At 44.6% G+C, this 57671-nt stretch carries 59 protein-coding genes, 2 pseudogenes and 1 riboswitch (1 of these 62 running past the window's edge); of the genes and pseudogenes, 25 read left to right on the top strand and 36 right to left on the bottom strand.

Going from position 1 to position 57671, the window contains the following annotated elements; translation table 11 throughout:
• The first annotated feature begins 147 nt into the window (after nucleotides 1–147).
• Nucleotides 148–254, top strand: a riboswitch (TPP riboswitch).
• Between the two features lie 116 nt (nucleotides 255–370).
• From AAH944_RS05560 to AAH944_RS05535, 6 genes are all read left to right on the top strand, one after another.
• Nucleotides 371–658, top strand: a complete 288-nt coding sequence (locus tag AAH944_RS05560) for an MTH1187 family thiamine-binding protein (protein ID WP_015042425.1) — start codon at nucleotides 371–373, stop codon at nucleotides 656–658.
• Between the two features lie 22 nt (nucleotides 659–680).
• Nucleotides 681–1478 carry an ABC transporter permease gene (locus AAH944_RS05555; RefSeq protein WP_415537793.1) on the top strand — a complete coding sequence of 266 codons (798 nt, stop codon included), beginning with the start codon at nucleotides 681–683 and terminating at the stop codon, nucleotides 1476–1478.
• An 85-nt stretch (nucleotides 1479–1563) separates the two neighbouring features.
• Nucleotides 1564–2577, top strand: coding sequence for an ABC transporter substrate-binding protein (locus AAH944_RS05550; RefSeq protein ID WP_415537152.1), 1014 nt, complete (start codon nucleotides 1564–1566; stop codon nucleotides 2575–2577).
• A 15-nt stretch (nucleotides 2578–2592) separates the two neighbouring features.
• Nucleotides 2593–3342, top strand: coding sequence for an ABC transporter ATP-binding protein (locus AAH944_RS05545; protein WP_415537150.1), 750 nt, complete (start codon nucleotides 2593–2595; stop codon nucleotides 3340–3342).
• Between the two features lie 128 nt (nucleotides 3343–3470).
• Nucleotides 3471–3758 (top strand): late competence development ComFB family protein, encoded by a 288-nt coding sequence (locus AAH944_RS05540; RefSeq protein WP_019225747.1) that lies wholly within the window; start codon nucleotides 3471–3473, stop codon nucleotides 3756–3758.
• Between the two features lie 140 nt (nucleotides 3759–3898).
• Nucleotides 3899–6154, top strand: a complete 2256-nt coding sequence (locus AAH944_RS05535; RefSeq protein ID WP_415537791.1) for a DEAD/DEAH box helicase — start codon at nucleotides 3899–3901, stop codon at nucleotides 6152–6154.
• 85 nt (nucleotides 6155–6239) lie between these two features.
• Here AAH944_RS05535 and AAH944_RS05530 read toward each other — a convergent pair whose 3' ends face one another.
• From AAH944_RS05530 to AAH944_RS05510, 5 genes are all read right to left on the bottom strand, one after another.
• Complete coding sequence (locus AAH944_RS05530; RefSeq protein WP_415537147.1) at nucleotides 6240–6488, bottom strand: hypothetical protein; 249 nt, start codon at nucleotides 6486–6488, stop codon at nucleotides 6240–6242.
• A gap of 342 nt (nucleotides 6489–6830) precedes the next feature.
• Nucleotides 6831–7052, bottom strand: coding sequence for a spore photoproduct lyase family protein (locus tag AAH944_RS05525; RefSeq protein WP_415537145.1), 222 nt, complete (start codon nucleotides 7050–7052; stop codon nucleotides 6831–6833).
• Nucleotides 7053–7216: 164 nt separating this feature from the next.
• Nucleotides 7217–9127, bottom strand: coding sequence for an APC family permease (locus AAH944_RS05520; protein ID WP_415537143.1), 1911 nt, complete (start codon nucleotides 9125–9127; stop codon nucleotides 7217–7219).
• Between the two features lie 33 nt (nucleotides 9128–9160).
• Nucleotides 9161–9844 carry a response regulator gene (locus tag AAH944_RS05515; protein ID WP_415537141.1) on the bottom strand — a complete coding sequence of 228 codons (684 nt, stop codon included), beginning with the start codon at nucleotides 9842–9844 and terminating at the stop codon, nucleotides 9161–9163.
• A 1-nt stretch (nucleotide 9845) separates the two neighbouring features.
• On the bottom strand, nucleotides 9846–11393 hold the full coding sequence (locus AAH944_RS05510; protein ID WP_415537139.1) for a DUF4118 domain-containing protein: 1548 nt from the start codon (nucleotides 11391–11393) through the stop codon (nucleotides 9846–9848).
• Between the two features lie 504 nt (nucleotides 11394–11897).
• Here AAH944_RS05510 and AAH944_RS05505 point away from each other — a divergent pair.
• Nucleotides 11898–12122 carry a DUF1659 domain-containing protein gene (locus tag AAH944_RS05505; protein WP_415537138.1) on the top strand — a complete coding sequence of 75 codons (225 nt, stop codon included), beginning with the start codon at nucleotides 11898–11900 and terminating at the stop codon, nucleotides 12120–12122.
• A 38-nt stretch (nucleotides 12123–12160) separates the two neighbouring features.
• Nucleotides 12161–12400, top strand: a complete 240-nt coding sequence (locus tag AAH944_RS05500; protein WP_415537136.1) for a DUF2922 domain-containing protein — start codon at nucleotides 12161–12163, stop codon at nucleotides 12398–12400.
• 81 nt (nucleotides 12401–12481) lie between these two features.
• Here the strand turns inward: AAH944_RS05500 and AAH944_RS05495 are convergent, their stop codons facing one another.
• The 13 genes and pseudogenes from AAH944_RS05495 to phoU form a co-directional block, all read right to left on the bottom strand.
• Nucleotides 12482–13372, bottom strand: coding sequence for a DUF3102 domain-containing protein (locus AAH944_RS05495; protein ID WP_415537134.1), 891 nt, complete (start codon nucleotides 13370–13372; stop codon nucleotides 12482–12484).
• A gap of 140 nt (nucleotides 13373–13512) precedes the next feature.
• The gene (locus tag AAH944_RS05490; RefSeq protein ID WP_415537132.1) at nucleotides 13513–13701 is read right to left on the bottom strand and encodes a hypothetical protein; all 189 of its coding nucleotides are present in this window, start codon (nucleotides 13699–13701) and stop codon (nucleotides 13513–13515) included.
• A gap of 70 nt (nucleotides 13702–13771) precedes the next feature.
• A pseudogene (locus AAH944_RS05485) lies at nucleotides 13772–14026 on the bottom strand (methyltransferase family protein); the annotation flags it as partial.
• Between the two features lie 39 nt (nucleotides 14027–14065).
• The gene (locus AAH944_RS05480) at nucleotides 14066–15322 is read right to left on the bottom strand and encodes an NAD(P)-dependent malic enzyme (RefSeq protein WP_415537130.1); all 1257 of its coding nucleotides are present in this window, start codon (nucleotides 15320–15322) and stop codon (nucleotides 14066–14068) included.
• Nucleotides 15323–15673: 351 nt separating this feature from the next.
• The gene (locus AAH944_RS05475; RefSeq protein ID WP_415537128.1) at nucleotides 15674–16555 is read right to left on the bottom strand and encodes an HpcH/HpaI aldolase/citrate lyase family protein; all 882 of its coding nucleotides are present in this window, start codon (nucleotides 16553–16555) and stop codon (nucleotides 15674–15676) included.
• Between the two features lie 130 nt (nucleotides 16556–16685).
• Nucleotides 16686–17582: a succinate--CoA ligase subunit alpha gene (locus AAH944_RS05470; protein ID WP_415537126.1), complete on the bottom strand. Its 897-nt coding sequence runs from the start codon at nucleotides 17580–17582 to the stop codon at nucleotides 16686–16688.
• A gap of 45 nt (nucleotides 17583–17627) precedes the next feature.
• A complete protein-coding gene (locus AAH944_RS05465; protein ID WP_415537124.1) occupies nucleotides 17628–17918 on the bottom strand; it encodes a hypothetical protein in 291 nt (96 codons plus the stop codon).
• A 9-nt stretch (nucleotides 17919–17927) separates the two neighbouring features.
• Nucleotides 17928–19202 carry an ATP-grasp domain-containing protein gene (locus tag AAH944_RS05460; RefSeq protein ID WP_019226679.1) on the bottom strand — a complete coding sequence of 425 codons (1275 nt, stop codon included), beginning with the start codon at nucleotides 19200–19202 and terminating at the stop codon, nucleotides 17928–17930.
• Nucleotides 19203–19441: 239 nt separating this feature from the next.
• Entirely contained in the window at nucleotides 19442–19888 is a 447-nt protein-coding gene (rnhA, locus tag AAH944_RS05455) for a ribonuclease HI (protein ID WP_415537122.1), read from the bottom strand.
• Between the two features lie 8 nt (nucleotides 19889–19896).
• Nucleotides 19897–20355: an N-acetyltransferase gene (locus AAH944_RS05450; RefSeq protein ID WP_415537120.1), complete on the bottom strand. Its 459-nt coding sequence runs from the start codon at nucleotides 20353–20355 to the stop codon at nucleotides 19897–19899.
• A gap of 46 nt (nucleotides 20356–20401) precedes the next feature.
• Nucleotides 20402–20941: an RNA 2',3'-cyclic phosphodiesterase gene (gene thpR / locus AAH944_RS05445; protein ID WP_415537118.1), complete on the bottom strand. Its 540-nt coding sequence runs from the start codon at nucleotides 20939–20941 to the stop codon at nucleotides 20402–20404.
• A gap of 48 nt (nucleotides 20942–20989) precedes the next feature.
• The gene (locus AAH944_RS05440) at nucleotides 20990–22213 is read right to left on the bottom strand and encodes a hypothetical protein (RefSeq protein ID WP_415537116.1); all 1224 of its coding nucleotides are present in this window, start codon (nucleotides 22211–22213) and stop codon (nucleotides 20990–20992) included.
• Between the two features lie 165 nt (nucleotides 22214–22378).
• On the bottom strand, nucleotides 22379–23056 hold the full coding sequence (gene phoU, locus AAH944_RS05435; protein ID WP_415537114.1) for a phosphate signaling complex protein PhoU: 678 nt from the start codon (nucleotides 23054–23056) through the stop codon (nucleotides 22379–22381).
• Nucleotides 23057–23403: 347 nt separating this feature from the next.
• Between phoU and AAH944_RS05430 the strand changes: the two genes are divergently transcribed.
• Complete coding sequence (locus tag AAH944_RS05430; RefSeq protein ID WP_415537112.1) at nucleotides 23404–23919, top strand: hypothetical protein; 516 nt, start codon at nucleotides 23404–23406, stop codon at nucleotides 23917–23919.
• A gap of 8 nt (nucleotides 23920–23927) precedes the next feature.
• Here the strand turns inward: AAH944_RS05430 and AAH944_RS05425 are convergent, their stop codons facing one another.
• From AAH944_RS05425 to AAH944_RS05345, 17 genes are all read right to left on the bottom strand, one after another.
• The gene (locus AAH944_RS05425; protein ID WP_015042395.1) at nucleotides 23928–24182 is read right to left on the bottom strand and encodes a hypothetical protein; all 255 of its coding nucleotides are present in this window, start codon (nucleotides 24180–24182) and stop codon (nucleotides 23928–23930) included.
• A 63-nt stretch (nucleotides 24183–24245) separates the two neighbouring features.
• The gene (locus AAH944_RS05420; protein ID WP_415537110.1) at nucleotides 24246–25415 is read right to left on the bottom strand and encodes an aminotransferase class I/II-fold pyridoxal phosphate-dependent enzyme; all 1170 of its coding nucleotides are present in this window, start codon (nucleotides 25413–25415) and stop codon (nucleotides 24246–24248) included.
• Nucleotides 25412–26254 (bottom strand): PHP domain-containing protein, encoded by an 843-nt coding sequence (locus AAH944_RS05415; protein ID WP_415537108.1) that lies wholly within the window; start codon nucleotides 26252–26254, stop codon nucleotides 25412–25414. The genes AAH944_RS05420 and AAH944_RS05415 overlap by 4 nt, the downstream gene beginning before the upstream one ends.
• A gap of 23 nt (nucleotides 26255–26277) precedes the next feature.
• Nucleotides 26278–27231 (bottom strand): dipeptidase, encoded by a 954-nt coding sequence (locus tag AAH944_RS05410; RefSeq protein ID WP_415537106.1) that lies wholly within the window; start codon nucleotides 27229–27231, stop codon nucleotides 26278–26280.
• A 190-nt stretch (nucleotides 27232–27421) separates the two neighbouring features.
• A complete protein-coding gene (locus AAH944_RS05405) occupies nucleotides 27422–27682 on the bottom strand; it encodes a stage V sporulation protein S (RefSeq protein ID WP_015042391.1) in 261 nt (86 codons plus the stop codon).
• 152 nt (nucleotides 27683–27834) lie between these two features.
• Nucleotides 27835–28605 carry a TIGR00282 family metallophosphoesterase gene (locus AAH944_RS05400; RefSeq protein ID WP_415537104.1) on the bottom strand — a complete coding sequence of 257 codons (771 nt, stop codon included), beginning with the start codon at nucleotides 28603–28605 and terminating at the stop codon, nucleotides 27835–27837.
• A gap of 33 nt (nucleotides 28606–28638) precedes the next feature.
• Nucleotides 28639–29196, bottom strand: coding sequence for a hypothetical protein (locus AAH944_RS05395; RefSeq protein WP_415537102.1), 558 nt, complete (start codon nucleotides 29194–29196; stop codon nucleotides 28639–28641).
• Between the two features lie 263 nt (nucleotides 29197–29459).
• Nucleotides 29460–31028, bottom strand: a complete 1569-nt coding sequence (gene rny / locus AAH944_RS05390; RefSeq protein WP_415537789.1) for a ribonuclease Y — start codon at nucleotides 31026–31028, stop codon at nucleotides 29460–29462.
• A 249-nt stretch (nucleotides 31029–31277) separates the two neighbouring features.
• Complete coding sequence (locus tag AAH944_RS05385; protein WP_415537100.1) at nucleotides 31278–31808, bottom strand: regulatory protein RecX; 531 nt, start codon at nucleotides 31806–31808, stop codon at nucleotides 31278–31280.
• Nucleotides 31798–32838, bottom strand: coding sequence for a recombinase RecA (gene recA / locus AAH944_RS05380; RefSeq protein WP_415537098.1), 1041 nt, complete (start codon nucleotides 32836–32838; stop codon nucleotides 31798–31800). The genes AAH944_RS05385 and recA overlap by 11 nt, the downstream gene beginning before the upstream one ends.
• 132 nt (nucleotides 32839–32970) lie before the next feature.
• A complete protein-coding gene (locus AAH944_RS05375) occupies nucleotides 32971–34215 on the bottom strand; it encodes a competence/damage-inducible protein A (RefSeq protein ID WP_415537096.1) in 1245 nt (414 codons plus the stop codon).
• 69 nt (nucleotides 34216–34284) lie between these two features.
• Nucleotides 34285–34848, bottom strand: coding sequence for a CDP-diacylglycerol--glycerol-3-phosphate 3-phosphatidyltransferase (pgsA, locus tag AAH944_RS05370; protein ID WP_015042384.1), 564 nt, complete (start codon nucleotides 34846–34848; stop codon nucleotides 34285–34287).
• Complete coding sequence (rimO, locus tag AAH944_RS05365; RefSeq protein ID WP_415537094.1) at nucleotides 34845–36170, bottom strand: 30S ribosomal protein S12 methylthiotransferase RimO; 1326 nt, start codon at nucleotides 36168–36170, stop codon at nucleotides 34845–34847. Before rimO ends, pgsA begins: the two co-directional genes overlap by 4 nt.
• A gap of 80 nt (nucleotides 36171–36250) precedes the next feature.
• Nucleotides 36251–38401, bottom strand: coding sequence for a YgiQ family radical SAM protein (locus AAH944_RS05360; RefSeq protein WP_415537092.1), 2151 nt, complete (start codon nucleotides 38399–38401; stop codon nucleotides 36251–36253).
• A 228-nt stretch (nucleotides 38402–38629) separates the two neighbouring features.
• Nucleotides 38630–39427: a helix-turn-helix domain-containing protein gene (locus AAH944_RS05355; RefSeq protein WP_415537090.1), complete on the bottom strand. Its 798-nt coding sequence runs from the start codon at nucleotides 39425–39427 to the stop codon at nucleotides 38630–38632.
• A 53-nt stretch (nucleotides 39428–39480) separates the two neighbouring features.
• The gene (gene mnmH, locus AAH944_RS05350; RefSeq protein WP_415537088.1) at nucleotides 39481–40515 is read right to left on the bottom strand and encodes a tRNA 2-selenouridine(34) synthase MnmH; all 1035 of its coding nucleotides are present in this window, start codon (nucleotides 40513–40515) and stop codon (nucleotides 39481–39483) included.
• 87 nt (nucleotides 40516–40602) lie between these two features.
• Nucleotides 40603–43020, bottom strand: a complete 2418-nt coding sequence (locus AAH944_RS05345; protein WP_415537787.1) for a DNA translocase FtsK — start codon at nucleotides 43018–43020, stop codon at nucleotides 40603–40605.
• A gap of 412 nt (nucleotides 43021–43432) precedes the next feature.
• Here AAH944_RS05345 and AAH944_RS05340 point away from each other — a divergent pair, with 412 nt between their 5' ends.
• The 10 genes from AAH944_RS05340 (at nucleotide 43433) to AAH944_RS05295 (ending at nucleotide 51921) form a co-directional block, all read left to right on the top strand.
• Nucleotides 43433–43606: a Flp family type IVb pilin gene (locus AAH944_RS05340; protein WP_415537086.1), complete on the top strand. Its 174-nt coding sequence runs from the start codon at nucleotides 43433–43435 to the stop codon at nucleotides 43604–43606.
• Between the two features lie 191 nt (nucleotides 43607–43797).
• Complete coding sequence (locus AAH944_RS05335; protein ID WP_415537084.1) at nucleotides 43798–44193, top strand: TadE/TadG family type IV pilus assembly protein; 396 nt, start codon at nucleotides 43798–43800, stop codon at nucleotides 44191–44193.
• Between the two features lie 13 nt (nucleotides 44194–44206).
• Complete coding sequence (locus AAH944_RS05330; protein WP_415537082.1) at nucleotides 44207–45151, top strand: pilus assembly protein TadG-related protein; 945 nt, start codon at nucleotides 44207–44209, stop codon at nucleotides 45149–45151.
• 10 nt (nucleotides 45152–45161) lie between these two features.
• Nucleotides 45162–45908, top strand: coding sequence for a Flp pilus assembly protein CpaB (cpaB, locus tag AAH944_RS05325; protein WP_415537080.1), 747 nt, complete (start codon nucleotides 45162–45164; stop codon nucleotides 45906–45908).
• A 17-nt stretch (nucleotides 45909–45925) separates the two neighbouring features.
• Nucleotides 45926–47146 carry a response regulator gene (locus AAH944_RS05320; RefSeq protein WP_415537078.1) on the top strand — a complete coding sequence of 407 codons (1221 nt, stop codon included), beginning with the start codon at nucleotides 45926–45928 and terminating at the stop codon, nucleotides 47144–47146.
• Between the two features lie 4 nt (nucleotides 47147–47150).
• Nucleotides 47151–48521, top strand: a complete 1371-nt coding sequence (locus tag AAH944_RS05315; RefSeq protein WP_415537076.1) for a CpaF family protein — start codon at nucleotides 47151–47153, stop codon at nucleotides 48519–48521.
• A gap of 31 nt (nucleotides 48522–48552) precedes the next feature.
• Nucleotides 48553–49500: a type II secretion system F family protein gene (locus AAH944_RS05310; RefSeq protein ID WP_415537074.1), complete on the top strand. Its 948-nt coding sequence runs from the start codon at nucleotides 48553–48555 to the stop codon at nucleotides 49498–49500.
• 11 nt (nucleotides 49501–49511) lie between these two features.
• Nucleotides 49512–50453 (top strand): type II secretion system F family protein, encoded by a 942-nt coding sequence (locus AAH944_RS05305; protein WP_415537072.1) that lies wholly within the window; start codon nucleotides 49512–49514, stop codon nucleotides 50451–50453.
• Nucleotides 50454–50526: 73 nt separating this feature from the next.
• Nucleotides 50527–50877 carry a DUF192 domain-containing protein gene (locus tag AAH944_RS05300; protein WP_415537070.1) on the top strand — a complete coding sequence of 117 codons (351 nt, stop codon included), beginning with the start codon at nucleotides 50527–50529 and terminating at the stop codon, nucleotides 50875–50877.
• Between the two features lie 279 nt (nucleotides 50878–51156).
• Nucleotides 51157–51921: a hypothetical protein gene (locus tag AAH944_RS05295; protein ID WP_415537068.1), complete on the top strand. Its 765-nt coding sequence runs from the start codon at nucleotides 51157–51159 to the stop codon at nucleotides 51919–51921.
• Nucleotides 51922–52042: 121 nt separating this feature from the next.
• On the opposite strand, the gene AAH944_RS05290 is transcribed toward AAH944_RS05295, so the two are convergent.
• Complete coding sequence (locus AAH944_RS05290) at nucleotides 52043–53332, bottom strand: methyl-accepting chemotaxis protein (RefSeq protein WP_415537066.1); 1290 nt, start codon at nucleotides 53330–53332, stop codon at nucleotides 52043–52045.
• A gap of 383 nt (nucleotides 53333–53715) precedes the next feature.
• Here AAH944_RS05290 and tnpA (AAH944_RS05285) point away from each other — a divergent pair, with 383 nt between their 5' ends.
• The 6 genes and pseudogenes from tnpA (AAH944_RS05285) to tnpC (AAH944_RS05260) all read left to right on the top strand — a co-directional run.
• Complete coding sequence (gene tnpA, locus AAH944_RS05285; RefSeq protein ID WP_287896878.1) at nucleotides 53716–54084, top strand: IS66 family insertion sequence element accessory protein TnpA; 369 nt, start codon at nucleotides 53716–53718, stop codon at nucleotides 54082–54084.
• Nucleotides 54074–54436 (top strand): IS66 family insertion sequence element accessory protein TnpB, encoded by a 363-nt coding sequence (tnpB, locus tag AAH944_RS05280; protein ID WP_287896876.1) that lies wholly within the window; start codon nucleotides 54074–54076, stop codon nucleotides 54434–54436. The genes tnpA (AAH944_RS05285) and tnpB (AAH944_RS05280) overlap by 11 nt, the downstream gene beginning before the upstream one ends.
• A gap of 102 nt (nucleotides 54437–54538) precedes the next feature.
• Nucleotides 54539–55741, top strand: a pseudogene (tnpC, locus tag AAH944_RS05275) (IS66 family transposase); the annotation flags it as partial.
• A gap of 114 nt (nucleotides 55742–55855) precedes the next feature.
• A complete protein-coding gene (gene tnpA / locus AAH944_RS05270; RefSeq protein WP_415535038.1) occupies nucleotides 55856–56209 on the top strand; it encodes an IS66 family insertion sequence element accessory protein TnpA in 354 nt (117 codons plus the stop codon).
• A complete protein-coding gene (tnpB, locus tag AAH944_RS05265) occupies nucleotides 56209–56559 on the top strand; it encodes an IS66 family insertion sequence element accessory protein TnpB (RefSeq protein ID WP_415535039.1) in 351 nt (116 codons plus the stop codon). Before tnpA (AAH944_RS05270) ends, tnpB (AAH944_RS05265) begins: the two co-directional genes overlap by 1 nt.
• 75 nt (nucleotides 56560–56634) lie before the next feature.
• Nucleotides 56635–57671, top strand: the 5' portion of a protein-coding gene (gene tnpC / locus AAH944_RS05260; RefSeq protein WP_353852839.1) for an IS66 family transposase. 565 nt of this gene lie beyond the right edge of the window; only the first 1037 of its 1602 coding nucleotides appear in the window; its start codon is at nucleotides 56635–56637; its stop codon lies off the right edge, out of view.

Below are 57671 nucleotides of genomic sequence, written 5' to 3'. Positions count from 1 at the left end.
GTACTATCATATGATAATTAGCCCAAATTGTCCAATTTAAGAACTATCTAGAATATCTCACCTGAGAAGCAAATGATCTGATGAAAAGCAAATAGTAATCTAAAACACTATTGCTAATGATTTTCAACTATGGTAGGATAAAACTAATTTAATAGTATGGGGAGCTGGGGATGCTGGCTGAGAGGGATATCACGTATCCGACCCTTAAAACTGATCTGGGTAATGCCAGCGTAGTAATAATAAAAAACTTTAATAACTGCGCTGCCTTTGCAGCGTTTTTTGTTTGTCGGTCATCGTCGATAAGCAGTGTCTTATTATTTAGAAAGTCCCGGACAGTAATCTAAAAAAATACGTGAAGGAGAAATGTATTTTGGCAAAGATAACAATGGCCTTTCAGGTCATTCCAAAAGTGGAGGAATCCAGAATCTATCCGGTTGTTGATGAAGCAATTAAAGTTGTCGCCCAAAGCGGCCTTCCCTACGAAGTCGGTCCGATGGAAACAGCACTTGAAGGAGAGCCTGATGAAATCTGGCAGGTCATCAAAGATGCCATGGAGGCTTGTATCAAAGCCGGGGCTTCTAGAGTAATGACCAATGTAAAAATTGACTATGTACCCCAGGGTTCCACGATCAATGAAAAAATTGCCAAGTACCGCTGAAAAGAAGGGATCCGGATCCCTATTGCTAAAAAACAATAGCCGGAGATTCCGACCACCGGCTGCATTGCTGAGGTATGCCCCTGCCCTTTTCTTTTTGGTTGTGCTGCTGGCAGTCTGGCAGTTTACGGTAAATTACTTCAGCATCCCCCACTGGCTTCTTCCCTCTCCTTCTCAGATCGGGAAAGCTCTCTGGAATACGAGGGACATGATGTGGGGCCATACCAAAGTAACGATCATTGAGACGACGTTGGGTTTAGGGCTTGCTGTTGCTCTGGGCATGACAGTTAGTACACTGATGACGCTGTTTCCGCTGTCCCGGCGGGTGTTTTATCCATTTCTGATCATTTCCCAGACGATCCCCTTGATAGCGGTCGCACCGCTGCTGTTGCTCTGGCTGGGGTATGGGGTACTGCCTAAAATCTTAATTGTCGTTCTGGTCTGTTTTTTTCCGATCGCGATCAGTTTGCTTGAAGGCCTTGAATTAAGCGATTTGGATCTTCTGCATTTGCTGCAAAGCATGGGCGCATCCAAATGGCAGGTATTCTCCCTAATCCGCTGGCCGCACGCCATGCCGGCACTGTTTTCAGGCTTAAAAATTGCTGCTGCCTACAGTGTCATGACGGCTGTCATCAGTGAATGGCTTGGAGCAAGCCAGGGGCTCGGTGTCTATCTGCTGCGTTCTTCGAATAATTTCCTTACCGACAGAGTATTTGCAGCAATCATTGCAATCACTGCTCTCAGCTTCTTTTATTATGCAATCATTATTATTCTGACCAGGCTACTGCTTCCCTGGTATTCCCGATACAGGCGAACAAGCTGACCCATGGACGTATCTTTCGTCCCCTTAAACAAGGAGAAAAAGATACATTCCTTCGCCCCCCAAAAAATACAAGTGAGGTATAAAAATGAAAACGAAAAAGATATTGGTTACGTTTATTGTGCTCCTTCTGATTCTCACTGTGACTCTTTCGGGTTGCAGCAAACAGGCTGAACAGAACTCCAGCCAGAATAACCAGCCGGTTAAACTAACGCTTATGCTGGACTGGACGCCGAATACGAATCATACCGGACTATTTGTTGCTCAGGATAAAGGCTACTTCAAAGACCAGGGACTCGAAGTCAACATTGTCAACCCATCTAGCCAAGGAACACTCGAGCAGCTTGTTGCAACCGGAAAGGTAGATTTTGGTATCAGTGCGCAGGAACAGGTTACATCTGCCCGCCTCAGTGACTTGCCACTTGTCTCTCTGGCAACCATCATTCAGCACAACACCTCTGGTTTTGTCTCGCTGAGAAGTAAGAATATCCTGACAGCCAAGGATTTTGAAGGGAAAACATACGGCGGCTGGGGGTTGCCTTCGGAAACCGCGATCCTTACAGCGCTGATGCAAAAAGAAAATGCCGACTTCAGCAAAATCAATATGGTCAATATCGGGGAAACCGATCAGTTGGCCTCTTTGAATAGCAATATCGATCTGACCTGGATTTTCTATGGTTGGACAGGTATCCAGGCTGAAATCAGAGGACAGGAACTTAATATGATCTGGCTGAAAGATATCGACCCTGCCCTCGATTATTACACACCGGTCATTGTCTCGAACGAGGAAATGATTCAGAGTAACCCCGATACTGTCCGCAAAATGATGCAGGCAATTAGTGCCGGCTACGAATATGCAATTGAGAATCCGGAAGAATCAGCTGAAATCTTAATCAAATACGCTCCTGAATCCGATCCGGAAATGATCAAACGCAGCCAAGCCTGGCTGAGCCCGCAGTACAAAGCCGATACGAAACAATGGGGTGTCCAGAAAGCAACTGTCTGGGAAAACTACAGCAAGTGGCTCTATGACAATAAGCTCGTCACCAAAATGATGGATTCATCCAAAGCTTTTACCAATGACTTTCTTCCGACTAGATAACGGAGGTCAGACGCCTTGACGCTTGCCTTAAAAAACCTTTCGAAAACCTATATTGAAAACGGTCAGTCCATGGAGATTTTCCGGGATTTGAATCTGACCATTGAGAGCGGTTCTTTCGTCTCCCTGATCGGGCCTTCCGGTTCCGGCAAGAGTACGCTGTGCAATCTTATCGCTGGTATTGAAAAGCCCGATCAGGGGCAAATCCTTCTCGATGACCAGGAAATCAACGGAATGCCAGGATATGTCGGCTACATGTTTCAAAAAGACCTGCTTCTTCCGTGGCGGACTCTTCGGGAAAATGTAACGCTGGGCTGCGATCTCATACGCCAGGATAAAAAAATCTCTTCAATCGAGGCCCTCAAGGGTTTAGAGCATTTTGGGCTGCTCGATTTTGCCGATTACTATCCTCATCAGCTTTCCGGCGGCATGAAACAGCGCGGCGCCCTGCTCCGAACCATCCTATTCGGACAGTCCACGCTGCTTTTGGATGAGCCTTTCGGGGCGCTTGATGCCCTGACCCGCAGAGAAATGCAGCTTTGGCTGCTATCAATCTGGATTGAAACGAAGCATACCGTACTCTTTATTACCCATGATATTGAAGAGGCAATTCTGCTGTCGGATAAAATTTTTGTACTCAGCAAATACCCGGCAGAAATTGTCGAGGTCATCGACGTTCCGTTTCCCCGGCCGCGTGATCCGGAACTGATTTTCTCTTCCGGGATATTGCCTTTGAAGACAAAACTGTTTCACTTGCTGGGAACTTGATATTCAAAGAACGTTTGAAGATGTTTCAATACCTGAAAAACTTTTTCGAGATCCCGCTGGGTTCTTTTACCCTTTGGCGTGATATGTTAAAATAGGGTAAGCATTTTTTCCCTGGGAGGATAAGACTAATGTATGAACTAAAAAATTTTAGTGAAGTCATCGTGAAGAAAACATTGGAAGATTATCTGCCTGTCGCCAATATCCCTTGCAAATGCGAACGGTGTCAGGCCGACATAATGGCTTTTGTACTGAACCGCTTCCCTCCGAGATATTATGTTTCCTTAAAAGGCGAAGTCATGACGCACTTTGAATCACAAATGTTTCCGGACAAAGCCCGAGTTTTGGCAGAAGTCGTTGGTGCTGCCCAGATAGTTGCTGCTTTCCCGTCCCATCCGCTTGACCAGAAAGAAGAGTAAACCTGCGTGGGATTAATGACAGTCGCGAAGGCGCTTTAAATGATATGAGGCGTCTTTGCTTTTGTATGGGTATGGATTTGATTATCGCTATTTACTCTGTTACAATGATTGCGACTTCAAAATAAAAGCAGGTGATCAGCGTGATTTCCGAGTATCAGGGACTAAAACTCGACCAATTTCAAATGGATGCGATTGAAGCAATCAATCATGGGCATTCCGTCATTGTCTCAGCCCCTACCGGGACAGGAAAAACAATGGTAGCAGATTATCTGGTCGAAAAATCAATTCGGGAAAGCAAACGGATTATTTATACAGCACCGATAAAAGCCTTAAGCAACCAGAAATTTAAAGATTTTTCCCGCCAATTTGGCAGCGAGACCGTCGGGATCATGACCGGGGATGTTGTGATCAATCCTGGCGCTCCGCTGCTGATCATGACGACAGAGATCTTCCGCAACCAGGTCATCACCAATGATCCGGAACTGGAGCACGTTTCCTATATCATCTTTGACGAAATTCACTGGCTTAATGATGAGGACAGAGGTACAGTCTGGGAAGAATCCATCATTCTCGCTCCGCCAAATATTAAGATTCTGGGCTTAAGTGCCACAATTGCCAATGCCGCGGAACTGAAGGGCTGGATCGAGGCCATCCGCAAAGACACCGTTGTGTTGATCGAGGAACAGCAAAGGATCGTTCCTCTGGAATATTATTACTTTTGTCAGGACACCGGCATCATCGGCTATGATGACCTGATCAGGTTCTATTATCAGAAGCTTAAATCCACGGACAGAACCGATAATTCCCCGCTGTTTAAACCGACGTCACATCTTGACCTGATCAAAACTGTTGAGAAACAATATCTTCCTACCCTCTATTTTGTATTCAGCAGAAAGCAATGCGCCGATAAAGCGCATGAACTGGCAAATATCAAAAACTACCTGTCGCCGGAACAAAGCAAAGAAGTGAAAAACATTTTTTTGGAGCATTTTGGTGCTGAAGATACTTGGTCCTCTTCCACACGCAAATTATTCAGGGTCTGCCGGAAAGGTATTGCCTATCACCATGCAGGGCTTCTGCCTTTGCAGAAATCCGTCGTAGAGGATCTTTTCCTGGCGAAGACGATCTCAGTTCTGTACTGTACCGAGACCTTCAGTGTCGGGATCAACTACCCTGTCAAGGCCGTTTGCTTTGATTCCCTAAACAAATACGACGGACGTAGTTTCAGGGCTCTGGCAAACCATGAATTTTTTCAGATGTCCGGCAGAGCCGGCCGACGTGGTATTGATGAGATTGGTTATTCCTTTGCGATTGTTGATTTGAATTACTTTGAAAAAGAACCGCCGGTAAAATTTGATATTGCCAAGTTGGAACCTCTGACCAGTCAGTTCCGGCTTTCCTATAATACAGTTTTGAATCTTCTAGCAACACTATCGCCGGAGCAAATCGAAACCTATTTCAAAAAAAGTTTTGCTGCTCATTCCTATATCTTGACCGCCCAAAAAACGGAAGAGGAGATTCATCTTCTGTCCGAGCAATCAGCCCAAGCCAAAGAGAACCTTTGTGAGCATGTCGGGACCTATCGGTGCCCGCTGAATTACTACCCGAAAAAGAAAGAATTGGACAGACTTCATAAAGCCTATGACAAATTGGACCCGCGACGCCGCAATAAGATTTTCGGGCGTCAGATGCACCGAAAAATCATGAGATGGGAGAAGATCCTTAAGACTGCTCCCCAGAAATGTACCAGAAAACAAAACGACAACTGTAAATCCTTCGCCGGAAAGTGGATAAACCTCGAAAAAGAAATTACGGATCTCAAGAATCAATTGTTCTCAATGCCGGATTACAACACCTTTAATTCCGAATTCGGAAGAAAAAAAGCCCTGCTGCAGCAAATAGGCTATATCGGGAATGACAAGCTTTTGCCGCGCGGGGAGCTCGCCAGATATATTTATGTGCAGGAAATCCTGGTAACCGAATTGATTTACTCAGGAATCATTGAACAGCTGGATGATGACCAGCTGACTGCGCTGATTTCCTGTATTGATTATGAAAGCAAACGTAATGAGTATTTCCAGAAGTTTGACCAGATTGATTTTAAGCCTGTCAGGGAAATCCTGAATTATATTCAGAGCATCTGCGGGTCTGATGCTGTGCGCTTTGAATCCAGGGCGGCCGTCCTTGCGTATCATTGGAGCAAAGGCGCCGCATTAATTGAGCTTCAGCAGCTCTGCACCCTCGATGAAGGAGATATTATCGCGGTCTTAAGGCGGACCATCGATTTACTGCGCCAGATGCGGGAAGCCGTAACAGACCAGTCGTTAAGAGAACGCTTCAGCGTCTGCATCAAGAAACTGGACAGAGATGAGGCTTCGATCCAAGAGTTAAATTAAGCTGCCTTGCCCTCCGTAGCCGTCAAAAAGAGGAGCCGTTTTAGGGCTCCTTTTGTTGAGTCTGCCATTTCCGACCGGATTAACCTCAGGCAGACTTTTTTAATTTTAAATCTTTCCTAACCAAACCAATTCTGAAGATTGACTGCCCGACACTCAGGCTCTTACGACCAGCAGTATTCAGCCAAATACCACTCCTGCAAAAAATTGCTCGTTTGCTGCTATCGATAACTCCCGGCCGCTTAAGTACTTCCTGACCGCCTGACATACCTCCTTTCAATCTTCCTGTCCTGACTTGGGCCTTTTTTCTGTTCCAGGCGATCTGGTCGCCAGCCATGACAACGCATTGTCATACGTAATTCAGAAAAAGGCTTTACTCTAACGTTAAAGATATTCTCTGTATTGCTTTGAATTCCTTGGTCAAATAGTTTCATATTGTTTCTAAGTTTGTCGAAATGGAAAGAGCATCTTACTCCACCTATTTCAGACCACACAGATGATCGGAACACCGTTAAATTTTTGAGATTTCCGAACGGCTTGCGGTTTTCAGCAGTTTAGCCATCATTTGCTCGCGATTGACAAATAACCTGAGATATGAGCATTTGTTGTAATTCCATACCAAATAGCAACAAAGGCACATCGCGCTACAGCCGGAAGAAGTGTATGGTACCAGGAAATCCTAGACCTTACTGTTAGGCGTGTAGTTTAAGGATTTCCGTACGCCGATAATAAGATGCCGTTTCATCTTAGCAAATGCTTGGTTAGGATTATTGCGCAGTTGCTCAATATTGTTGTGGTTTTCAATTGGCAGCCATGGAACACTACCGAACTTTTCTCTAAGCTGTCTCCCGAGCTCAAAGTCCAAAACAGCGGGTTTGTAGAAAATTTTATCGGGATGCAAAGCATACATCTCCTTAAATCGTTTCCCCTTATAACGAATTCCCTGTTTAATAAAGAGACGTTTTTAATATTCTTAAAACTAATATGCCCGTAAAAATTTCCTAAAATACTTCGGCATAAGAAAAGGACCGTAAGATTTATCACTCCAGGTTAAACGGTAACTTATCATTTTTCCTCTGGATGATAAGGTACGCTGGTAACTAAAATACTCTTACGCAATAAAAGTAACAGTTTCATTAATTGACCGGTTTGGTTGTGTAGAAAGTTCTGCCATAGCCTTGGTGGAACAAATTCGGGAATAACCAGAGTGATCGTAGTATAACGCGGGTCATTTTCTAGTTTATCAAGGTATTGCAGCAAGTCATGGACAGTAGCCCTATAAGGTGAATCGACGATCTCTAACTCAACTTGTATATTGTTTTCCTTCCAGTGTCTCTGCAGCTTTTCTGCCCTCTCCCTATCTGATGCTACGTGCACTGCTGTAATGAGAGGCGTTTGCTCATAACCATAGAGGAGTGATTTAAGAACAATTTTGTTCAGATCAAACACTGGAACAACAATCTTACTTTTATACTCCGAAAGGTTCACATTGGAACGACGCTCAGATATTCTGGCAATTTGATGATTAAATTCATCCATATCATTTTTTGTCGCTTTAATGAGCATGATTTCCCGCTTGTATACTTTTGAGACGATATGGAAGAATACCATAAGCAATGGAATAATAATAGCAACTAACCATGCCCCTTCAGTAAACTTTGTAACTAAGAATACCAAAAACATCAAAAAAGATATCGCTCCACCGAACGCAAAGATGATAAAATCGCTGCGGAAATTCTTGGGTTTATCTCTGATACAATGTATTGCCAGACCAAAACCCGTAAGAGAGAAACTGATAAACACGCCGATAGCATACAAAGGGAGCATACTGTGCGTATTCCCGTGAAAAATGATAATCAAAAGCAGCCCGATAATACTCAAGGTCCAAATCCCTGAACTGTATACCAATCGATCTCCAAGGTTTTTGAAATAGCGGGGGGCATACCCATCGCGGGCCATGAGACTTAAGAGAATGGGCAGTCCTACAAAAGGCGTATTCGCGGCAATCATTAAAATCAAGGCTATTCCTGCCATTAACAGATAGTACATCAACGATTTGCCAAAAAACAGTAATCCAAGCTGGTTGATGATGGTATTATCATCGCTTGGAACAAGTTGATATTGACTTGCCAGAAATACCAACCCGACAAGACCTATCGCAACAATCAAGCCAAGGACAAATAGTGTATTGATGGCTCTCTTTTGGGCAGGGGCTTTAAAGGCTGATACTCCGTTACTCACAGCTTCAGTTCCAGTAAGCGCGGTAGTACCGGCTGCCATTGCCCGCAAAAATACAAATAGGGTCACACTTTGGGTATTCGCTGTAATCAAGGCCTGAGAATCCGGCAGGACAGAAACTCCATACATCAAATATTTAAAGACGCCAAACCCGACAAGTGCCAGAATACTGAAAATATAGGTATACACCGGTAAGGCAAAAAGACGGGCAGATTCTTTCATCCCGCGCAAATTTACAAAAGTCATAAATACAATGATCAGACAATCAGCCAATACTTTATGTGGCGTTGGTTCCAGCCAGCTAAATATACCGGTGAGATTCTCAACTGCCGAGCTGACACTAACAGCTACTGTTAAAATATAGTCGATGCTCAGACTGGCACCTGCCAGCAGGCCCATTTTTTCTCCTAAATACGCGTGTGCAACAGTATAAGATCCGCCACCTCTGGCATATTTTTGGATTGTACGGCGATAGAGCATTAAAATACTAAACAACAATAGTACAATTGCTGCTGTTACCTTCATGGATGCTGCATACCCTGCAGTCCCTGCTAAAATTAAAATGTATAAAATTGCATCCGGAGCATACCCTTGAGAAGATATAACATCCGAACCAAATACTGGGATGCCGCCAAAGACCCCAACCTTTTGGGTTTCTGCGCTTTTCGTGGCAAGGGGATGCCCAAATATCATTGTTCTTAATCTTAACCACACCAATTTATTATTGACCCCAGACATCGTTATACACTCTTTTCTTCATTTTTATATTTTCTACAACAACCTGAACCCAACCCCCGGTTCAGTAATGATATGGCGGGGACGTGATGGATCAGTCTCAATTTTCCGTCTGATTTGTCCCATAAAGACGCGTAAATATTGAATACTCGTTTCGTATTCCGGTCCCCAAACCGTTCGTAATAAATACTTGTGAGTCAGAACTTTGCCGGCATTCAGTGCTAAACTTTTCATCAGCTCATATTCTGTAGGTGTAAGTTTGATTTCTCTATGATTAACTTTAATTTGGCGATGTGAGAAGTCGATAACCAAATCATCGAACCTCAATATTGGTTCCTCTTCAACGCGGGTGGCATGACGTAATGTCGCCCTCATCCGGGCAAGTAATTCACCCATACCAAAGGGTTTTGTAACATAGTCATCGGCTCCATTGTCAAGTGCAGTAACCTTATCCGTTTCTTGTTCCTGAACTGAAAGAATAATGATTGGAACTTTGGACCATTCCCGTATCCTGCTTAACACCTCAATACCACTCATATCAGGCAGCCCTAAATCTAAAATCACCAGTTCTGGATGGAATGTAAAAACCTTATCAAAACCTGCTTTACCCATTCCTGTATCTTGCACGTCATAGCCATGGCTGGTTAGACTGACACGCAGGAATCTGCGGATTTGAATCTCATCATCAATAATTAATATACGCTGCCCCCTCTTCTCCATTTTAGTCTCCTTCTTTAAGTGGCACTTTTTCGGAGTATTCGTTACTCAAGGGCAAACTGAAAGTAATCGTTACGCCACTTAGTGTATTATTATCTGCCCATATATTTCCATGATGCGCTTCAATAATTCCTTTACAAATCGATAAGCCCAAGCCACTTCCACTGACTTGAAGCGGTGAACTAAGCCGGTAGAACTTATGAAACACCTTACTAAGATCAGCTTCCGGTATTGGATTCCCTCTATTGGCTATGGCAATTTCCAAATTGTTTGACTGTAGCCTAACCTGGATGGTTATCGTACTATCTTGTTCGGAGTACTTTACCGCATTATCTAGTAAATTAACAATGACTTGCTCAATTAACACATAGTCTGCTTGAACCATGGGCAGATCTTCGGGAATATTAATCTCCAGTTTACGACCTGTCAGCATCGTCCCTAAACTGCTTACCGCCACGCCCATAATATCTTGCATATCACACCAGTCCTTATTTAATTTGATCATTCCGCTCTCTAGACGCGCCATATCCAACAGGTTATTTACAAATCGCTTCATTCTTTCGGCGCCTTGAAGAATTGTTTGCAATAAGTCATGTCGCGCATCAGAGGAGTACAAACCATCATTATCCTCGATTAATCCTGTAGCGGCTCCAATAATAGAAGAAAGGGGTGTACGCAAATCGTGGGATAGCGAATTGAATAATGCTGTCCGCAAACGCTCTGATTCTGCTAGGGTATGAGCCTTTTTTGCTTCATCAGCCAGCTTGATTCTATTGACAGCGATAGCCGTCAAACCTGCAAACGCTTCTAAGAAACGTATTAGCTCAGCATTTACATGTTCCCCTCTATTTATGTGATTCAAGCTAATTCCTAAAACGCCTTGGTTCCCTTGTTCCATTAATAACGGCAGATATAGAGAGCTCGGAGATTCGAATACTTCTGTTCCCAACCCCGCTTTTAGTCCTTTTGCATACACCCAGGCAGCGGCTGCCAATTCATTTTTATTCAAAAAATGTTCGGGATTTGAGCTCTGCCGCAGTATGAGTTTTCCTCTTTCATCAGGCAGTAGTATAACAACCTGCGCGTCCAAAGTATCTGCGATTTTTCGGGCAATGTTATCTAAAACCACCTCCAGATTGTCAGCTGCTGTAAGTTCCCGACTAAGGGAATATAGGGTGGAAACTTGCTGCTCACGTTGCCGGGAATTTATAATCTGATCCTTGAGCCGGGAAGAAAGCGTACCTGTTGAAAAACCAACCAGCATTAATATTGTAAAGCTGATTAAATAACGGAAATCATCAACTGTAAACGTAAAATAGGGTGGAACAAAAAAGTAGTCAAAAGTAATAACACCTATCCCTGCTGTAAAAACAGCTGGCCATCTGCCCCAACAGGCAGCACTTAAAAGAACTGGTAGAAGATAGAGCATGGATATATTAACCTGCCCTAGAAATTCTTTCATAGGAGAAAGGAGAATTGTTAAGGCCAATGTCAATAAAGTTGACATCAGATAGGGTACCGCTAAATTATTTTGTTCATTGATCTTTTTCAAGGAAATCCATCCCCGGATCCAAAAATAACTTTATTTCTTAATATTGCCTATTATATCCTTAAATCTCATAAATTAAGTCTTAAAAATTACTCTAAAAGTATAAATAATATATAAAGATCAATAAGATCTTGATCAAAATCAAGATTAGTTATCAAATCCCCATTAATATCTATTACTTTAGATACCTATAAATGGATACATAAAATCATTCCTTAGATAGGATTTACTTAAAATTTTTGTCTTTTTATTAATAATGTATTTCCCGGCAATAAACACATTTTAATTTTCGAAGTAACTCAGGAGAAGCCCCAGCAATTTAGCCTATGAATGATTCTTGCCATCATAAATATGGCTTTTTATTTGCTTAATTCTACCTAAAAATGGATAAACGCAAACCACTTATGACATAATCCGGCTGTCACTATCGGACAAACACCGGCATAAAATAAACCGACAAGCTGGACAAGCCGGCTTGTCATATAAACCGGAGAGGAGATGATGGAAATGGCGGTTACTGCTACACCATTAACTTCTACGCTGGTCATAACATGCGAGTCCGGGGTAACGCCTGCCGGTGACCCGGTGACCAGAAAGAAAAGTTTCAGCGGCGTAAGAGCCGATGCCACGATCCAAGATGCCTATGACGTGGCGACAGCCTTATTCAGCCTGGTGCAGGATCAGGTGTTGGAAGTGGTCTTGAGCAGCAATTCGGAGCTGGCGGATGAATAACCGGCAGCCAAAGCGGATAGACAAGGAGGTGAGACGCAATGGCGGTTACCACAAATAAAGTCGTGCGCTTAACGTTCTTAACCAGCGGGGGCAAGACATTCGCAATCACGCTGACCAATCCGAAAACAGGCTTGACGAAGGCTGAGGCTGAAGCCGTGATGGATACACTCATCACGAAGGACGTATTCATCACTGCGAGCGGCGCTTTGGCCGCTAAACGAGATATTAAAGTTATCAATACGGAAACGGATGATCTTTACGATCCTCCGGAAGCGTAAGCGATAACCGCAGCAACCTGGGGGCAGCCCCGTTGGAAGAACCTCCGCCGACTTAGCCGGCTGGGAGGTTCTTCCTTAAAATCATGGTGTTTCGGGAGCAGGAGCCTCGGGAACCGCCTGTTCTGTCAGTCCCGTTTGTGCATTTTTTTCGATACGTTTTAACTTGCGCGCCGTCTTCGCGATAAACTCACTTGTTTGATTAACAAACAGCTTGTAAGCCTTGGGATCTGCTCCAGCCATCTCCCTGATCGCGCTGAACAGGTCATCGAATCCTTTGACGATTAGATCGTAGCGGGCGTCGGCCTGCGCCATGGCGTGGTTGATCTTGGCTATATCGCGCTCCCGTTCGATCTCTTTCATACGCCGGGCGGCCACGCTGTCGTTCTGAAGCGCTGCCAGCTCCCGCTGCAGCTGCGTTACCCTGCTCTGCTCGCCCCATAATGCCTGTTCTTTAGCCTCCGCCTCTTTTTTCGCCTGATCGCACTCCTCAGCTAAGCCGGTAACTTTGTCTTGATGGATCTTCAGTTTTTTTGCCAGCGCTGTTTTCTCTTCAAGAGCCTCGTTCCTGTCCTTGATCACCTGCTGTAGTGCGCTCACCGACATATGCTCAATATCTAGCTGCGTGATAAACTCCGCCCGTTCCTCCGCGGAGATCCCCAAAAGGGCGAAGGCCTGGCTGTAACCAAGTCTGGCAAAAGGCGCAGTGCTCACATCGGCTTCGGATAGTACGGACAGCCCCGGTCCATACTCTTCGGCGATGCGCATCAGTTTATAAGCTACACGCTCTGAGTAATCAACGGCTTCCTCCAGCCATTTGCAAAATTCCCCATAAGGGATCATTTCCTTGGCTTCCATCAAGCGCCGTCCGACTTCAACCGCGCTGACAAGCAATATCTTTCTTGTTTGTGCTTTGATGGCAGCGATTTCCCCGGCGACGACAGCCGGCGTTCTTTCAGTTGGCGTGCTCTCCATTTTTACGTTCCTTTCGGTTGACTATATTCTGTATCATATGGTATCAAAACTTTTCCTGTGAAATTTCGTGATGCTTAATTTTTATAAGTCAAAACAATTGAATATGTATTCAATTGTTTTGACTTATGTATAATCGCCAATTAACTTGGAATTCTGTCGTAGATAGCCATCAGTTTGATCTCCTGGTCCAAGATCACTTTAGGCAAATGGTATTCCGGTATTTCATAACGCATCATACCGCCGGCCTGGGAATGGCGTTCAAAGACAGTTATATCATGACCATAAAACGTCGCTAAAAAAGCAGGAAAAATCCCTACTGAAAAGAGCAAGCCCGCATGAACAGCGGGCTTTTGAACAATTTTCGTATAATGCTCATTTAAAGAATGTACTTGTGAACCTTTAAATATAACGCCTTACTTTATTCATATAATTTATGTACTCTTTCCCAAATTTCTTTACACACCATCTTTCTTCAGATAGGATAATCCAATGCGCTGATATTTGAAAGACCATTAGTATTGCAAGCAATATCAACGACTGAGTAAGCAGCACACAACCTAAAAAATAAATAAAATATGCCACATACATCGGATTACGGGAAACTCTGTATAATCCTTTAAGATCGATACCATTCTCCGCAGGTTTTGCAAAGCTTGACAACATATCATGCGGTGTAAGCGTCTAACCGCAATCTTATTTATATTGATTCGCCAGTCTCTTCTTCAGATTTTCCGCCACTAAGGCAGGATCGACCGGATTTCTGGCAATACCGGACTCAATCGCAGCTTTGGCTGTTGCAGCAGCGACAGCAGCGGCAACTTCGGGATTGAAGGCACTTGGGATGATGTAGTCGGCACACAATTCTTCCAGTTTAACGCAGTCGGCAATTGCCTGGGCGGCAGCAATCTTCATTGCATCGTTGATATCGGTCGCGCGGACATCAATCGCACCGCGGAACATGCCCGGGAAAGCCAGAACGTTGTTGATCTGATTGATAACGTCGGAACGTCCGGTCGAAATGACAGCAGCGCCGGCATTGATGGCTCTTTCAATCGGCCAGATTTCTGGAATCGGATTGGCCTGAGCAAAGACGATCGGATCTTTGGCCATGGACTTAATCATCTCTTCGTCAATGGAATCTGGAGCTGATACGCCGATAAAGACGTCCGCACCCTTGATCGCATCTCTGAGGCTGCCTGTGCACATTTCATAATTTGTCTTTTCAGCGATTTCGTCCTTATATTTATTCATACCTTCAGGGCGTCCTTTATAAATCGCACCTTTGGTATCGCACATGATAACGTTCTTCAGTCCCATGCTCATCATCAGCTTGATAATTGCAATCCCGGCGGCTCCGGCGCCGTTCGTAACGACTTTGATTCCATCTATGCTCTTGCCAACGACTTTCAGCGCATTAAAAAGGCCCGCCAAGGTAACGACAGCCGTTCCATGCTGATCATCATGGAAGATCGGTCCTTTGAAAATATTACGGGCTTTTAACTTTCCTTCAATTTCAAAACATTCGGGAGCTTTGATGTCCTCAAGGTTAACACCGCCAAAGGTCGGGGCTATTAACTCGACAAGCTCAACAATTTTATCAATATCATTCGTATTTACACAAATCGGGAATGCGTCAACGTCGGCAAAGGCTTTAAACAGAAGGGCCTTTCCTTCCATGACAGGCATAGCCGCTGCTGGACCGAGGTTGCCAAGCCCGAGAATGGCTGTTCCATCGGAAACGATACAGACATAGTTGGCATGATTGGTGTAAACATCGAGATTCGCTAAATCTTTCGCAATTTCTTTCACAGGATCAGCCACTCCGGGGGAATAGGCGAGTGTCAAATCGTCCCTGTCATTGGCAGGAACCGTTACTTTTACTTCAAGTTTACCAGGCCTTACGGCGTGAAACGCCAAAGCCTCTTCACGCAGGTTTTTAATCCGGGACATTCACATCTTCCTCTCACTTTATGGTTTTTTTCGTTTTATTTTTGGCTTAAGTCTTTTTTATTCAGTATGCTTTTTTTAAGTAATACATTGTCGTTATTTGACACATTGCTTATGTAAACAAATGATAAAAGCGTTTCGTTAAATTATCTCATGAATGAAAACAAAAAATCAACCATTTTGTTTTTGAAAGTAAGTATCAGAATCGGTGAAATTATCCTCTGATGTTAGGATCCATACGTTGTATTGATTTGAATAGATTAAATAGCGGATATTACAATGTCTGGCCGCCCCTACAGGGGCAGCCAGACATTGTGTCACTCGAGTCATATAAAACTTTAGAGCAACCTCAGCTTAAGCTTCTTTCGCTTCAATCTCAGCCTGAGCAGCCAGAATATCTTTGGCATTCAGGTATACGGGAGTATCCACCATTTTACCGTTGTAGGATACAGCTGCTTTTCCTTTGGCAATACCCTCTTCTTCAAATACTTTGACAACGCCGTTAGCCCATTCTACATCGGCCGGATCCGGAGCATACAGACGGTTGGACGGTTCAACCTGACCCGGATGAATAATCATACGACCTTCATAGCCCATCTGTTTGCCATCGGCAACGTTCTTTTCGAAAGCGGGAATATCCTGGTAAGCAACAAACGGTGCGTCAATTGCTACGATACCGGCTGCACGGCAGGCAACACCGACTTTGGCGCGTCCCCACAGCTGCTCATTCGCTTCAGAGGTTAGTTTGATCCGCATGTCGCGGCAATAATCTACAGCACCAAAAATAGCATTCACGTTACGTTTACTGGCCATACAGCACTCATAGGCATTCATGATTCCTTTTGCTGTTTCCAGCAGCATAGAAATTTTGATGGAACCCACTTCCAGACCACGTCGGCGCTCCAGCTCTTCGAGCTTCCAGTCCAGACGTTTGACATCATCAGGATGTCCAGTCTTGGCAAGCGTTACGCCATGAAGACCTTCCCAAACGACAGCCTCAAGGTCATCGTTGGTTAATTCTGTTTCCCAGTTGTTAATTCTGACATAAACCTGGGAACCATTGGAACCGGCGTATTTCAGATTCTCGGCAATAATTTTGCGTGCATTTTCCTTTTCTGCCGGCGGTACGGAATCTTCCAGATCCAGCGTGATGATATCAGCAGGAAAGCTTGGCGCTTTCTCAACCATCTTCGGGTTATTTCCCGGTACGTAGAGAATCGATCTCATAACAACCATTTTAAATATGCCTCCTATTTTTACCTTTAAGATTTTTTGGTAACAATGCTAAGTACTTTGTCAACTCTAAAATGCATGTAAATTACTGAGGGAAATTTTTGTCTGACCAGACGATACCAAGAATCAATCATTATTCCTTCATTTTATCCTTCAAAATAATCGGAATATCTATTGGCGTTTCAGCGACAAAACCGCCCGCTTTAAGGACAGCTTCAATTTTACTCTTCGCTGACCCGCGGCCGCGTTCGACAATATTGGAAGCATGGGAAAAACGTTGGCCTTCGGGAGCCCAGGCTCCGGCTACGTAGATCACGAAAGGTTTTGTGAATTTGCCTTCCGCAATAACATCGGCACATTCCTCTTCCTGGGAGCTGCCGATCTCGGCATAGACGGCTACACCTTTTGTTTCAGGATCTGCTTCGAATAAGGGCAGCAAATCAGCCATAGATGTTCCAAGTACAGGCTCGGTTCCGGTATGCACGACCGTACTTATGCCGAAACCACCTTCTCTTAATACCCAAGGGATGGTCCCTGATTGTCCGCCACTGCGCGAAAAGACACCGATATTACCTTTCTTAAAGAACTTGTTAGCCCACTCGACATTGCCGCCAAGCCAGCCGACAACTGCTTCTCCCGGTGTCAGAATGCCAATGGATCCGGGGCCGATTAAGCGGGTTCCTCTCAACTTGCAATAAGCGACCATTTCCATAATATCATGGATGGGTGTTCCTTCAACGCACGGAATAATATTTTTGACACCCGCGTCGGCAGCTTCAAAAACAGCGGTTTTCAGAACACTGCCCGGCACAAAGATGACGCTAAAGTCAATTTCATCCTGTTCTTTGGCAATCTCCTTAACCGTATTATAGACGGGGATGCCATGAACCTCATCCCCTTTTTTCCCTGGGCTGGTTCCGCCGATAACTTTGGTGCCATATTCTTTCATGTATTTGGTTCTTACAGATCCTTCACGGCCGGTAATTCCCTGGATAATGACTTTAGACTGGTCACTGATTAAAATACCCATTCTTATCCCTCATTTTAATTTTGTAAAGAAAATTGGCCAAATAAACTATTGTAAACCGCGTTTGGTTAGATAGACATCAATGCCCGCAATCGGAATATTGATGGTCAAAGCCTTATTCCCTTCGAACTTGCAGGCGATCTCACAAGCCAGACATTCTGTTCCAAGCCGGAGAACTTCCTCTGCGCTCAGATGCTCGACGGATGGTTTCCCGTCAACAATTTGAAGCAATCCTCTGGCATATTTTTTACAAGCTGCTGCGCACGCTTTGGTTTCACATGCGTCACACTTGTTGGTATCGATGCTTATGGTAATACTTTTTTCTTTGATTTCCAGCATGGCATTTTCCTACTTTCCTTGAGCATCTTTTTCCGCTCTGTATTCTTTGGCCAGAGCCAGAAGTCTTTGACCGATAAATTTAGTATCCGTGACATGCTCTTTTCCGTATATTTCAATTCTTTTGCCAATTCCGTCCGAAGTCATAAGCTCTGCCAGACCCTTGCGCAGAATCTCCATGGATTCATCCTCGCGGTTGCCGCAGAGTAACAGAACGCAAGGCAGGCCGGGCTTCTTCGGAAGCTCTTCCCACAGTACTTTGACAATCGCATTGGCATGGTGCCATTGCTCCTGATTCGCCATCATAAAGCCGCCAAGAAGATAACCGTCAATATTGGGCTGCGACAGTACGCTCTTGGCAACGCGATAGATTTTGGATCCAACAGGATTGCCGCTCGTGTCGGCATAGTTGGCAGGCTTGAGTCCTACCTGATTCAGCGCATCAAGTCCCATCATCGCCGAACCGCCGCCGATCGGGTGATAGCCGATATAGCCGGGGCTTACTTCGTCATAACCCATATTCATCAGGAAGCCGGTTCCACGGGCATCTGTTTCTTCAATGCTCCAGCCGATCATATCAAGTTCGGTGACTTCACCAGGCAAATCGCGGGCAATTTTAATGCCAAATTCCGGATGACGGCCCACAGAACTGTTATCAATCTCCATTTTGCAGTCTGCGCAGATCAGGCTTCCATCCTCCGTCATGACAAACGGATTGATCTCCAGGGTCTGGCAGTCATACTTTTTGTAGACTTGGGACAGTTTTGTCAAGAAAGAAGCAAACTTACTCAATTCTTTATTTGGAATGCCGGCTCGGACACAAAAATCGATCGCATCGTAAATTTGCAGACCAAAAATAGGGTCGATATTCATCTTGAAAATCAGTTCTTCAGGAACACTTTCAATATCCATGCCGCCTTCTGAGCTGAACATCAGCATCGGGCAGCGGGCGTCTCTCGCATTGTTAATGACAAATGAACAATAGTATTCTTTTTTGATCGCCAGTTTCTCCTCAATTAAAACCTGTCTGACAGGGAGCCCTTTGACTGTCTTTACCAGTATTTCAGCAGCTGCCGCCGATGCTTCGGACGGAGTCTCGACCAGTTTTACAATACCGGCTTTTCCTCGTCCTCCTGCCTGGACCTGACCTTTGACAGCCACGGACTTGCCAATCCATTCTGCCGCTTGCTGTGCTTCTTCCGGAGAAGATGCCGACCTGCCCTTCGGTACGGGTATTCCCGCCTTGGCAAGCCATTCCTTACCTTGATACTCTAGAAATTTTGCCATCCATAATCCCTTCCATATCGTCATATTGATTCTAGTACTTGTATATACTGAAAGAAAACTCAAAAAATTAAAGGAATATATGGTTATTCCTTTAATTGATTGTTCATTATTAAAGTAATCTTATGTATCGCTATTAACTTGTCTTATGAATTATTATAACGAAATTATTTGCAAAAACAAGACTAAATAAGCCGAATTGCATGATTTATTAGGGAAAAACCAATCTTGAAGAACTTGATTTAGGCCAAAGCTTCGGCAATCGCTTTGCGGGCTAGTTCGTCACATCGTTCGTTCTCGGGATGTCCGGAATGACCTTTGACTTTAACCCAGACAACGTCATGCTTTGCCGTAAGTTCCAGAAGCAATACCCAAAGATCACGGTTCTCAACCGGTCTCTTTTGCGAATTCTGCCAGCCATTCTTTTGCCAGCGGGAAAGCCAGTTTTGTTCAAATGCATTAATTAAATAGGCACTGTCACTGTGAACCTGGACACTGCAGCTTTCTTTCAGGGCGGCCAGTCCTTGGACTGCCGCTGTCAGCTCCATGCGCTGATTGGTTGTATTGCCTTCAAAGCCGCTGATCTCTCTTTCATGTTCACCATACTTCAGGACTGCCGCCCAACCTCCCGGCCCGGGATTGCCTGAACATGCTCCGTCCGTATAAATCTTTACACTTTTTACAGTCATTGAACCCCCTATTTTAAGTAAAGAATCAGGGCATTTTCATCACAATTAGGAAACTTAACACAATTGATGCATTCTTTCCAGACCTTATGGGGCATTGAATCCTTTTCGGTAATTTCGAATCCCATATGCTTGAAGAAATCTACCTGATACGTCAGGGTAAATACCTTGGGGCAATGAAGCTCCCTGGCCTCCTCCAAAAGAAGCTCAACAATCTTGCGGCCTAACCCTTTCCCCCTGTAGCTTTCCTCAACCGTCAGTGCCCTGATCTCAGCGAGATCGTCCCAGGTTATATGTAAAGCGCCGGTTCCGACGATCCGGTCATCCTCTACCGCTACAATGACCTCCCTGATTCCTTCATACAGCGCACTTCGGGTTCTGGGGAGCATGAGCCCCTGTTCTGCATAATAATTGATCAGGCAAATAATGTCTTCCACATCGCTTAGCTTTGCGTGTCTATAGGTTACCATCTTTTCTCCTTTATCTGTCCATGTTTCCCGACAAATGATGGAATGATCAGATCCGGTACCGGGCAACTGTCAGGTATTGCCGAATGCCTTTCTCCACTTTGCTTTGCATTAAAGCATAATGGACGGCATTCTCTTTAAGATCAAGCGTACTGCCCCAATTTAGGATATTTTGGTCGATACCCTTGATGCCGCCGCTCGCTAAAGTAAGATGAGGTTTAAAAGGCCTGGTATCAGGCGGTGCTCCAAATTGGCTCGTCGCCTGCTGGATCTGCTTTTGCAGCTGAATCAGCTTCGGTTCTTTTCTTATCCCGGCCCATAGTATCCGGGGCTGTATGATATTCGGGAATACACCAAGGGAATCAAAAGAAACCGCAAATTCACCGATACGTCCCGAAACACCCGCCAGGGTCTGTTTCAAAGCATCAAGATCCTTTTCTTCCACTTCTTCTAAAAAACGCAGCGTCAGGTGCAGGTTATCACGTCTGCGCCAATAGCCGCGGAGACCTTTAACCTTAAGTTCATCCTGCCATTTTTCGAATTGGTCAAGACTCTGTTCACTAAAATTCAGGCTGATAAATAATCGCATGCAGCATGACTCCATCGTATGTGGCATTTTCTCCTTACCACAATCTTACTATGCATCGATGCCGAATGCAATGAAGTTATCTTTTACTCCTTTAAAGCCCTCCGTCCGCCATTCTTTGGGCATGATGATCAATGGATATTTATCGGGATGCCTCAGCCAGGATTGGCACAGACGCAATTCTTCCATGTAATCGGCTTCGCAAAAAAGGAATATTTTGTGGTTCCACTCCAGTTGCGGATATCCCGGGAAACCTTGATGATGCTTCGCATAGTTTTCAAAAGCTGAAAACACCAGCAGCGTTTGTACAACTTTTAGCGATGGTTTCTCCAGAACAGGCTTAATAATCCTAATAGATTGATCCCGTTGGAAAAAATACAGTTGCCGGCTTTCAATCAAATCACTGAAGTCTCTTGGATACCAGGGAACTTCCAGGTACTTTCCAAAATATTGGGGGATGAATTCCCTGTCATAGATTATCTTAAGATCTAATAATTCCCTGGAATCAAGGCTACCATTGATCTCCATATTCTCCAGCAGTTCCAGTATCCCGTTAATGGCTCTGCAAAATTCATCATTAAGATTTCCGGAGAAATCGACCCACCCCAACTTTAGAAATTTGGAAGCAATATTTTTATTCCTGGTCCATTTTACTTTGGTAGACAGTTCAAACTTGTTCCCTTTCTTTTTAAACTCGGCAATTTGAATATTTCCCCAGCAATAGGTGATTTTGTTCTTTTCGGATACTGCCCGGACTCTTCTCTTGGCCAGGCTTTCAAAATAGTGGTTGATCACCGTCAGATGATTCCAGGCCACTGGATTTAATTCTCTTTGCCAGTGTTCCCAACCGGGGCGCAGTTCGCCTGTATCCAACCGAAAAAAACCTTTATCATAATCTTTTTCTGCCAGAACATACAAATTTGGGGTCAATTTTTCCCGCCAAAAAACCGTCCTGGCAAACAGCATACCTCCTATTTGAGAAACCGCACCTAAAAATACAGGAGAAAATTCTTTTGCCACATAATAAATCAAAGTCCTGCTGCCATTTCCTAGATGCCCTCCCCACAGAATCCCGCCCAAAAGAAAGTCTTCCTCCCTGTAGACTCCCTGCGCAGCGATGATTCCAACTCTGAAACTGATATCCCCGGCACTGAAATAATCAAACTGGGAAGGCAGATGCCAACCTTTCCTGACTTCTTCTGGACATTCTTCCCATCCGGATACACTGAAAATGTCCGGATTAGCATCCCATAATTCCTTCCATTTTATGTTCAAGTCAAATCCTCCCTTTACAAGCTGTTTTTTTATTATTACGCTTGATAAAGGCAGGAAATGACAAGGTATCTTTCCAATCATAAAATTATAAAAAAATTAACCCGGCAACGCCCGGGTTCTTTAGCTGATGGTCAAGATAGAATTAGAACTCTATGTATATTTTATCTATTTGTTTAAATTTTCCCTAACGCCTAATTGCATATAAATAACTTCTTCCCCGATATTCGTACAGTAATCGCCGATTCTTTCGATATAGCGGGTCGCTAGAAGCAGGTAGACCGCCTGACCCGATATTGCCGAGTCTTTCGCCATCATCTCATTCAATTCGTTAAAAATCAATTTATAGTAATGATCTACTTTGTGGTCAGTCTCAGCCAGAGACCGTGCAAGTTCAACATCTTCACAGATAAAAGCCTGGACGGCCGTACGCATCATTTGGACTGCTATCTCAGCCATTTTCGGCATGTCAATCAACGGCTTGATCAGTGGATCTGGTCCGATCCGCAAGGATACTTTGGCAATATCAACAGATAGATCGCCCATTCTTTCCAGAGAGGAAATGATTTTATAGCTTGCAACAATATTGCGGAGATCCGAGGCAAACGGCTGCTGGGTTGCAACAAGGTGGGTACAGAGCAGTTCGATATCCTGCTCAGAATCATTGATCTGGCCGTCATCGCTGATGACCTTTTCCGCCAGAGCCATATCCCTGTTCTTCAAGCTTTCCATGGCCTGTTCTAGCGCCTTCTCAACTAACACGCTCATCTCTACTATTTTTTTCTTCAGCTCCTGAAGCTGGGCTTCAAATTTATGGCGCATCGTATCCCCCCGGTGTGACTTCATCTGCAAAATGTGCGGTTACAAAATAGCATAACCTAATGTACAAATGATAACAATAGAATTTACTAAAAAGAGAGCTATCTAGTACCTTGTCAACCTTAAAACTGTAATATAATGGGGAGCAGATTTCTTTTAAGACAAGGCGGAGGATTGAGGCATACCGAGCGTATGGTGATTGACGACAACGCAGTATTAACAGAAATCTGCCGCCAGGATATATAGATTTAAGGTTGACATGGTACTAAGATGATCCATGATTATGCCTAAGCTTATTAAGGCACTAGAAATTATAAATCGTAAGGGTATAATAGAATAAGAATGAGATTAAAGTCAAAATAAAAAGGAACTGAATGATGTTCTATCGGATCAAACAATTACGCAATGCGCTGCACCCGGTTGTAAATGAGAATGAATACTCCTGGCTAAATACCGTACTGTCGGAGCGGGAAAGACAGCTGTTTCTGAAGCAGACCCTTACAGAGCAGAGGCATGCACTCGATGTCGCTCAGGATATTCAGGAACAGAGCAGTCTTATAAAAAATGGTTATGGAAAAGAAGTTTACCATAACTTATTAAGTGGTGCGCTTCTCCATGACTGCGGAAAATCAGTGATCCATCTGCTTCTGTGGCAGAGGATATTTATTGTTGTCTTTGATTATTTACCGGAACGGATCAAAAACATCATCCGCCAAAGCAAATCAGTTTTCGGCAAGACGCTGGTGATTTACACACAGCATCCTGCCTGGGGGAAACGGCTGGCTGCCCGGGCAGGACTCTCTTCTGAAATCCAGCGCTTAATCCAAAACCACCATACCCCGCAAAATTCTATGGAAGAAATCCTTCACTCGGCCGACAACCGGCACTAGTTTCCAAGTTATTCTTTCAAATAATCCTTAAATTCATATAATTCAAAATCCTGCGAATAAACCGATTTATGCTGGTTTATTTTTTTATATTTCTGAAGATGTCTGCTTTTTTGATCAAGCTTTTGCGTAAGAATCTTATTTTCCTTTTCAATCTGCTCAAGCAGGTCCATGAGGACTCTCCTACTTAAACGCAGATTATCAAGCTGTTTTTCTAGTTCCATAATTCTATGAGTCAACAGGACGGTTTCCTCATTCGTACTCAAACTTTCATCTCCCGGAACAGAATTATATTCTTATACAGCTATTCTATACGCTTCAGATTGTTTTTAATCCTTCCCGGCTAAAAAAGTTCCAACCCGCTGAACCGCTTCCTGAAGCTTCGTCTCATCCTGAACCAGGCCAACCCTGACATATCCCTCGCCATACCGGCCAAAGGCAATGCCCGGCACGACAAGAACGCCAGCCTCGCTGGCCAGTTCAAACGCAAAGGATAATGAATCCTGCTTCGTGGGCACCGGCGCCCAGACGAACATGGATCCTTTGGGCCTGTTCATCTTCCAGCCGGCTCTGGCACATCCGTCTACCCAGATATCCCTTCTGTTTTTATAAGTCTGCTGATTGGCGAGGATGGTCTGATCACCGCCGCTTAAGACAGCAGCTCCGGCCTTCAATACAGGCTGAAAACTCCCATAGTCAATATTGGATTTGATGGTTTCCAGTGCTCTGATGACTTCTTTATTGCCTACCACAAAGCCAAGTCTCACTCCGGCCATATTATACGACTTGGAAAGGGAATGAAACTCTACCCCTACGTCCTTTGCTCCTTTGGCCTGCAGAAAGCTTGACGGCCTGTAGCCGTCAAAAGCCAGTTCCGTATACGCAGCATCATGACAAACCACAATTCCATGTTTGGAGGCAAACCTAACGACTTCATTAAAGAAAGTCTCCGGTGCAACTGCAGCGGTTGGATTATTAGGATAGTTAAGAACCATCAGTTTGGCCCGGTCAGCAATCTGGGGGGTAATTCGATTAAGGTCCGGCAGAAAATCGTTCGTTTCCAATAACGGCAGTACAACCTTTTCACCTTCGACCAGCGCCAATCCGTCTGAATAAATCGGATAACCAGGCTCAGGGATGAAAGCAGCGTCGCCTTTATCAATAAACGCCCAGAAAATATGCGTTAGACCGTCCTGGGAGCCCATGACCGGAAGCACTTCCGTCGCAGGATCAATATCGACGTTAAATCTTCTTTTATACCATAATGAGCAAGCTTCCCGGAACTCCGGAATTCCTCTGGTCAGTGTATAACCATACGCCCTTTCATCAAGGCTCTGCTCACTGATTATTTTTCTGATCTCCAGGGACGGAGGTAAATCTGGGCTCCCTACACTTAGATCAATGAGCGTTTTGCCTTCACGTTTAAGCGTTTCTTTCAACGACGCCAATTGTGAAAAAATGGATGTTTGCAGACTTCCCATTCTTACTGCAAGCTTCATGTCTTCTTCCTCCTCAGCTGCTCAATTTGTTGAATGGTCTCCATCCCAACTCCCCAAGAGCCTAATTTTATGCCGGGCTTAATCGCATGACCATGAAAATCAGATCCGCCTGTAATCAGAAGGCTCTTTCTTTCTGCCAGTGCTTTAAAGTAATTTCGTTCCTCCGCACCGTGGTCGGGATGATAGACTTCAATCCCCTGCAGCCCGGAGTCGACCCAGGCGGCAATCTCGGGTTCTGTACATTGGCTGCCCGGATGCGCAAGCACGGCTACGCCTCCGGCTTCTCTTATAATTGTAATAGCTTCGACAGGATCAAGCTTATACCTGGGAACATAAGCTGGCCTTCCTATCTTTAAAAATCTCTCAAAAGCGTCTTTCAGATTGGCGGCATACCCGTGCCTGATCATGGCCTGAGCCACATGGGGTCGGCCGACAGAATCCCCTCTGACAAACTGACTTACTTCCTCAAATGTCAGGGTGATTCCAAGCTGTTCCAGCTTCTGAAGGATCTTTCGTATTCTTTGCACTCTTTTTTCCCGCAGTTCCTGCAACCTGGTATGAAGAACCCCATTGCCCTCCTGTAACGCATACCCGAGGATATGGACTTCCTTGCCCGCCCAGTCGGTGTTGATCTCTATGCCTTTAACCAGACAGAGCCCCGTCTCAGCTACAGCCTGTTCTGCCTCCGCCCAGCCATTAATGGTATCATGGTCCGTGATGGCCAAAGCTTTCAATCCGACCTCTGCCGCAGACTTAACGACTTCTTCCGGTGTAAGGACCCCGTCTGAAGCAGTCGTATGACAATGCAGGTCGGCCTCAAATCTTGTCTGGTATTTCATAATATGTTTACCTCTAAGAATTTTCACATTAAGACATCGCTTAAAAACCTGACATAATTCCCATAACATATTTTGGCTATTTCGTTCTGATTAAAACCGCACTGAGACAATTTTTCCACTAGATACGGGAATGTCCCGACATTTTCCAGACCTTTCGGCGTCGTCTCAATTCCGTCAAAATCCGATCCGAAACCAACGGTATCGACTCCCGCTACTTCTGCGATGTGGCAAATGTGCCGGACAACGTCATCCATAGTTGCTTTTCCGGTCTCACTCAGGAAATCTTCACAGAAATTGACCCCGACCAGACCTTTCTTGTCTCCTAGCGCACACAGCTGATGGTCAGTCAGGTTCCGGCGATGGCCACATAACGCTTTGGCACAGGAATGGGAAGCGATGACCGGACGTTCAGAATGCCGCAGCACATCCCAAAAACCGGCCTCATTCAGGTGGGAAACGTCGATCACCATCCCAAGCTGGTTCATTCTTTTGATTACCTGAAAGCCAAAACTAGATAAACCGCCGCTTCCTTCGCTTTCCCCCACGCCGTTGCCGATCGCATTCCTTTCATTCCAGGTAAGGCCAATGCTTCTAACTCCGAGCCTGAAAATCAGATCGAGCATAAAAACGTTTTCTCCAAGAATTTCTCCGCCCTCGATATTGATAAGCAGGCCCAGCTTATTGGTCCGGCCTAATTGGGCTGCGTCTTCTTGGGTTCTTACTAAAAATACATCACTAGAATTATTATCAATAAACCTAAGTGCGGCTTCGAGTAATTCCAGCCCTCTCCAGGCCGCCTGAAACGGTTTGTATTCACTTTCAATATAGGCAGCCAAAAACTGCAGACCGAGATTGGCCTGTTTTGCCCTGGTCAAATCCCAGTGCCCAAATTTTGCTGTTTCTTTCAAATTTCTTTTTCCGGCAGCGAAATCTCCAATGCTGTCACAATGACCGTCAGCAATCCATATGTTTTTCATGGTCAAATTTTGCTCCTTTATTTATATTCTAAAGGATAATCGGGCAGAAGGCTAATTATTTGGAAAGCTTGACTGATGCCAATCCTTTGGCGACTTCCTTTGTTGCACTTAGATAAATCAGAAAGTACGAATATTTTCTGATATATTAAAAAAACCCGCCCCCAAGCAGGCAGGTTTAGAATCATTGGGTTTATCTGGGTTCGACAATCAGTTTGATCGCAGTCCTCTCTTCTCCTTCAATTAGGATATCGGTGAAAGCCGGAATACAAACCAGGTCAAGACCACTCGGAGCAACGAAACCTCTGGCAATAGCAACTGCTTTTACTGCCTGGTTTAATGCGCCTGCGCCAATTGCCTGCAATTCAGCTCCGCCTTTTTCCCTGAGTACGCCTGCTAATGCTCCAGCTACTGAATTAGGACTTGATTTTGCTGAGACTTTTAACACATCCATTATCTAATACCTCCCAATCGATCCTTTTTACATGTATTTCCACTTTGATGCTATATACTATTCGCGTAATAGTAAAAAAATCCTCTTTTTAGAAATGTCTGATTTGGTATTTTCTGTGTAAAAAATCCTGCACCTTATTTGGCGCAGGATGTCTATTTTTGGATAGGAATAATACGCTGTGTTTTGCCGGTTTTTTCATCTATTTGAAGCACCACAGCATTCAGCTGGTTCACCCCGTTGGCCACTTCAAATCTCGCCGGCATCTGCGTCAGAAAATTATTGATAATGATCTCTTTTTTGACTCCCAAGACCGAATCTCGCGGGCCAGTCATTCCAACGTCTGTAATATATGCCGTTCCCTGGTCCAGTACCCTGGCATCCGCAGTCTGGATATGGGTATGTGTACCAAGAACTGCACTTACTTTGCCGTTAAGAAACCAGCCAAGCGCAACTTTTTCCGAGGTTGCCTCGGCATGAAAATCGACAATGATCACCGGGGTCTCCACAGCCATCATATTGATGATCTGACTGACCATCGTGAAAGGATTTTCCAGCGGCGGCAGAAAGATTCTTCCTGATAGATTGATAATTCCCGTCTTTATTCCGTTACGAATAACAAAACCATAGCCTTTTCCCGGTGCCCCTTTCGGGTAATTGGCAGGCCGGATCAGCTTGGTTTCATCATCGATAAACTTTATAATTTCCTTTTGGTCCCAGACATGGTTGCCCATCGTCAAAAAGTGGATTCCGTAATCATATAGCTCATAGGCGACTTCTTTGGTAAGTCCCCGCCCGCCTGAGGCATTTTCAGCATTGGCAATCACCAGATCAAGTTTATGCTCTTTCTGGAGTTCGGGAAGAAAAGCAGCCACCGCTTCTCTTCCCGGTCTGCCGACGATATCACCGATAAAAAGAATCTGCATAAGGTACTCCTTTACTTGCACTAACCCCTTCGTTCAACCATTGAAAACAAGTACTCTGCCGTCTTCCCGTACAGCTGTAATGTTTTTTTCTGTTCCGTTAGAACGTACAGCTGCCATCATATGAATAATGATTTCTTCCTGCAGTATGACCTCTTCTTCAGGCAGGCTGCATTCATCAGCAATCAGTTTAGCGCCAAGCTCGCTTTTCATGATTTCTACTATGAGGTTGATTTCGGTGTGGGTAATACTGCTTAAATCTCTGCTGATCACAATCAGGTCCAGTTCCTGTTCAAATTTTTCAATACTTAAAAGCTGAATTTTCCGACCTTCAATCTGATGAAACAATTCCAAGGCCTGCCGAAGTTTATTCTGAAGCGCTTCAAAGCCGCACTCCTTGACGACCAGGAATTTAAGTATCATGGTCTGCTGCTCCTGATTGCAGCTGATCGTTACAACTTCCGGATAGCACAGCAAAATAGAAACAAGTAATCCCGTACTGTAATTCAGATAATTTGATTCAGCAGTTATGACTTCTGAAGCGGCCATCTTGATAATCCTTTCCTGAACGTGAAATAATAGAGCTTTCTCCAAAACATATAGTAATTCTTCAAGGAGACGCAAAGTCCTTCCCAGAGTGCCCTAGCAATTATAACCTATTTTGTCCCAACATACCAATATAAAGTAAACCTGCTGCACTTAGATGGCTCAGAAAATACTAGAAAATACATATAATTCTATGATACACAAACAAAGCAGGCCTAACACCTGCTTTGCTCGTTATACGCATTTCAATATCTAAACATCGTACGCTTAATCTGTAAGGTATCTTTGTGTTAATGTCGTTTCATCGCAGATTACTTCGCGTAATCCACTGCGCGGGTCTCCCGCATTACGACAACCTTGATCTGTCCGGGGTATTCCAGTTCTTCTTCAATTCTCTTTGCAATATCATGCGCGAACCTTGGTGCAAGTGCATCATCAATCTTCTCCGGATTCACAATAATGCGAATCTCTCTGCCGGCCTGAATCGCGTAGGATTTTTCAACGCCTTCAAATGTCTCGGCAATTTCCTCAAGCTTCTGAAGCCTTTTAATGTAGGATTCCAAAGTTTCGCGTCTGGCACCAGGTCTGGCAGCCGATACCGCATCTGCAGCGGCAACAAGTACTGCGACAATTGTCTTGGGTTCAGTGTCGCCGTGATGGGCCTCAATCGCGTGAATGATATCCCATGATTCCTTGTACTTTTTGCAGAGATCAACGCCAATCTCGACATGCGTGCCTTCGGTATCATGGTCAACGGCTTTGCCGATGTCATGCAAAAGTCCGGCGCGTTTTGCGGTCTGGACATCAACACCAAGTTCGGAAGCCATTAACCCGGCCAGATGCGATACCTCGATAGAGTGTCTCAAAACATTTTGTCCGTAACTGGTTCTGAAACGCAGCCGGCCAAGCAGTCTAATCAGTTCTGGATGTATACCATGAACCCCGGTTTCGAAGGTGGCCTGTTCCCCTTCTTCCCTGATTTTCTGGTCAACTTCCTTCTGCGCCTTTTCAACCATTTCTTCAATTCTGGCCGGATGAATACGTCCGTCCAAAATCAGTTTTTCCAGAGCGACTCTGGCAACTTCTCTTCTGATCGGATCAAATCCTGACAGAATAACGGCCTCAGGCGTATCGTCAATAATCAAATCAATGCCCGTTAAAGTCTCAAGAGCTCTGATATTCCGGCCCTCTCGGCCAATGATACGGCCTTTCATTTCATCGTTCGGCAGGGCAACCACTGAAACTGTGCTTTCAACGACATGGTCTGCCGCACAACGATGTATAGCCAAAGAAATAATATCTTTAGCGCGTTTTTCAGCTTCTTCTTTTGTCCGGGTCTCATATTCCTTAATCATGATTGCCGATTCGTAACGTACTTCTTCCTCGACACTTTTTAGCAGCAATTGTTTGGCTTCTTCAGGAGTCAGACCGGAAAGCCTCTCCAGCTCAGCTACCTGTTTAGCCAGGAGTTCATTTAAATCAAGTTTTTGTTTTTCAACTTCTGATTCTCTGCGATGTAAATTTTCTTCCTTACGTTCCAGAGCTTCGGTTTTTCTTTCAAGGGTTTCTTCCTTCTGAAGATTGCGTCTTTCCATACGTTGGATTTCGCTACGTCTTTCTCTGGTCTCTTTTTCAATATCATTGCGAAGCTGCATAACCTCTTCTTTAGCTGCAACGATTTTTTCCCTTTTTTTGGCTTCAGCCTCTGCCTCAGCATTCTTTAAAAGCCTTTTTGCTTCTATTTCAGCAGATCCAATCATTTTTTCCGCAGATGATTTGCGGATAAACCAGCCGATCAGACTGCCAATCGCCAATCCGGCGAGTACAATAACAACTGCAATTAAGCCTGATATTTCCAAAGCTTCACCTCCTTCAATTATAGTATTAAATATTTCGTGAAAATAACAAAAAACTGGTCAGACCAGTTCCGTAAAATCTATAACCCTCGTTCGATTATTTTTCCCTTAAATATAGCTACACCGATACCCGGTGCAGCTGAGATGTTCAGTTTAATATAAGAGAAAACCTTGAAAGGTTAAAAATTTACTAGAAACAGATCCATTTAATATTAGTTTAATGAAATGTGCAAATAATGTCAAGTTGGTGGGATAACAAAGTATACTAAATACTTACAGATTATCGAAAATAATAATCTCTCCAAGTACCTTTTTGACTATATCCAATTGATAGCCCTTCGCTAAGAGCTTGTCCCCGACCTTTTTCCTTAAGTATAACTCTTTTGGGGGGATACTTCTGTTTTGATCGTTTAGGGATTTTTTCTGGTATTTCCTATACTCCTGCTCAAACATTTTGCGGCCAAGCAGCAGGCAGTTTTGAACCTCCTGCTGCTCGGGAAAGTATTCATCCATGACGCGAGAGATCATCCGATCGTCCAGACCGGCTTTTTGCAGTTCAATACATATTCTGGTCCGGGAAAACCTTGTTTCCTTACTTTTAATATAAGACAAGGCATATTGCCGGTCATCAATATATTTCCATTCTTCTAGCTTTCGGAGAGCTTCAGCACTTTCCTCTGCAGAATAGCCTTTAGCCTCCAGCTTACCGGCAAGCTGGCTGGCAGACAGCTGCCTGCGGCTTAAGAAATTCAGCGCAGCACCTATCACACTTTTCTTCGGTGAGTCCTGATTTCTATTCATCATTCATGCTGTCGTCCTGAGCGCCCTTGGTCTTGTCTTTCGAGATCAGAACCAGATCGCGCACTTTTCTCTCAATCTCTGCAGCAATATCGGGATGCTGACGCAGAAAATCCTTGACATTCTCTCTTCCCTGTCCAAGCCTTTCGCCATTGTAGGAATACCAGGCACCCGATTTCATAAGAATACCTGTTTCCGATCCCATATCGACAATACTGCCTTCCCTGGATATCCCTTCGCCATAAACCAAGTCAAAATCAGCAAAGTTAAACGGCGGTGCAACCTTGTTTTTGACGACCTTTACGCGGGTCCGATTGCCGATGATTTCCTGCCCCTGCTTGATGACATCCTGCTTTTTGACTTCCAGCCGGACTGAAGCATAAAATTTCAGTGCCCGTCCTCCGGTCGTCGTCTCCGGGTTGCCGAACATCACGCCGACTTTCTCCCTGATCTGATTAATAAAGATGACACAAGTATGGCTTTTACTGATGCACCCGGTAAGCTTGCGCAACGCCTGGGACATCAGACGGGCATGCAGCCCCATATGGGAATCGCCCATCTCCCCTTCGATTTCAGCCCGTGGCACGAGTGCCGCCACCGAGTCAATAACGACAACATCAACCGCGCCGCTGCGAACAAGGGCTTCACAGATTTCCAGCGCCTGCTCGCCGGTGTCGGGCTGGGAGACCAGCAGATCGTCGACATTCACACCCAGCGCACGGGCATATACCGGGTCAAGGGCATGCTCCGCATCAATAAAAGCTGCAACGCCACCTGTTTTCTGTGCCTCAGCAATAATATGCAGCGTTACGGTGGTTTTTCCCGAAGACTCCGGTCCATATACCTCTATTACCCGGCCTCTGGGAACTCCGCCAACGCCTAAAGCCAAATCCAGGGCCAATGAACCTGTTGAAATCGTCTCAACAGCCATTCTGTCCGAAGCTTCGCCGAGTTTCATAATCGCTCCCTTGCCAAACTGCTTTTCAATTTGGCTCAGCGCAATATCCAATGCTTTCAGTTTATCTGGAGTAGCCATCTTTTCGTGCCTCCTCATGATTATACAAAACATATGTTCGGTTTCTATTATACTTTTTCTGACTGTCTATTGTCAATCCGTTAAAAGTAAAATTTTTACATAGCGGTTGGTCTTGTCTCGTTTGGCAAGCATTTACTGCTTGCATTTCCTAAGTAAATACAGCCGCAGCATATTCAAAGCAGTTTCTACGATCATATTTCTGACGGATTCCCTGCTCCCGACAAACTGGTTTTTAGTGATCTCGATACCTTCCGGATGAGCCAGGGCGATATAGACCAGACCGACGGGTTTGTCCGCGGTTCCGCCTCCCGGCCCCGCGACTCCGGTCGTCGCAATCCCAAGATCTGCGCCGAGGGCCTTCCTCGTCCCTTCGGCCATTTCCCCGGCTACAAGTTCACTGACCGCGCCTTCCTGCAGCAGACTGCTGCTTTTCACCCCGAGCAAAGTTTCTTTGGCTGAATTCGCATAACTCACAACGCCGCCAAGATAATACGCCGAGCTTCCGGCTTCGGCGGTGATTTTTCCGCCCAGAAGACCGCCGGTACAGGATTCAGCTGTTGCCAGCGTCAGGGTGTTTTTCAGAAGCAGTTTTCCAACAATACCGGTCTGGGTATCCGTACCGGTTCCGAATACCCTGTCCCCAAGCCTGCTGCGGATCTCTGCTTCCGTCTGATCCAGGAGCCGGACAGCCTGACTGACATCCCCGCTTCGGACCGTAAGCCTGACATCCATGTAGGTATGCCTGTCCAGCAAAGTGAGAGACGGAGATCTACGCTGCATCAGAACGGCTAGCTCCCGTTCCAGTTCCGGTTCCCCGAGTCCAAATATTTTTAGAATACGCACCTGCATCCTTCCGGAATCCCGAAGGATGGTCTGCTCCAGTTTGGGCAGCAAATATTTTTGGAACATAACCTCCATTTCGGAAGGAGGTCCGGGAAGGACCGCGCAAAACTGGTCATTTTTGCAGATAAGTGCCCCCCGTGCAGTTCCTTTATCGTTCGGCAGCAGGATCGAACCTTCCGGAAAATAAGCCTGTTTTTCCGTACTTGGTGGCATCGGGTCATTGATATAAAACTGCGTTAGGGACTGCATGCTTTCCGGATCATAGCTCATTTTCAGGCCTAAGACTTCAGCGGCAATTTCTTTGGATAGGTCATCTGCCGTCGGTCCAAGCCCTCCGCTGACAAGCACAAGCCCAGAACGCTGCAGCGCATTCTTTAGTGTCTCGGTCAGCCGTTCTTTGTTGTCCCCTACCGTCGTATGGTAGAGGACTTCTATCCCGAGATCCGAAAGCTGTCCTGTGAGATAATGGGCACTCGTATTCAGCGTTTTTCCGAGCAGTAATTCTGTTCCCGTGGAAATAATTTCGGCCTTCATTATTTTTCACACTCCCTCAGTCATTATCTCACCGCGGGCAGATTTATATCCCAGTGCCTTGAAGTCGTTTTATTTAGAATGCACAAACAGCTGTTTTGATTTCATGATATAATCCACGCCGGAGATGATGGTTATGATCAGCGCAAGATAGATCATAGGCTGGGCAATATGTATGTTAAGGGTTGATAATGGCCAATCTCTCAGAATCAACAGTGCTATGGCAATGATCTGAGTGACCGTCTTCAGTTTTCCAAGCTTGCTGGCACTGATCACTACGCCTTCGGCGGCAGCAATCGCTCTTAACCCTGTGACCGCAAACTCTCGGGCCAAGATAATCCAGACAATCCAGGCCGAAACGAGATTTAACTCGACCAGGGCAATCAACGCGGCCGAAACCAGAAGCTTGTCAGCAAGCGGATCCAGAAATTTACCGAGATTGGTCACTTGCTTCAGCTTGCGTGCAAAATAACCGTCTAAACCGTCTGTCGCAGACGCCAGGATAAATATCCCCGCGGCTACAAAGTCCTGATAAGGAAAATAAGCAGTGCCGTCAGGCATTTTTACCAATAAAAAGGCCATAAACAAAGGTATCATGGCGATTCGAATCAGAGTCAGCGTGTTAGGCAGATTCACTCGAGCTCCTCCCCTCCCATATCATAGCTGTCCGCTTCTGTAATTCTGGTCTGTATGATTTCACCAGCCAAATGTTTCTTCTGAACCTTGAGGTAAATCTGACCGTCAATCTCCGGGGCATCCCCTTCGCTCCGTCCGACCCATTCATCAGGGGCAGTCTGTTCTTCGAGAATGACCCGAATGATTTGCCCGACCCTTTGCTGCTGGATCTGATCCGCGATTTCCGTTTGGGCTGCCATGACAGCATTTTTGCGAGCTTCCCGAACCTCAGGCGGCACCTGGTTCGCCATGTTCCCAGCAGGAGTATTTTCCTCCTGGGAATAAGCAAAAACCCCAATGCGGTCTAATTTCATTTTATTGACAAATGACAATAAATGCTGAAACTGTTCTTCGGTTTCCCCAGGGAACCCGGTAATGAACGTCGAACGGATAAAAATACCCGGTACAGCCTCGCGGAGCTTTCCGATCAGCGTTTCTGCTTCTTCGGCTGTATTTCTGCGGTTCATTTTCGAAAGTATGGCGTTATCGGCATGCTGAAGAGGCAAATCGATATAATTGCATATCTTGGGTTCCGTCGCAATCAGGTCAATCAGTTCATCAGATACTGCCTCAGGGTAACAATACATCAGCCGAATCCATTGTATGCCGTCTATTTCCACTAGTTCCCGCAGAAGACCCGGCAGCCGGTAATCGTGATACAGATCAATGCCGTAACGGGTTGTATCCTGGGCTACCAGCGCAATTTCCTTCACACCTTCGCCGACGAGCTTCCTTACTTCTTGTACGATTGACTCCATTGTCCTGCTACGGTAGCTGCCTTTGATCTGCGGAATGACACAATAGCTGCAGCGGTTATCACAGCCTTCGGCTATTTTGACATATGCAAAAAAAGAAGGGCTGAAACGGACCCTCGGCATCTCATTGTCATAAAGATAGTCCTGCTTTTCTTTTTTTCTGTATACTCTCTCGCTGCCGGAGCTTTCCAGGACCTCGCGGATTTTATCCAGATCCCCGTCCCCGAGCACACCATCAAGCTCAGGAAGTTCTTTAAACAGTTCTTCACCATAACGCTGAGCCAGACATCCTACAGCATAGACCTTCTTCTGAGCACCGTTGTTTTTCAAATTGATCATTTCACAAAGGGTGTCAATCGATTCTGCTTTGGCATCTTCAATAAAACCGCAGGTATTTACAACAATCATATCGGCTTCAGACGGTTCGGCTGTTATCTCGAAGCCTTTCGCCAGCATGCCGGTTATTACTTCACTGTCAACCTGGTTCTTCGGACACCCAAGGTTAATCACTGCAACTTTTTTCTTCAATTCTCAACCCTCTGAAATCGTTTTTTATCCCTTTAGTATATATCAGGTTCCGACCTGCTGTCAAAACGAATACTTTCCCTTTACCTTCCCTGATGCCTTCCCGGAGACATCCTTTTGACGTTCCCTGTCGCCTTGCCTGACGCCCCTGTGCGACTTCCTTGGTGCTTTCCTTTTTGATTTTCTTTGAGATTTTTTTTCTTATTCCCCAGGCTTCTTTGTTGTCTTTCTTTTTCCATCTTTTCGTTTTTTACGGTTCCCCGAGATTTTCCACTGTCCTCTGCAGTCTTTTTTTTATGTTCCTTATTTATTCGTGCCTTAGATAAAAGGTCTTTATTTACTTGCTCTTTATTGAGCTTGCCTTTAACAAAATTTTTCTGTTTATTTTGGTTATAACCGGAATCTTGTTCCTTTTTCTGATCGGAATAGGCAGTTTTGCCTTTGGGCCAGATCAGACATTTGGGGCCGAACCCTATCAAATCCGTCCTATCAGCTTCAACAAGGGCAGCGTGGACCAGGGCATATTTTTTAGGTTCTCTGAATTGCAGCAACGCTCTCTGCATTGCTTTTTCCGTTTTGCTTTTTGGAACATAAACCTTCTGCATAGTCAGCGGATCGAGCCCTGTATAAAACATTGCCGTAGACAGCGTTCCCGGAGTCGGATAAAAATCCTGGACCTGTTCCGGCTGATAATGAATGTCCCGCAAGTATTCGGCCAGTTCAACGGCTGCTTCCAGCGTACTCCCTGGGTGGCTGGACATAAAGTAAGGAACAATAAACTGCTTCTTGCCAAGACGCTCGTTCATTTTAAAGAACTTTTCCCTGAACTGTTCAAAGGTTTTTCCGGCCGGTTTACGCATATCGTGCAGGACCTTAGGTGAGATATGCTCCGGAGCTACCTTTAGTTGACCGCTGACATGGTGTTCGAGCAGTTCTTTAAGAAAATGCTCGCTTTTATCCGCCATGATATAGTCATAGCGAATCCCCGAGCGCACAAATACTTTCTTGACTTTGGGCAGTTTTCTGAGTTTCCGTAAAATCCCGAGGTATTCCTGATGGTCGATATGCAGGCTTTTGCATGGCGAGGGATGCAGGCATTGTTTTTCCTTACATGCGCCAGTTTTCAATTGCTTTGAACAGGCTGGCTGACGAAAGTTTGCTGTCGGTCCGCCAACGTCATGAATATATCCTTTAAAGTCTTCCAAATTCGTGATTTCCACAGCTTCGTGCAGGATCGATTCCTCGCTCCTGCTCTGAACGATTCTGCCCTGATGAAAGGTCAGCGAGCAGAAAGCACAGCTTCCAAAACATCCCCGGGAGCTGACAATACTGAATTTAACTTCCTCCAGCGCAGGTATTCCCCCGTCTCTATCATACATTGGATGCGCGTTTTTCAGATAGGAAAGACCATAGACTTTATCCAGCTCCGCCTGAGACAAAGGCATTTCCGGTTTATTCTGCACCAGATATTTTATGCCGTGCTGCTGGACAATGGTTTTTCCTCTGACCGGGTCCTGCTCCTGATATTGGATCTTGAAAGCCTCCGCATACTTTGTTTTGTCTTCTGACGTCTTTTTGAAGGAAGGTATCTCGATATAGCCGTTGCTTACCTCTTCCAGAGAATCCGCCATATAGCAGGTTCCGGGGATATGGCGGATATATTTCACTTCCAAACCGTCATTCAGATACGCGGCAATCTCCACAATCTGCTTTTCCGCCATGCCATAGACCAACAAGTCCGCACTGCTGTCAATCAGAATTGATTTTCTGACGGTATCGCTCCAATAGTCATAATGGGCAAATCTCCGCAAACTGGCTTCTACACCGCCAATGATAATTGGAACGTTTTTATAGGCTTCCCGAATTTTATTACAGTACACAATGGTTGCCCTGTCCGGGCGTAAACCCATTTTGCCGCCGGTTGAATAGGCATCTTTTTCGCGCAATTTTTTATTGACTGAATAATGGTTGACCATAGAATCCATATTGCCCGCCGTCACCAAAAATCCGAGCCGGGGATGCCCAAGTCTCTGAAAGTCTTCAGTCTTTTTCCAATCCGGCTGAGGAATAATTCCAACCTTGTATCCTGCGTCTTCAAGGACCCTGGAAATGATAGCCGGACCAAAGCTGGGATGATCGACATACGCATCCCCGCTGACCAGAACGAAGTCCACCTGGTCCCATCCCCGGCTTTCCATATCTTCTCTGTTCACTGGCAGATAATTTACAGACACTTGATTTTGCTCCTAACTATATCAGCCTTAGCTTACTGCCATGCAGTTATCTAATATCAAACTGATTATTCAAATATTCTTCTATCCTTCATTTAATCTATTGGATTCTAATCTTTGCAGCCGTATTTATTCTAAATCGATTTGACCTGATTCGCAAATATAGGAAGAGGGTATCCTGGTCTTCCGGTATACCCTCTTGATAATCTTATCTTATCAGCTTGGTGTAAACTAACTTCCCGCAAGCTCTTTCACTTTGTTCTCATCGATGATGTAGTTTCGAAGGACATCACCGGTCTTCCCAAGCGGCGGGACGGTATGTCCGTTCACTTTGAGTGACAGTCCACCGGCGTTTCCGATCGATACAAATTCAATTTGCTTGTCAGCCTGCAGCGTTTGCATTGTTCCTGAAGGGATTGTCCCACTCAAAGCCTGCTTGCCGTCTACATTAGCCACGACCCAGCAATCAGCAGTAAACGTAAGCTCAGCGACAATACCCTCATATTGTTCAGGCTGCTGAGACGGCTGCCCGGCATTTTGTTCCTGCCCGGCAGTATTCGTATTCTGCCCCGTACCGGAATCGGCAGTATTTTGATCGCTCGCCTTCGGTGCCGCCGGCAAAGGGGTGGGTGTATAATGAAAAGTACCGGATTTGTTGCCCAAGTTTGACACAAAGATAATCCCGACGACAATGATCACAGCCAGGATGGCCATTCCTGCAAGCACGACAGGTCTGAACCATACCTGATTGCTTGGAATCGGACTTAAGCGTGGCTGAATCTCGGACTCAGCTTCTTTGACCAAAGAAGCATTATAGCTATCTATAATCTCCTGCGGATTAATGCCCAGATGTTTGGCATACATCCTTAAAAAGCCTCTGGTATAGGTGGTCCCGGGCAGCACGCCGTAGTTCTCTTTCTCCAGAGCTTCCAGATACCTCACTCTAATCTTAATGCTGTCTTCAACTTCCTGATAACTTAAACCTTTTTCTTCCCTGGCCTTCCTAAGAACGGCCCCTTCACCAGCCATCTCTACACCACCCTATTAATATTTAATTTAATTTTATTTTAAATTAATTACTGTCAAGCAAACCGGTCATTCAAAAATTGTTTCAGTGTTTTCAGCGATAATAACATAGATTCCTGAGAAATACATAAGGCGTAGTCCTCAGATTCCTGATTGGGATAGCCATACAGCTGGTCATAGTATTCCATAATAAGATACCGGGCAAAGTCCTCGTAAGCCTGTTTCTGCAGAAAATCATAAAGCTGATCAATCTTCTTTCGTCCCAGTCTTTTCGTCAGTCTGTCCAGAGCCGTTTTAAGTTCTTCAGTTATTCCCGGGTTATCCGTATACTCGAGCATCAACCGTTTGGCTCTGTTGTCCAGCGAATCATAAACAAGAACGGAAATTCCCTGCTGCATGGCTTTAAAAACTGCGTCAGGGAGTGTGATTTTGCCGATCCGCCGGCTTTCGCATTCCATCACCAAATACAGATCGTGATTATAGCGATGAATTTCCTCGTAAAGCAAAGACTCAAACGTTTTTTGAGTAGGCTGAACGCCAAGACCAATGCAGCCAAAAACTGAACCGCGATTATTGGATAGCCCCTCAAGATCAATGACCGGATAACCCTCTTCCTTGAGTTTTTTCAGCAACTCTGTTTTTCCAGTTCCGGTATTCCCTTTCAGGACGATAACCTGATGGTGAAATCCAGTCTCAAAAAATGAAACAATCGAATGCCTGTAGGCCTTGTATCCGCCAATCAGCCGAAATACCGGCAACCCCATCAGGTCAAGTACTGCCGCCAAAGACTTGCTTCTCATTCCTCCGCGCCAGCAAAATAGCAGAATTGGTCTTTTTCCGGCAGCTTCTTCAACTTGTTTATATAAATCCGGCAATTTTCGGCTAACAATCTCTAACCCGATATCTCTGGCTTTTTGGGGAGACTCTTTCGTATATATCTTTCCAATGACGGCTCTCTCTTCATTATTGAAGATGGGTATGTTTACCGCTCCCGGAATCGTTCCTTCCTCAAATTCGTTTTCTGACCTCACATCTATATATAATGCATCTGATAGCTCAGAACATTCATCGATGGAAATTTCACGCAGCATAATCTTCCCCAATCTTTTTTATTCTACAGTATTTTAACTAATCCTTCCTGAAATTAACCAAAAAGCGCAAATATTTGGTAATTATGACTAAGAATTAAAGTTTTTCCCGAATTTTTGTTCAAATTGGCCCTTGGTCAACAAAACTTCCCTGGGTTTCGAGCCTTCATGCTGGCCGACAACCCCTTTTTCTTCAAGCATATCAACGATTCTGGCCGCCCTGGAATAGCCAATCTTTAGTCTTCGCTGAAGCAGGGACACGGATGCCGTATTGCTCTCCATAAAGATGTTCGCAGCCTTGTAGAAAAGCTCATCTTCCGGCTCCTCAGAATTCCTGGAACTCAAGCTTACCTCCGGAATTTCAAAATACTCCGGTTTGGCCTGTTCCAGCAGATAATCCACAATATTTTTGACTTCCTTGTCTGACAGGAAACAGCCCTGGACCCGAATCGGCTTGCTGATCCCAATTGGATGATAGAGCATGTCCCCGCGGCCGAGCAGTTTTTCTGCACCGCCCATATCCAGAATGGTTCTGGAATCGATCTGGGAAGAAACCGCAAAAGCGATCCTGGAAGGAATATTGGCTTTGATCAGACCGGTGATGACATCAACCGAGGGTCTCTGCGTTGCAACAATCAGATGAATACCTGCTGCCCTGGCCATCTGGGCCAGCCGGCAGATAGACTCTTCAACCTCTCCCGGAGCAACCATCATCAGATCGGCTAACTCGTCGATGATGACAACAACATACGGCAGCGGCTTCGATTCCGTATCCTTCTTTTCACTAACCAAGAAATTATATCTGACGATATCGCGAACTCCGGAAGCTGCAAAAAGTTCATATCTTGTCTCCATTTCGGTAACGATCCACTTCAAAGCTCCGGCAGCCCTCTGGGGCTCTGTTACCACAGGAGAGATCAGATGTGGAATTCCATTGTAATTGGCCAGTTCAACAACTTTGGGATCAATCAGCAGCAGTTTTACTTCATCCGGTTTTGCTTTATAAACGATACTTCCGATAATCGTATTGATGCAAACCGATTTTCCTGCTCCGGTCGCTCCGGCGATCAGCAAGTGCGGCATTCTCGTCAGATCACCGATAATCGGCGTACCGGTAATATCTTTGCCGAGCGCCAAACTAAGCTTGCTTGGTGAGTCCTGAAAATCTTCCGTTTCCAGCACTTCCCGGAAATGAACAATGGCAATCTCCTTATTCGGAACCTCTATCCCCACTGCGGACTTTCCCGGGATCGGCGCTTCCATCCGCACATCGGAGGCTGCCAGACTCAGTGCAATATCATCTGAGAGGCTGGTAATTTTACTAACTTTGACACCGGGTGCGGGCTGAACCTCATAGCGGGTAATCGTCGGCCCCTGTGTAACTCTTGTAACTTTCACCCTGACCCCAAAACTGGCCAGCGTATCTTCAAGCAGGCGGACATTATCAGCAATGTCCTTGCCGCTTTTTTGGCCTTTTTTCATTGATTTATGAACAAGATTTAAAGGCGGCAGCCTGTAATGTTCGTTCTTCTCGGTCTGTCTGGAAATAGGCGTCCCGGTAAGCTTGCCCGGCGGTGCCGCTGCAGTCTCCATGCTTCCTGCATAATCTCCTATATTTCCAGCCTTTCTTTCGGCTAAATCGTCCATCCTTGTGTTAATCAGGTAATGATCCGTCTCCGACTGCGGAACCTGCTTGTTTCTTTTATTCCGTTCTTCTCCATGATTCCGTTCTTCCCCGAAAATTTCGATCACCGGGTTACTCTGCTTTGAATCGAAATAATCATTCGGGGTTTGGGACTTTACAGGTTCACCTTTCTTTGCTGCGGCAAACATGCTGTTCCGATCATCCTCTTTGCGCTCCTGTCTTTCTTGGCGTCCGTCCGCCAGTACCTGCAGAAAATCCCTGATGTGGCGGTCGACCATCTGTGCAAAATTGGCTGTGAGAGACAACAGGTCTTTGACCGTCCCGACCAGAGATCGGTTCATTGCCAGGATAGCCCCGATTAAGGCTAATACTGCCAGAATCACATAGCCACCTGTCACGCCGACCAGCACGACCAGCATGATACTGATCACCGCGCCAAGGAGGCCACCTCCTAATCCTGCTTTGCCAAGCTCAAGCAGCCCTGCAGTATCATACGCAGCAGATGACCCGAGATGCAGGAATCCTTCCGCAACGAGCCATAATAAAATCACACCTGTTATCCGCCATTTCATACTTCTCCGGTTGTTGCTCATCAGGCTGATCCCAATGACTCCGAGAATGATAAAAATCCCGACACTGCCATCGCCTGCCGCAATCCTGAGTGCTTTAATAATCAGCGTGACAATAGCACCCTTGCTGTTGGAATAGAGCATGACAAATCCCAGGCAGGCCAAACCCATCACCAGGATTCCCATAATCTCATTTCGAATCGTATCATGAACGGACTGTCTTTTTTTACGTGACCCCCGTCGGTTCTTTTTTGTTGCCTTCGTCGCCAACGTTTCAAACCCCCAGCTTTTCATTCTGTCTTTTCTGTCTTTTCTGTCTTTACAATTTCCATGGTCTTTATAGCTTAATAACACATTACTACAGTAATATTTCCACAATTCTAAGCTAATTCCTTTAATTATTCAACATATAAGGCCTTTGAATGATTCCTTGTTGAGTCCTCGATAATAATTCTTACCTTTATATGACGGTTATATGATGGTAAATATAATGTAAAGCATTTATCACCTAAAAACAAGAAATTCTCAGGACAATCAACCCTTATTTGATAAGATTCTTAAAAAGCACAGGATATTAATAAGTCTTTAGTCCTATCACATCGTGACTTACGGTGAATTGTTTCGATTGTCAAACTGTTGTAAATTTGTAATACAAGCCAGATCAATAAAACAAAAAAAATATATGATTAAAAAAGGAGAGATTATCATGATGTTATACCTCGTTCAGTTCCTTCAAAGATTCCAGAAAGACGAAAAGGGTCAAGCACTTACAGAGTACGGTCTTATTATTGCTTTAATTGCAGTCTTTGTAATTGGCGCAGTCACTCTTATCGGCACAAACTTGGATGCTATCCTAAGAACAATTGCTGGCGCTCTCTAAAAAACAAAAGTCTTCGTTGGTTTTACCTCGAAAGCCCTACTGTCAGGGAACAGTAGGGCTTTTTTAAACTAAAGAAGGAATAACTTTTATTTGTGCTTTAACAGTTTTTGCATTGTTAATTGTCTCTTCACTGCTTAGTGATATCAGAATTGGTTTGACGAAAGTAAACCTGCATTGGGAGGGTGTATAAAATGCTTAAGAAATTAATAAAATCCTCCAATGGCCAGTCTCTTGTAGAATTTGCACTGGTCCTGCCTATCTTTTTGCTCCTAGTTTTTGGCGTGGTTGAGTTTGGGCGACTCGGCTATTCCTACGTGACCCTCAATAACGCTGTCAGAAGCGGTGCCAGGACAGCAAGCCTGAGCGGGCTGGACAGCGCTATCCAGGCTTCAGTAGCTGATTCCGCCCCCTTGTTAGACCGCAACCTACTGACCATTCAGATCACCCCCATTGAGTCCAGCAGACATTCCGGCTCAAATGTTACGGTATCAGTTTCTTATCCTGTGTCTCTTACGACTCCGGTATTAAATCATATTCTTCCGAATCCGGTTGTGATCCATGCGAACCTATCCATGCGCATTGAATAGGAGTGCATTTACTATGAAGAATCATCCACTCAAAAATGAAAAAGGCAGTATTGCCGTTCTTACGGCAGTACTTTTAGTCGTTCTTCTGGGCTTTGGCGCCCTATGTACAGATATGGCAGTTCTCTACGTGGGAAAAGCAAAGTTACAGAATGCGGTAGATGCAGCAGCGTTAGCAGGCGCTCAAGAATTACCGGACAGTCCGCAGGACGCTTATCTAACTGCTGCAGAATATGCGGCCAATAATCATATCTCCCTCCCCTCAATTTCGATATCCAATCATAACCGGGAAATTGAGGTATCTGCTTCTGAAGAACATTCCATGTTTTTGGCCAAAGCACTTGGCATTACCAAAGGAAAAGTCAGCGCACGTTCCAAGGCAGGTGTTTATCCTGTCCGCAGTATCGCCGGAGCCGCTCCTTTAAGTGTTACAATACAGAACTTTGTCTATGGCCAGGAATATACGTTGAAGAATGCGCCGCCGGAAGGTCAAACCGGCTGGTACGGGCCTGTAAGACTGGATGGATCAGGTGCTAGCACCTACGAAAATGCGCTCGCCTATGGGAATAACACCCCGCTAGCCGTCGGCCAGACCCTGCAGATAGAAACCGGTAATATGAGTGGGCCGACGCGAAAAGGTCTTGATACCCGGCTTGCTTCTGATACTCGTGTCCCTGGGAATACTTTTACTGATCATGACAGTAATGCTCCCGAGATTGTCTTTATTCCAATCGTACAAGTCCTCACTCGATCAGGTGAATCCATCCAGGAAGTTAAAATTTTGGGATTTGCGGCTTTTTTCATTGAAAATGTAACTCACAACGGCAATGACTGTTTTATCACCGGGCGTTTTTTAAAGACCTGTTCCACGCTCGGCAAAGAAACAAGTTCAATTATTGATGACGGAAATAACCCCGTACAGGATTACGGTTTATATTCTATAAAATTGCTGATGAATTGAGGGATGACTGGTGAAAAGAAAATTCTATGTTTTTATGGCGATTATCTCGGGACTGATTTTTAGCTTGGCTGTCTTTTTCTACCTGAACTATGGTTCGGGAGCATCAAGTCAGGAATTGAAACCGCTGGTTGTTGCAGCAGCGGATATTTCCTCCCGAAGTATCCTAAAGGCTGATCAGCTTCAGATCAAACAAGTTCCGCTTTCAGCCTATCCTCAGGGAGGCGCCTCTACCGTGAAAGAACTAACTGGCCGGGTGCTCCTAGTTGACGTCAGTCAGGGTGATGTACTGCTGAGTCCGATGCTTGGAGATCCGTACCAAACCGGCAACAGCTCAGGTGCCTCAGCCGACAGCTTTTCACTGACTGTTCCTTCGGGCAAAAGAGCCGTTGCTATCCCTGTCGATCTGGTGGGCAGTGTCAGCTATAAGGTAAAGCCCGGTGACCATGTGGATATCCTGATTACCATGGATATTAAGGACAGCCAAGGAAATCAAAGAACAATTACTTCTTTAGCTGCCCAGGATGTTTTGGTCTTAAACACGGGTGACACCATTCTCAAAGAAGGAGAAACTGCCGAAAATCCCGGCTCTTATGTCCTTGCTATGAGTGTTTCCCAGTCTATGGCCGTAACACTGGGCAGTGAAAAAGGTTCCATCCGCTTACTGCTGAGAAACCCCGCCAATAAAGAAACTTACACCGAAGCACCCATCGATCCCAATGTCTATACAAACGCCGATTACTTCGGTCATTATAAATAGAAAAGGAGGTATAGCGCATGCAAGGTATACGGATTCTCATCGTTGATGATATCAGGAATACCCGCGAAAACATTCGCCGAATCCTTGCTCTTGATTCCGGCTTTGAAGTCATCGGCGAAGCAGGCTGCGGTTCAGAAGCAATCCGTCTGGCAGAATTATTGAAACCGGAAATTATTTTAATGGATATCAGCATGCCCGACATTGACGGGATAAAAACAACAGAACTGCTTTCTTTCCGCGTTCCAAATACCTCCATTATTATGATGTCCGTTGAAAACGACCCCGACCATATGACCAAAGCCATGATGGCCGGAGCCAAAGCCTATATCGTCAAACCGTTTACCGGCAAAGAACTTACCAGTACAATCCTGAATGTGTATCACAAAGAAAGCCGCAAAAGAGAAATGATCAATTCCCCTCTGTCCCCCAATTCTGCTGTGGAAACATCCGGCACTGCAGCAAAAGTAATCAGTATTTTCAGCGCCAAGGGAGGGGTAGGCAAAACGACGACCGCTGTGAACCTCGGTGTTGAATTGGCGAAGTCATCCAAAGTCCTTTTATTGGACTTGAGCCTGCAATTTGGAGACATTGCCTCCTTCTTAAATCTTGTTCCGAAAAGGACAATTACCGATCTGGTTCAGGTCGGTTCGATTAAAGAAGAAGATATCCGGCTTCATACCCTTAGCCATTCTTCCGGACTGGAGATCCTGGCGGCTACGAATCGCCCCGAATATGCCGAAAAAGTAACCATCGAACATATTGAGCAAATCCTGGAAGAGGTTAAAATCCATTATGATTTTATTATTCTTGACAATACCAGCCGTTTTGATGATATCAGCCTTGCCGGCTTAGAGGCCGCAGACGAGATCTGGGTTGTGGCCGGCATGGATATTCCGTCAATCAAAAATACCAAGCTCGCGCTGGAAATCATGCACACGCTTGATTATTCCCCAAAAATCAAGTTGATTCTAAATAAATTTGAAAAGAAAATCGGTATCAGCATGAAGGATATTGAAAGCAGCCTCGGCCTCAATGTAACCTACTTAATTCCTTATGAAGAACAGCTTACATCCGTGCTTAATAAAGGTGTACCGTTTGTTGATGCTTTAGCCCGTTCGGCTCCCGCTCTGGAAATTAAAAAAATGGTGAGTACGCTAGGTGTTAATTCAGAAATTACTAAAAAAGGTCAGGACAGCAAAGAAACCGGCCGTCTTTCCTTTTTAAGATTTGGAGGTTGATCACATGTCACTGCTTAGCCGTTTAGAACAAGAAAGAGGAAAAGAACGTGAAAGAACCGGATCAGAGAAACAAAGCCTGATTGAAATCAGACAAGCCTTTACCTCTTCTCCTTCCTCTCAGCCCGTTGATCCCTGGAGGGAACTAAAAAGTATTATTCATAAGGAAACCATCAAAAATATTCAACTCAATGATGTTGATCCTCAAGAAGTCGAGCCGATCGTTCAAAAAGTCATAGACCAGTATGTTGAAACCAATGGTGCCCTTCTACCCCGTAATGAAAGACAAAGAATCGTTCAGGAAGTGGTTGATGAAATCCTCGGTTTTGGCCCCATTTCCCCGCTATTAAATGACGACAGCATTTCAGAGATTATGGTCAACGGGCCAAGTCAGGTCTACGTAGAGCGTCATGGGATTGTCGAACTATCCAATGTAACTTTTAATGATGACCAGCATGTTCAGCATATTATTGAAAAAATTGTCGCGCCGATTGGCCGAAGAATTGATGAAAGTCAGCCAATGGTAGATGCCCGTCTGCCGGATGGTTCCAGGGTAAATGCAATTATCCCGCCTTTGGCGCTTAAAGGGCCCACCATCACGATCCGGAAATTTTCGCGTGACCCCTATCGTGTCGAAGATCTGATTAATTTCGGCACAATGACCAGGGATATGGCACTTGTCTTGGAAGCCTGCGTCAAGGCCAGACTGAATATTGTCGTTTCCGGCGGTACCGGGTCAGGTAAGACCACAACCTTAAACGTCCTATCCTCCTTTATTCCGGACCATGAGAGGATCATTACTATTGAAGATGCCGCTGAACTACAGCTTGATCAAAGCCATTTGGTAACGCTTGAAACCCGACCGCCAAATATAGAAGGAAAAGGTGCCATTACCATTCGTGACCTGGTCAGAAACACGCTGCGTATGAGGCCTGACCGGATTATCGTCGGTGAAGTCCGAGGCGGAGAAGCCTTAGATATGCTGCAGGCCATGAATACCGGACACGATGGTTCCCTGACCACAGGTCATGCCAACACGCCGCGAGATATGCTCTCCCGTCTTGAAACCATGGTCCTGATGGCCGGCATGGATCTTCCAATCCGGGCTATTCGTGAGCAGATCTCGAGTGCAATCAATTTAATTGTTCAGCAAAGCCGTCTCAGGGACGGCACCCGAAAGATTACCCATATCACGGAGGTTCTTGGTATGGAAGGAGACACCATCGTCACCCAGGATATCTATAAATTTGAACAAAAGGGTGTTGATTCCAATGTCCATGTCCTCGGTGGCTTTAAGGCTACCGGTGTACGCCCCCGCTTTATGGATACGCTGGCTGCCACAGGCCAAATCCTGCCGGACAATATTTTTGTTAGTTGATTAGTCATTCGTGGCCGTTGGAGGTATTTTTATGACAAAGGTCATCATTGTGGCCTCAATTATGGGATTTATCCTGATATACTCGCTGATCATGGCCCTGAAACCAAAAAATGAAAGCGTCGAAGATAAAGTTAAGCGACTAGTTGCAGAAAAAGAAGATACCCCGGTTAAAGCCAAAAAGGCTGCTTCCTGGAAAGAGTATCTGACTTCCCTGTCCAAATATACACCTCGGAAATGGGGCGAACAACTTGATAAAGATCTTTACAGCGGTGACATTGGGTTAACTGGCAGGGAATTCATCGTGATGCAAATCTTCTTGTTCATTCTTACTTTTCTTATCGCCTTAATTCTTCTGCCTTTGAGTGGTGTTTTTATTATTCTGCCACTGTTAAGCTTGATCTTTCCCAGGCTGTATATCAGCAGTGCTAAAAATAAAAAAATAAAAAAATTCAATAACCAGCTGCCGGATATACTTCTGACCCTTGCCAATTCCTTAAAAGCCGGTTTTAGTTTATTTCAGGCCATGGAAATGGCAGCCCAGGAAATGCCAGATCCGCTCTCCTCCGAAATCAAAATTACCCTGAAAGAAATGGCCTATGGGGAGTCTACAGAAAATGCTTTGTTAAATTTTTCACAGCGGGTTGAAAGCAAAGACCTGGAATTAATGGTAACTGCCATCCTGATTCAACGGCAAATTGGTGGCAATCTAGCCGAAATTTTAATTAATATTCACGATACCATTCAGGAACGTTTACAGATTCAAGGCGAGATCAAAACACTTACTGCTCAAGGTAGATTATCCGGATATATTATTGGTGCTTTGCCTATCTTAATTGGCCTGGTTATCACGATGATGCAGCCTTCGTTTATGATGCCGCTGTTCCAGGATCCACTCGGAATTATGTTATTATGCTGTGGAGCTGTTCTGGAAATCATCGGTTTTATTGCCATCAGAAAGATTGTTAATATTAAATTCTAGGGGAGATTGTCATGGAACCAATCTTGGTTTTCAGCGGTTTTTGCCTTATTTTCTTCTTAGTTCTGGCGATTCTGTCCAGGAAACAGCCTTCTCTTTCCCAGAGCAGGATTATGCGTTCCCTCGGAAGATCTTCAGTGCCGGCAGAAAATGAAGAGAATCAAAAAGAAAAATCCAAAAAAGACAAAGGCAAGAAAGATAAAAACAAGCAAGAAAAATCTGAGAACAGTTTTTTTCGCAGATTGATCATCGCCTTCTCAAAAAACAGCAAAGAAACAGACCCGAAAGACACGGAATTAATTGCTGCCGGATTAAAGGGCTGGTCATCCGCTGAATGGAAAGCGCTTAGGTTCATCCTTGGCCTATGCTTTGCAATAGCAGCTGCTGCCTTAAGCTTTATTTTAAGCTTTCCAATCCTAACAAAAATTGAATTCCCATTATTTTGTTTTGTTATTGGAAATATCGCTCCCAATTTCTGGCTTAAATCAAAAATTAAACAACGTAAGGGTGAGATTCTTCGTACGCTTCCTGACATCCTCGATCTCGTTATGGTCAGTGTTGAAGCCGGACTTGGCTTTGATGCAGCCATGATGAAAGTCGTAGAAAAACAAAAAGGTATCCTTGCTGAAGAGTTCAACCTGGTTCTCCAGGAAATCAAAATCGGCAAACCGCGCCGGGAAGCTTTGAGAGACATGGCCAAAAAAAATGACGTAGAAGATTTAAGCAATGTAATTGCCTCATTGGTTCAAGCTGACCAGCTCGGTATCTCTATGGGAAATGTCCTTAGAAACCAGTCGGCGCAAATCCGTCTGAGAAGAAAACAACGCATACAAGAAGCTGCGCAAAAAGCCCCCGTTAAGATGATGGTTCCACTTGTTTTCTTTGTTTTTCCAAGCCTTTTCATCGTGATACTTGGTCCGGCAATCATTAATATCATGGATATTTTAGGTAAATAATTTTTTGTCTGTGAAGAAGAATATTCAAAGAATAATCTGAGATTCTCTCTAAGAAGAACGAGGAAATCAGCTCATGAAAGAGTTAACTGTTATCAACCAAAGAACACAAAAGAATATTGGGACGGTTCTACTGGCTGACACCTTTTTCACCAGACTGAGAGGTCTGCTGGGAACCAGGCAATTGGATGATTTTCATGGTATGTTGATTAATCCCTGCAACCAGGTTCACATGATTGGGATGCGCTATCCCCTCTCTGTCTGGTTTGTCAGCAAGGATCTGAAAATTGTCAAAATCATTGATGATCTCTCTCCGAAAAAGGTCTCCCCATGCATCAAGGATGCCGCTTTTGTGATAGAGTTCCCACGTAACTGGGCCGATTTCACTGGAAGCATGGAAGGCGACAAGCTTGAAATACAGTTTTAATTCTTTCATATTTCTCTCTTGTCTTATTGTCTTTAGGAATATCTCTTTATCAAAAGAAATAAGTTTCTGCAAAAGTGTGATTAATTAGCTCTGTTTTCAGAGCTTTTTTCAGTTTCACTTGCCTTGCCGCAAAAGAACAGAGCAGCGTAATGCGCTGTCCTAGCTATATGCGATTACAATTTATTCACTTGTTATTTCGCTCCGAAATGAATTTTATTATATAATAGAATTAATAAATAAAATTAATAAAAGCAATTCTTGGTACTAAAGGAGCCATCAATGAAAAATACGATAATCTTAACCTGCCTTTTCCTACTATTGCTATCTGGTTGTTCTAAAAATACGCCGGCAACAACTGCTCAACAGACTGATTCTTCAACAAAGGCCGGCAGTTCCAGCTTATCTTCAAAGACTCAGCCATCAGCGCTCAATAATCAAAACAACCAGCAGTTGATATTATCAGCAAATCTCAAAGATATCTCAGCATCTGCAGACTTCCAGTACTTAAATTCCAAAAATCAAAGAAAAGTGAACATATCCGTTTCCAACTCTTCAGAGTATGTATTCTCCGGAAAAGTGTATGTTACATACCGGGACAGCGACAACAAAAATCAAGGTACAGATACCCTTTTAATAAAAAACTTATTACCAAGATCCAGTACCCGTTTGACATCATTGGCCATGGCTAATGCAAATCATGCAGATTTTACGATTGACGGGGACTTTACACGAAACTCTTCTGCAAAGCTTACTTACACTATCCTGTATACGCAGTCTGAAACGAAATCTCAGGTCTTATATATCCAGCCACCTTCTATTGATGAGAATGTTCTAACCGGTATTATTAGAGAACAGCGGGATCAACTTTCAAACAGCAATCTTCGCAAGTTAAAAATTTTTTTCTACGATCCTTCGTATAAAGGACAGCAAGGTACTGAGCCTGCGGAAACCGACAGTGTCAAAGCTAAAGCGGATATCAGTTATATCGATGGTATTTCCGAACTTTACTTTATTGATTCTGGTAAAGTCGTACTTATACAATAGGGCTTCTCATTTTCTTCAAGCAACAAGCTCACGATAGCATTATAAAATCATAGGAGTACATGTACCTCCTATGATTATTTGGAACAGAGTATTTCTCTATAAATATAGTAAAGCCTACCCATTATTTACGAAAGCGGGTAATTGCAGTTGTCAGAATTTCTGACTGTATTCTTAAATTACCTACAAGGGTTTCAACCTGATCAACGATTTCCGCTTGTTGCTTTGTAGCAATAGCAAGTTCCATTGCACTTTCTGAAGTTTTTTCTGCAATCTGGGCTACTTCGCGAGACTGATGAGCACTTTTGTCTATACCCTCCATTTGATGATCGACAAGCTTTGATATTTGTTCAACGCTACGTGCTACTTCTAGAATTGTTCTCGTCATTTTTTCTATTACTTCATTCGTCCTGGATCCTTTATGCGCTTCCATATCTGCATTCTGAACTTGTATCGTAATTTGATTCACAACATTTATCACTTCAGACTGGATATTCTCAATAAGACTTGAAATTCCTTGAACGGCATTAGCGCTTTCATCGGCTAGTTTTCGTACCTCTTCGGCAACGACCGCAAATCCTCTGCCATGTTGTCCTGCTCGAGCAGCTTCAATGGAAGCATTCAATGCAAGTAAGTTTGTTTGCTCCCCAATATCACCTACTAACTGGATGATCTGACCAACTTTCTTGGCATTCTCTTCGAGACTCTTAACAATTTCAAGCGATTGCTGGTTCCCTTTTGCTAGATTATTGATTCCCTCAACTAAAGAATGAATTACTTCTTTACTTTCTGTTAGTTCCATTAGCATTTCTGCAGAGATTTTTTCAGAAGACTTGGCATAGTTTTGTACTTCTTTGGCAATGTGGGCTACCTTTTCAACTGATTCTGCTGTTGATTGAATCGCAATCGAGGAAGTTTCTGCACCTGCAGATATTTCTGTGATGGTATGTACAATAGAGTCGGCTTGGTGAGAAGCAGCCGATGATACTTTTGAAATTTCAAACATATTCTCATTGGTCTTCGCACAATTCGTTTCAATACTCTGAACAATTTCCCTAAGATTATAAAGCATATTATTAAAAGCTATTCCTAATGAACGAATCTCATCATCAGTTTTTGATAATTCAACATCACAACCGATATTCCCTTCAGATGCCTGATTTGCAGCCTTTTCTAACTTCTGTAAAGGTTTAATGATAAAACTTGCCATAAAAAAGGAAAGTAAACCCGACCAGAAAACCCCTAGTACTAAAGTAGCAATCGTAAATATAACCTCATTAATATTCGGAACAAAATTAGGTTGAACAAAATAGATAAAGAATGCACTTGTGGAATAAGTAACAATTGCCAAAATAATAACAAATAAGGAAATCTTCTTTCTAATGCTAAATCGATGGTTTTCTGATTTTCTCATTAATCCGCGCTCCTCTAAGCAAAAATCTTTTGTACCAGAACTAGGAAATCTTGCTGCGTTTATTGTTATTTCGCAACAACCTCAATGAGCAGGCAATAGTTTCACTTTTTTCTATCATTTACATTATAATGTAAATATTACTTTTTTTGAAGTATTATTTTGGATTAATGTAAAGAGACTACATCACTGGATGTAGTCTCTAATTACCTGGCAACGTCTTATCTTCCCTTGCAGTATTTTCAGCCCAGGAGGATACTCAACCGTAACCGTCTAATAAGTCGGTGTATGGAAACATCACTAAAGCAGTGAGATAATATCCTCTAAACTAGAGTTATTGGAGTTTTTCAAGTTTACTTTAAAAACTCCAAAAGGAGGAGTTAGTGATGGATAGCAGAGAAGCCACTCGACAATATCGATTGAATCAGTGGGCCCAGCGCATCCGTGAATGCCGCAGCAGCGGGCAGAAAATTGCCGACTGGTGTGCGGAGCACGGTTTAAGCGAGACGACTTACTTCTACTGGCTGAAACGTGTCCGTGAAGCAGCCTGCGAAGCCCTTCCCGCGCTGAATGCCGAAAAGAATCCAATCGTGCCGGTAAATATTGCGTTTCCTGTAGCCGACGCTGACCATAAACGTCAGGACTCATCAGCAGATATTGTTGTGAGCTTGGGTGCCGTAAGCTTGGAAATCCACAACAGCGCAGCACCTGCCTTAATAGAAAATACCTTGAGGGCGCTCCAAAATGTTCGGTGATATCTCCAAAGCAGAGAAAATCTATATCGCCTGCGGGTATACCGACATGCGCAAATCCATTAACGGGCTGGCCGCTTTAGTCCAGCAGAACTTTCAGCTAAACCCATTCCAGAACAGTCTGTTTCTCTTCTGCGGCCACCGGCATGATCGACTGAAAGCACTCTACTGGGAAGGCGATGGCTTCGTATTATTATATAAGCGGCTGGAAGCCGGTAAATTCAGGTGGCCGAAGAATTCCGAAGCAGTCCGCAACGTCACTTCCCAGGAGTTTCGCTGGCTTATGGAAGGACTGTCCATTGATCAACCAAAAGCCGTAAAAAAACTGGGTAAAGAGAAGTGTTTTTCCCTGTAAAAACTTTGGGAAAAGTGCCGAAAGTCCGCATAAATGCTGGATTGTTTGGTATTTTTATGGTAAAATATAAGCAGCGAAAAACGCAAAGGATATCGTAATTTGATGAGTACGGCTGAACAGATCAAAACGCTGGAAAATCGCATATCCGAACTGGAGAAGGAAAATAGACTCCTTCTGGAAACCGTACACCATCTAACGCGTAAACTCTATGGCCGAAGCACAGAGAAGACATCCGTTCTATCCTTAGGACAGATGTCTCTTTTTAATGAAGCGGAAACCGAGACCGATCCGAAGTCCAAGGAACCTGACTTGAAAAAGGTCGAGGGTTACCGGAGAAAGAAAGTAAATGGCCGGCGGGAAGAACTTTTAGAAAATCTGCCGCATGAAAAAAAGCTCTGTACCCTTGTTGAAGATGAACGTTTTTGCGAAACGTGCAATACCCCGCTTAAATCCGTCGGTGAAAAATTTGTGCGTACAGAAGTTGAATATATTCCGGCTAAGCTTAGGGTAATTGACCTTTACCGTGAGACCTTCGAATGCCGCAGCTGCCGCAAAAATGGTCTGCCTTACATGGAGAAATCCCCGATACCTGATTCGGTTATTCAGCACTCCTTAGCGACTCCTTCCACAGTGGCTTGGGTCATGCACCAGAAGTTTGTAAACGCGCTTCCCCTTTACCGTCAGGAAAAAGAGTGGAAGACGCTCGGTTTGTCTTTAAGCCGCGCTACCATGGCTAACTGGATCATAGCTGCGTCCCGCGATTGGCTGACCCCCATCCTAAAAGTTATGCATCAAGAGCTCCTTAAAGAAAAATATATTCATGCTGATGAGACTCCTGTTCAGGTGATGAATGAGGAAGGTCGCAAGAATACAAGTGATTCTTACATGTGGGTATACACTACCGGAAAGCATACTGAGCATCCTATCCGGATCTTTGAGTATGAGCCCGGAAGAAATGGAATTTACCCACAAAAATTTCTGGAGGGATTTAAGGGATACCTTCACTCGGATGCTTACGCCGGTTACAAAAAGGTCGAGAACATCATACGCTGTCTTTGCTGGTCACATCTTCGCAGAAATTTTGTCGATGCTTTGCCTAAAGACATCCGTGGTCCCGATGATACGCTATCTGGTCAGGGGATTACTTATTGCAACAAACTTTTTGAAATTGAAAGTACTCTTGAAAATCTGACAAGTGAAAAACGCAAATTCGAACGTCTGAAACAGGAAAAACCAGTATTGGATGCTTTTTGGGCATGGATTGATTCTGTCGAAAACAAAGTTCTTCCCAAATCCAAAGTAAGCGTCAAAGACACCATCACATAGAATTGTAGCCTTGAAGATAGTACAATCACAATAAATATGGTTGAAAAAGTTGAAAAAGTTTGCACACTTTTTCAACCAAAGCGGAGTGGTTGTATGAATATACAAAAAGTCACAACAGAGTACCGACTATCACAGTGGATGCAGGTGATACAGGACCGGCAATGCAGCGGACAGAGCATTAAGGATTTCTGCCAGGAGAAAGGAATAAGTAAGCATGCATACTTTTATTGGCAGCGACAGTTACGAAAGGTTGCATGTATGGAACTTTCAAAACGGAAAGAAGAAACCATCGTAAGCTGTGTCCCGGAAGGGTGGATGCAACTTTCCCAAGGTCAAGAAATAAAATCAACGCTGGATATTGAAGTCGGTGGCTGTCACGTCACCGTGGATGCGGAGACGGATCCTGAACTTCTGAAAAAAGTCTGCCGCATATTGAGGGTGCTGTAATGAGATGGAGTGACAAACCCGTGTACCTATGCTGCGGGCATACCGATATGAGGAAATCAATCAACGGACTCATGGCGCTGGTTAAAGACAACTTTTCCATCGATCCGTTTTCAGAAGCATTGTTTGTATTCTGCAACCGGCATCGGAACAGAATAAAAATCCTGGAATGGGACGGCGACGGATTCTGGTTGTATTTCAAACGTCTGGAGCGCGGACATTTTCGCTGGCCGGCAAAGGGAGACACTGCCACCATGGTTCTTGAAACCAAAGAATTATCTTATCTTATTGAAGGTGCGAAACTGGAGAAAAAGCTGAAACGAGAAGAAGTTTTCGAGCGGCAAATCTCTTGAAATATTTATCTCGAAACAGCGTTTAGAACCGCATGAAATCTAGCTTTTTTGCGGTTTTTATGGTATAATTTTCTTATGAAAACGCAAGAAACTTCAGCAGAACAACTGCTTGGAATAATTGAAGAAAAGGACCGCAAAATTGCTGAATTAGAGCAACAAGTACAGTGGTTTATGTCACAGATCCGCCTTGCTAAGCATAAACAATTTGGCGCATCAAGTGAAAAGACAGACGGTATTCAGATGCTCATATTCAACGAGGCCGAATCAAGCGCCGATATAAGCAAGCCGGAACCGAAGCTTGCCGAGGTAAAAGCGCATTATCGTAAACGGACACGCCTTACAACTGACAAATTGCCGAAGGATTTACCTGTTGAGGTAATTGAACACGAGCTTCCGGCAGAAGAGTGTATTTGTCCGAATTGCAGCAGTCAGTTACATACAATGGGCAGGGAAACTCGCGAAGAACTCAAAGTCATTCCTGCCAAAGCAATCATTGTACGGCACGTACGGCATATTTACGCCTGCCGTAATTGTGAAGGAACTGCCGAGCATGTTCCTATCATAAAAGCAGATATGCCGGAACCTGTCATCAAAGGCGGATTTGCTTCCCCCGAGACAATTGCCCATATAGCGGTACAGAAATTCATGATGGCATCCCCACTATACCGACAGGAGCAGGAGTGGAAACAAAACGGCATCCTGCTTTCCCGGCAGACGATGTCAAACTGGATGATCAAAGCCAGTGAGGACTGGCTGGAACCGATATATGAAGAGATGAAGCTTAGATTATGTGAGCATGAAGTGCTCCACGCAGATGAAACCACGCTGCAGGTGTTGAAAGAACCGGGAAAGACGGCGCAGTCAAAGAGTTACATGTGGCTGTACCGCACCAGCGGAGATACAAAACACCAGATTGTAATTTATGACTATCAAGTTGACAGAAAACATACCCATCCTGGAAAATTCTTAAAAGATTTTACAGGTTACCTTCATACAGATGGATACGAAGGTTATCATAAGCTTCCTGAAAACATAATCGTTGTGGGCTGCCTGGCACATCTTAGGCGGAAGTTTTTCGATGCCTTTAAAACCCTGCCCAAGGAGAAACAACC

It is taken from the genome of Dehalobacter sp. CP, assembly GCF_047652685.1.
Classification (GTDB): Bacteria; Bacillota; Desulfitobacteriia; order Desulfitobacteriales; family Syntrophobotulaceae; genus Dehalobacter.
The sequence above is the reverse complement of the archived record's forward strand: the minus strand, read 5'-3'. Positions and strand labels throughout refer to the sequence as shown.

Coding starts and splice junctions, on each gene's coding strand:
- AAH944_RS05550 (WP_415537152.1), top strand. CDS start 1,564: ATGAAAACGAAAAAGATATTGGTTACGTTTATTGTGCTCCTTCTGATT.
- AAH944_RS05540 (WP_019225747.1), top strand. CDS start 3,471: ATGTATGAACTAAAAAATTTTAGTGAAGTCATCGTGAAGAAAACATTG.
- AAH944_RS05530 (WP_415537147.1), bottom strand. CDS start 6,488: ATGGCTGGCGACCAGATCGCCTGGAACAGAAAAAAGGCCCAAGTCAGG.
- AAH944_RS05520 (WP_415537143.1), bottom strand. CDS start 9,127: ATGTCTGGGGTCAATAATAAATTGGTGTGGTTAAGATTAAGAACAATG.
- AAH944_RS05515 (WP_415537141.1), bottom strand. CDS start 9,844: ATGGAGAAGAGGGGGCAGCGTATATTAATTATTGATGATGAGATTCAA.
- AAH944_RS05505 (WP_415537138.1), top strand. CDS start 11,898: ATGGCGGTTACTGCTACACCATTAACTTCTACGCTGGTCATAACATGC.
- AAH944_RS05500 (WP_415537136.1), top strand. CDS start 12,161: ATGGCGGTTACCACAAATAAAGTCGTGCGCTTAACGTTCTTAACCAGC.
- AAH944_RS05495 (WP_415537134.1), bottom strand. CDS start 13,372: ATGGAGAGCACGCCAACTGAAAGAACGCCGGCTGTCGTCGCCGGGGAA.
- AAH944_RS05480 (WP_415537130.1), bottom strand. CDS start 15,322: ATGTCCCGGATTAAAAACCTGCGTGAAGAGGCTTTGGCGTTTCACGCC.
- AAH944_RS05475 (WP_415537128.1), bottom strand. CDS start 16,555: ATGGTTGTTATGAGATCGATTCTCTACGTACCGGGAAATAACCCGAAG.
- AAH944_RS05470 (WP_415537126.1), bottom strand. CDS start 17,582: ATGGGTATTTTAATCAGTGACCAGTCTAAAGTCATTATCCAGGGAATT.
- AAH944_RS05465 (WP_415537124.1), bottom strand. CDS start 17,918: ATGCTGGAAATCAAAGAAAAAAGTATTACCATAAGCATCGATACCAAC.
- AAH944_RS05460 (WP_019226679.1), bottom strand. CDS start 19,202: ATGGCAAAATTTCTAGAGTATCAAGGTAAGGAATGGCTTGCCAAGGCG.
- rnhA (WP_415537122.1), bottom strand. CDS start 19,888: ATGACTGTAAAAAGTGTAAAGATTTATACGGACGGAGCATGTTCAGGC.
- AAH944_RS05450 (WP_415537120.1), bottom strand. CDS start 20,355: ATGGTAACCTATAGACACGCAAAGCTAAGCGATGTGGAAGACATTATT.
- thpR (WP_415537118.1), bottom strand. CDS start 20,941: ATGCGATTATTTATCAGCCTGAATTTTAGTGAACAGAGTCTTGACCAA.
- phoU (WP_415537114.1), bottom strand. CDS start 23,056: ATGAAGTCACACCGGGGGGATACGATGCGCCATAAATTTGAAGCCCAG.
- AAH944_RS05430 (WP_415537112.1), top strand. CDS start 23,404: ATGATGTTCTATCGGATCAAACAATTACGCAATGCGCTGCACCCGGTT.
- AAH944_RS05420 (WP_415537110.1), bottom strand. CDS start 25,415: ATGAAGCTTGCAGTAAGAATGGGAAGTCTGCAAACATCCATTTTTTCA.
- AAH944_RS05415 (WP_415537108.1), bottom strand. CDS start 26,254: ATGAAATACCAGACAAGATTTGAGGCCGACCTGCATTGTCATACGACT.
- AAH944_RS05410 (WP_415537106.1), bottom strand. CDS start 27,231: ATGAAAAACATATGGATTGCTGACGGTCATTGTGACAGCATTGGAGAT.
- AAH944_RS05405 (WP_015042391.1), bottom strand. CDS start 27,682: ATGGATGTGTTAAAAGTCTCAGCAAAATCAAGTCCTAATTCAGTAGCT.
- AAH944_RS05400 (WP_415537104.1), bottom strand. CDS start 28,605: ATGCAGATTCTTTTTATCGGTGATATCGTCGGCAGACCGGGAAGAGAA.
- AAH944_RS05385 (WP_415537100.1), bottom strand. CDS start 31,808: ATGATGAATAGAAATCAGGACTCACCGAAGAAAAGTGTGATAGGTGCT.
- recA (WP_415537098.1), bottom strand. CDS start 32,838: ATGGCTACTCCAGATAAACTGAAAGCATTGGATATTGCGCTGAGCCAA.
- AAH944_RS05375 (WP_415537096.1), bottom strand. CDS start 34,215: ATGAAGGCCGAAATTATTTCCACGGGAACAGAATTACTGCTCGGAAAA.
- AAH944_RS05355 (WP_415537090.1), bottom strand. CDS start 39,427: ATGGCTGGTGAAGGGGCCGTTCTTAGGAAGGCCAGGGAAGAAAAAGGT.
- mnmH (WP_415537088.1), bottom strand. CDS start 40,515: ATGCTGCGTGAAATTTCCATCGATGAATGTTCTGAGCTATCAGATGCA.
- AAH944_RS05345 (WP_415537787.1), bottom strand. CDS start 43,020: ATGAAAAGCTGGGGGTTTGAAACGTTGGCGACGAAGGCAACAAAAAAG.
- AAH944_RS05340 (WP_415537086.1), top strand. CDS start 43,433: ATGATGTTATACCTCGTTCAGTTCCTTCAAAGATTCCAGAAAGACGAA.
- AAH944_RS05335 (WP_415537084.1), top strand. CDS start 43,798: ATGCTTAAGAAATTAATAAAATCCTCCAATGGCCAGTCTCTTGTAGAA.
- AAH944_RS05330 (WP_415537082.1), top strand. CDS start 44,207: ATGAAGAATCATCCACTCAAAAATGAAAAAGGCAGTATTGCCGTTCTT.
- AAH944_RS05320 (WP_415537078.1), top strand. CDS start 45,926: ATGCAAGGTATACGGATTCTCATCGTTGATGATATCAGGAATACCCGC.
- AAH944_RS05315 (WP_415537076.1), top strand. CDS start 47,151: ATGTCACTGCTTAGCCGTTTAGAACAAGAAAGAGGAAAAGAACGTGAA.
- AAH944_RS05310 (WP_415537074.1), top strand. CDS start 48,553: ATGACAAAGGTCATCATTGTGGCCTCAATTATGGGATTTATCCTGATA.
- AAH944_RS05305 (WP_415537072.1), top strand. CDS start 49,512: ATGGAACCAATCTTGGTTTTCAGCGGTTTTTGCCTTATTTTCTTCTTA.
- AAH944_RS05300 (WP_415537070.1), top strand. CDS start 50,527: ATGAAAGAGTTAACTGTTATCAACCAAAGAACACAAAAGAATATTGGG.
- AAH944_RS05295 (WP_415537068.1), top strand. CDS start 51,157: ATGAAAAATACGATAATCTTAACCTGCCTTTTCCTACTATTGCTATCT.
- AAH944_RS05290 (WP_415537066.1), bottom strand. CDS start 53,332: ATGAGAAAATCAGAAAACCATCGATTTAGCATTAGAAAGAAGATTTCC.
- tnpA (WP_287896878.1), top strand. CDS start 53,716: ATGGATAGCAGAGAAGCCACTCGACAATATCGATTGAATCAGTGGGCC.
- tnpB (WP_287896876.1), top strand. CDS start 54,074: ATGTTCGGTGATATCTCCAAAGCAGAGAAAATCTATATCGCCTGCGGG.
- tnpA (WP_415535038.1), top strand. CDS start 55,856: ATGAATATACAAAAAGTCACAACAGAGTACCGACTATCACAGTGGATG.
- tnpB (WP_415535039.1), top strand. CDS start 56,209: ATGAGATGGAGTGACAAACCCGTGTACCTATGCTGCGGGCATACCGAT.